Source organism: Sphingobium sp. LSP13-1-1.1 (assembly GCF_040676415.1).
Lineage (GTDB): Bacteria > Pseudomonadota > Alphaproteobacteria > Sphingomonadales > Sphingomonadaceae > Sphingobium.
In genome coordinates, this window is the sequence record NZ_JBEGHU010000007.1 from 1 (window position 1) to 54,946 (window position 54,946).

General features: G+C 64.9%; 59 protein-coding genes and 2 tRNA genes (1 of these 61 cut by a window edge). 33 read left to right on the plus strand and 28 right to left on the minus strand.

From position 1 onward, the window contains the following. Positions 1-128: 128 nt before the first annotated feature. Positions 129-398, plus strand: coding sequence for a hypothetical protein (locus MRBLSP13_RS05905; protein ID WP_363753355.1), 270 nt, complete (start codon positions 129-131; stop codon positions 396-398). Here MRBLSP13_RS05905 and MRBLSP13_RS05910 read toward each other — a convergent pair. From MRBLSP13_RS05910 to MRBLSP13_RS05960, 11 genes are all read right to left on the minus strand, one after another. After that, the gene (locus MRBLSP13_RS05910; RefSeq protein WP_363753358.1) at positions 386-949 is read right to left on the minus strand and encodes a hypothetical protein; all 564 of its coding nucleotides are present in this window, start codon (positions 947-949) and stop codon (positions 386-388) included. The genes MRBLSP13_RS05905 and MRBLSP13_RS05910 overlap by 13 nt on opposite strands. Before the next feature lie 238 nt (positions 950-1,187). After that, positions 1,188-2,282, minus strand: coding sequence for a hypothetical protein (locus MRBLSP13_RS05915; RefSeq protein WP_363753361.1), 1,095 nt, complete (start codon positions 2,280-2,282; stop codon positions 1,188-1,190). Positions 2,283-2,293: 11 nt separating this feature from the next. Next, the gene (locus tag MRBLSP13_RS05920) at positions 2,294-2,641 is read right to left on the minus strand and encodes a hypothetical protein (protein WP_363753364.1); all 348 of its coding nucleotides are present in this window, start codon (positions 2,639-2,641) and stop codon (positions 2,294-2,296) included. A gap of 2 nt (positions 2,642-2,643) precedes the next feature. Further along, positions 2,644-3,207: a hypothetical protein gene (locus MRBLSP13_RS05925; RefSeq protein ID WP_363753367.1), complete on the minus strand. Its 564-nt coding sequence runs from the start codon at positions 3,205-3,207 to the stop codon at positions 2,644-2,646. A 206-nt stretch (positions 3,208-3,413) separates the two neighbouring features. Beyond that, on the minus strand, positions 3,414-4,337 hold the full coding sequence (locus MRBLSP13_RS05930) for a Kiwa anti-phage protein KwaB-like domain-containing protein (protein ID WP_363753370.1): 924 nt from the start codon (positions 4,335-4,337) through the stop codon (positions 3,414-3,416). Position 4,338: 1 nt separating this feature from the next. Then, positions 4,339-4,611 carry a hypothetical protein gene (locus tag MRBLSP13_RS05935; protein ID WP_363753373.1) on the minus strand — a complete coding sequence of 91 codons (273 nt, stop codon included), beginning with the start codon at positions 4,609-4,611 and terminating at the stop codon, positions 4,339-4,341. 636 nt (positions 4,612-5,247) lie between these two features. Beyond that, complete coding sequence (locus MRBLSP13_RS05940) at positions 5,248-6,882, minus strand: precorrin-6A/cobalt-precorrin-6A reductase (RefSeq protein WP_363753376.1); 1,635 nt, start codon at positions 6,880-6,882, stop codon at positions 5,248-5,250. Beyond that, positions 6,879-7,295, minus strand: coding sequence for a thiol-disulfide oxidoreductase DCC family protein (locus tag MRBLSP13_RS05945; RefSeq protein ID WP_363753379.1), 417 nt, complete (start codon positions 7,293-7,295; stop codon positions 6,879-6,881). The genes MRBLSP13_RS05940 and MRBLSP13_RS05945 overlap by 4 nt, the downstream gene beginning before the upstream one ends. Next, complete coding sequence (locus MRBLSP13_RS05950) at positions 7,292-8,524, minus strand: FAD-dependent oxidoreductase (protein ID WP_363753382.1); 1,233 nt, start codon at positions 8,522-8,524, stop codon at positions 7,292-7,294. The genes MRBLSP13_RS05945 and MRBLSP13_RS05950 overlap by 4 nt, the downstream gene beginning before the upstream one ends. Positions 8,525-8,722: 198 nt before the next feature. Further along, positions 8,723-10,009, minus strand: a complete 1,287-nt coding sequence (locus tag MRBLSP13_RS05955; RefSeq protein ID WP_363753385.1) for a tyrosine-type recombinase/integrase — start codon at positions 10,007-10,009, stop codon at positions 8,723-8,725. A 219-nt stretch (positions 10,010-10,228) separates the two neighbouring features. Then, positions 10,229-10,303: transfer RNA gene (locus MRBLSP13_RS05960), tRNA-Gln, on the minus strand. A 129-nt stretch (positions 10,304-10,432) separates the two neighbouring features. On the opposite strand from MRBLSP13_RS05960, the gene MRBLSP13_RS05965 reads away from it, so the two are divergent. The 3 genes from MRBLSP13_RS05965 (at position 10,433) to MRBLSP13_RS05975 (ending at position 12,331) form a co-directional block, all read left to right on the plus strand. Further along, entirely contained in the window at positions 10,433-10,954 is a 522-nt protein-coding gene (locus MRBLSP13_RS05965) for a MarR family winged helix-turn-helix transcriptional regulator (RefSeq protein WP_133654621.1), read from the plus strand. 73 nt (positions 10,955-11,027) lie between these two features. Then, entirely contained in the window at positions 11,028-11,342 is a 315-nt protein-coding gene (locus MRBLSP13_RS05970) for a hypothetical protein (protein ID WP_133654620.1), read from the plus strand. 95 nt (positions 11,343-11,437) lie between these two features. Then, positions 11,438-12,331 carry a DMT family transporter gene (locus MRBLSP13_RS05975; RefSeq protein WP_363753437.1) on the plus strand — a complete coding sequence of 298 codons (894 nt, stop codon included), beginning with the start codon at positions 11,438-11,440 and terminating at the stop codon, positions 12,329-12,331. On the opposite strand, the gene MRBLSP13_RS05980 is transcribed toward MRBLSP13_RS05975, so the two are convergent. Beyond that, on the minus strand, positions 12,328-13,083 hold the full coding sequence (locus tag MRBLSP13_RS05980; RefSeq protein WP_363753388.1) for an enoyl-CoA hydratase-related protein: 756 nt from the start codon (positions 13,081-13,083) through the stop codon (positions 12,328-12,330). The two genes, MRBLSP13_RS05975 and MRBLSP13_RS05980, sit on opposite strands and share 4 nt — an antisense overlap. Before the next feature lie 120 nt (positions 13,084-13,203). Here MRBLSP13_RS05980 and MRBLSP13_RS05985 point away from each other — a divergent pair, with 120 nt between their 5' ends. The 12 genes from MRBLSP13_RS05985 to MRBLSP13_RS06040 all read left to right on the plus strand — a co-directional run bounded on the left by MRBLSP13_RS05985 (position 13,204) and on the right by MRBLSP13_RS06040 (position 23,451). Beyond that, positions 13,204-14,193 carry a bile acid:sodium symporter family protein gene (locus MRBLSP13_RS05985; RefSeq protein WP_363735449.1) on the plus strand — a complete coding sequence of 330 codons (990 nt, stop codon included), beginning with the start codon at positions 13,204-13,206 and terminating at the stop codon, positions 14,191-14,193. Positions 14,194-14,197: 4 nt separating this feature from the next. Then, positions 14,198-14,713, plus strand: coding sequence for a phosphoribosyltransferase (locus MRBLSP13_RS05990; RefSeq protein WP_133654616.1), 516 nt, complete (start codon positions 14,198-14,200; stop codon positions 14,711-14,713). 80 nt (positions 14,714-14,793) lie between these two features. Further along, positions 14,794-15,018 (plus strand): hypothetical protein, encoded by a 225-nt coding sequence (locus MRBLSP13_RS05995; RefSeq protein WP_133654615.1) that lies wholly within the window; start codon positions 14,794-14,796, stop codon positions 15,016-15,018. A 7-nt stretch (positions 15,019-15,025) separates the two neighbouring features. Continuing rightward, positions 15,026-16,636 carry a phytoene desaturase family protein gene (locus MRBLSP13_RS06000; RefSeq protein WP_363753391.1) on the plus strand — a complete coding sequence of 537 codons (1,611 nt, stop codon included), beginning with the start codon at positions 15,026-15,028 and terminating at the stop codon, positions 16,634-16,636. 67 nt (positions 16,637-16,703) lie between these two features. Then, entirely contained in the window at positions 16,704-17,699 is a 996-nt protein-coding gene (locus tag MRBLSP13_RS06005; RefSeq protein ID WP_363753393.1) for an aspartate carbamoyltransferase catalytic subunit, read from the plus strand. A gap of 97 nt (positions 17,700-17,796) precedes the next feature. Beyond that, positions 17,797-19,020 carry a dihydroorotase gene (locus MRBLSP13_RS06010; RefSeq protein WP_363735456.1) on the plus strand — a complete coding sequence of 408 codons (1,224 nt, stop codon included), beginning with the start codon at positions 17,797-17,799 and terminating at the stop codon, positions 19,018-19,020. Positions 19,021-19,118: 98 nt separating this feature from the next. Further along, positions 19,119-19,194, plus strand: a tRNA-Trp gene (locus MRBLSP13_RS06015). Between the two features lie 171 nt (positions 19,195-19,365). Then, the gene (secE, locus tag MRBLSP13_RS06020) at positions 19,366-19,572 is read left to right on the plus strand and encodes a preprotein translocase subunit SecE (protein WP_133654611.1); all 207 of its coding nucleotides are present in this window, start codon (positions 19,366-19,368) and stop codon (positions 19,570-19,572) included. A gap of 29 nt (positions 19,573-19,601) precedes the next feature. Continuing rightward, complete coding sequence (nusG, locus tag MRBLSP13_RS06025; protein ID WP_133654610.1) at positions 19,602-20,138, plus strand: transcription termination/antitermination protein NusG; 537 nt, start codon at positions 19,602-19,604, stop codon at positions 20,136-20,138. Between the two features lie 189 nt (positions 20,139-20,327). Beyond that, complete coding sequence (gene rplK, locus MRBLSP13_RS06030) at positions 20,328-20,759, plus strand: 50S ribosomal protein L11 (protein WP_007709087.1); 432 nt, start codon at positions 20,328-20,330, stop codon at positions 20,757-20,759. Positions 20,760-20,763: 4 nt separating this feature from the next. Next, positions 20,764-21,462: a 50S ribosomal protein L1 gene (rplA, locus tag MRBLSP13_RS06035; RefSeq protein ID WP_363735459.1), complete on the plus strand. Its 699-nt coding sequence runs from the start codon at positions 20,764-20,766 to the stop codon at positions 21,460-21,462. A gap of 240 nt (positions 21,463-21,702) precedes the next feature. Continuing rightward, positions 21,703-23,451 (plus strand): DEAD/DEAH box helicase, encoded by a 1,749-nt coding sequence (locus MRBLSP13_RS06040; RefSeq protein ID WP_363735461.1) that lies wholly within the window; start codon positions 21,703-21,705, stop codon positions 23,449-23,451. 140 nt (positions 23,452-23,591) lie between these two features. On the opposite strand, the gene ybaL is transcribed toward MRBLSP13_RS06040, so the two are convergent. Then, entirely contained in the window at positions 23,592-25,244 is a 1,653-nt protein-coding gene (gene ybaL / locus MRBLSP13_RS06045; RefSeq protein ID WP_363735463.1) for a YbaL family putative K(+) efflux transporter, read from the minus strand. Positions 25,245-25,312: 68 nt separating this feature from the next. Between ybaL and MRBLSP13_RS06050 the strand changes: the two genes are divergently transcribed. From MRBLSP13_RS06050 to MRBLSP13_RS06080, 7 genes are all read left to right on the plus strand, one after another. After that, positions 25,313-25,951: a hypothetical protein gene (locus MRBLSP13_RS06050; protein ID WP_363753396.1), complete on the plus strand. Its 639-nt coding sequence runs from the start codon at positions 25,313-25,315 to the stop codon at positions 25,949-25,951. A 155-nt stretch (positions 25,952-26,106) separates the two neighbouring features. After that, a complete protein-coding gene (gene rplU, locus MRBLSP13_RS06055; protein WP_133654605.1) occupies positions 26,107-26,403 on the plus strand; it encodes a 50S ribosomal protein L21 in 297 nt (98 codons plus the stop codon). A 30-nt stretch (positions 26,404-26,433) separates the two neighbouring features. Then, a complete protein-coding gene (rpmA, locus tag MRBLSP13_RS06060; RefSeq protein ID WP_007683600.1) occupies positions 26,434-26,703 on the plus strand; it encodes a 50S ribosomal protein L27 in 270 nt (89 codons plus the stop codon). Between the two features lie 273 nt (positions 26,704-26,976). Next, positions 26,977-27,567 carry a GNAT family N-acetyltransferase gene (locus tag MRBLSP13_RS06065; RefSeq protein WP_363735470.1) on the plus strand — a complete coding sequence of 197 codons (591 nt, stop codon included), beginning with the start codon at positions 26,977-26,979 and terminating at the stop codon, positions 27,565-27,567. 124 nt (positions 27,568-27,691) lie between these two features. Then, the gene (gene obgE, locus MRBLSP13_RS06070) at positions 27,692-28,789 is read left to right on the plus strand and encodes a GTPase ObgE (RefSeq protein WP_363753399.1); all 1,098 of its coding nucleotides are present in this window, start codon (positions 27,692-27,694) and stop codon (positions 28,787-28,789) included. A gap of 124 nt (positions 28,790-28,913) precedes the next feature. Next, positions 28,914-30,044: a glutamate 5-kinase gene (gene proB / locus MRBLSP13_RS06075; RefSeq protein WP_363753402.1), complete on the plus strand. Its 1,131-nt coding sequence runs from the start codon at positions 28,914-28,916 to the stop codon at positions 30,042-30,044. Positions 30,045-30,047: 3 nt separating this feature from the next. After that, positions 30,048-30,965, plus strand: a complete 918-nt coding sequence (locus MRBLSP13_RS06080; RefSeq protein ID WP_166666446.1) for an NAD-dependent epimerase/dehydratase family protein — start codon at positions 30,048-30,050, stop codon at positions 30,963-30,965. Positions 30,966-31,110: 145 nt separating this feature from the next. On the opposite strand, the gene folP is transcribed toward MRBLSP13_RS06080, so the two are convergent. After that, positions 31,111-32,232 (minus strand): dihydropteroate synthase, encoded by a 1,122-nt coding sequence (gene folP / locus MRBLSP13_RS06085; protein ID WP_363753406.1) that lies wholly within the window; start codon positions 32,230-32,232, stop codon positions 31,111-31,113. A 42-nt stretch (positions 32,233-32,274) separates the two neighbouring features. Then, entirely contained in the window at positions 32,275-33,399 is a 1,125-nt protein-coding gene (locus MRBLSP13_RS06090; RefSeq protein ID WP_133654600.1) for a site-specific DNA-methyltransferase, read from the minus strand. A 289-nt stretch (positions 33,400-33,688) separates the two neighbouring features. Here MRBLSP13_RS06090 and MRBLSP13_RS06095 point away from each other — a divergent pair, with 289 nt between their 5' ends. Then, positions 33,689-34,030, plus strand: coding sequence for an ArsR/SmtB family transcription factor (locus tag MRBLSP13_RS06095; RefSeq protein WP_363735478.1), 342 nt, complete (start codon positions 33,689-33,691; stop codon positions 34,028-34,030). 52 nt (positions 34,031-34,082) lie between these two features. On the opposite strand, the gene MRBLSP13_RS06100 is transcribed toward MRBLSP13_RS06095, so the two are convergent. Both MRBLSP13_RS06100 and MRBLSP13_RS06105 read right to left on the minus strand, forming a co-directional pair. Then, positions 34,083-34,880, minus strand: a complete 798-nt coding sequence (locus MRBLSP13_RS06100; RefSeq protein WP_363753409.1) for a nucleotidyltransferase family protein — start codon at positions 34,878-34,880, stop codon at positions 34,083-34,085. A gap of 36 nt (positions 34,881-34,916) precedes the next feature. Then, a complete protein-coding gene (locus MRBLSP13_RS06105; RefSeq protein WP_363735481.1) occupies positions 34,917-36,440 on the minus strand; it encodes a M23 family metallopeptidase in 1,524 nt (507 codons plus the stop codon). 175 nt (positions 36,441-36,615) lie between these two features. On the opposite strand from MRBLSP13_RS06105, the gene MRBLSP13_RS06110 reads away from it, so the two are divergent. The 4 genes from MRBLSP13_RS06110 to MRBLSP13_RS06125 all read left to right on the plus strand — a co-directional run bounded on the left by MRBLSP13_RS06110 (position 36,616) and on the right by MRBLSP13_RS06125 (position 40,828). Further along, entirely contained in the window at positions 36,616-39,300 is a 2,685-nt protein-coding gene (locus MRBLSP13_RS06110) for a DEAD/DEAH box helicase (protein WP_363753411.1), read from the plus strand. Continuing rightward, positions 39,293-39,589, plus strand: a complete 297-nt coding sequence (locus MRBLSP13_RS06115; RefSeq protein ID WP_363735485.1) for an RNA-binding S4 domain-containing protein — start codon at positions 39,293-39,295, stop codon at positions 39,587-39,589. Before MRBLSP13_RS06110 ends, MRBLSP13_RS06115 begins: the two co-directional genes overlap by 8 nt. A 118-nt stretch (positions 39,590-39,707) precedes the next feature. Then, a complete protein-coding gene (gene fdxA / locus MRBLSP13_RS06120) occupies positions 39,708-40,046 on the plus strand; it encodes a ferredoxin FdxA (protein ID WP_363735486.1) in 339 nt (112 codons plus the stop codon). A 254-nt stretch (positions 40,047-40,300) separates the two neighbouring features. Beyond that, the gene (locus MRBLSP13_RS06125; protein WP_133654593.1) at positions 40,301-40,828 is read left to right on the plus strand and encodes a CarD family transcriptional regulator; all 528 of its coding nucleotides are present in this window, start codon (positions 40,301-40,303) and stop codon (positions 40,826-40,828) included. A 116-nt stretch (positions 40,829-40,944) separates the two neighbouring features. Here the strand turns inward: MRBLSP13_RS06125 and MRBLSP13_RS06130 are convergent, their stop codons facing one another. Both MRBLSP13_RS06130 and MRBLSP13_RS06135 read right to left on the minus strand, forming a co-directional pair. Continuing rightward, positions 40,945-41,184, minus strand: coding sequence for a hypothetical protein (locus tag MRBLSP13_RS06130; protein WP_133654592.1), 240 nt, complete (start codon positions 41,182-41,184; stop codon positions 40,945-40,947). A gap of 117 nt (positions 41,185-41,301) precedes the next feature. Next, positions 41,302-41,763 (minus strand): hypothetical protein, encoded by a 462-nt coding sequence (locus MRBLSP13_RS06135; protein WP_363735490.1) that lies wholly within the window; start codon positions 41,761-41,763, stop codon positions 41,302-41,304. A 129-nt stretch (positions 41,764-41,892) separates the two neighbouring features. Between MRBLSP13_RS06135 and MRBLSP13_RS06140 the strand changes: the two genes are divergently transcribed. The 3 genes from MRBLSP13_RS06140 (at position 41,893) to ahpF (ending at position 45,156) form a co-directional block, all read left to right on the plus strand. Beyond that, entirely contained in the window at positions 41,893-42,543 is a 651-nt protein-coding gene (locus MRBLSP13_RS06140; protein WP_363753413.1) for a TetR family transcriptional regulator C-terminal domain-containing protein, read from the plus strand. A gap of 118 nt (positions 42,544-42,661) precedes the next feature. Then, positions 42,662-43,225, plus strand: a complete 564-nt coding sequence (ahpC, locus tag MRBLSP13_RS06145) for an alkyl hydroperoxide reductase subunit C (protein WP_133654589.1) — start codon at positions 42,662-42,664, stop codon at positions 43,223-43,225. Positions 43,226-43,575: 350 nt separating this feature from the next. Next, positions 43,576-45,156, plus strand: coding sequence for an alkyl hydroperoxide reductase subunit F (gene ahpF, locus MRBLSP13_RS06150; protein ID WP_363753415.1), 1,581 nt, complete (start codon positions 43,576-43,578; stop codon positions 45,154-45,156). Between the two features lie 72 nt (positions 45,157-45,228). Here the strand turns inward: ahpF and MRBLSP13_RS06155 are convergent, their stop codons facing one another. From MRBLSP13_RS06155 to glmM, 5 genes are all read right to left on the minus strand, one after another. Then, the gene (locus tag MRBLSP13_RS06155; protein ID WP_363753417.1) at positions 45,229-45,864 is read right to left on the minus strand and encodes a L,D-transpeptidase family protein; all 636 of its coding nucleotides are present in this window, start codon (positions 45,862-45,864) and stop codon (positions 45,229-45,231) included. A gap of 90 nt (positions 45,865-45,954) precedes the next feature. Beyond that, positions 45,955-46,554: a ribonuclease HII gene (locus MRBLSP13_RS06160; RefSeq protein WP_363735589.1), complete on the minus strand. Its 600-nt coding sequence runs from the start codon at positions 46,552-46,554 to the stop codon at positions 45,955-45,957. Then, positions 46,547-47,308 carry a bifunctional hydroxymethylpyrimidine kinase/phosphomethylpyrimidine kinase gene (gene thiD / locus MRBLSP13_RS06165; protein WP_363735493.1) on the minus strand — a complete coding sequence of 254 codons (762 nt, stop codon included), beginning with the start codon at positions 47,306-47,308 and terminating at the stop codon, positions 46,547-46,549. The genes MRBLSP13_RS06160 and thiD overlap by 8 nt, the downstream gene beginning before the upstream one ends. Beyond that, on the minus strand, positions 47,305-47,529 hold the full coding sequence (locus MRBLSP13_RS06170) for a DUF1272 domain-containing protein (protein ID WP_363735590.1): 225 nt from the start codon (positions 47,527-47,529) through the stop codon (positions 47,305-47,307). The genes thiD and MRBLSP13_RS06170 overlap by 4 nt, the downstream gene beginning before the upstream one ends. A gap of 63 nt (positions 47,530-47,592) precedes the next feature. Continuing rightward, a complete protein-coding gene (gene glmM / locus MRBLSP13_RS06175; RefSeq protein ID WP_363753439.1) occupies positions 47,593-48,933 on the minus strand; it encodes a phosphoglucosamine mutase in 1,341 nt (446 codons plus the stop codon). An 88-nt stretch (positions 48,934-49,021) separates the two neighbouring features. Here glmM and MRBLSP13_RS06180 point away from each other — a divergent pair, with 88 nt between their 5' ends. Further along, positions 49,022-50,395, plus strand: coding sequence for an alanine/glycine:cation symporter family protein (locus MRBLSP13_RS06180; protein WP_363753419.1), 1,374 nt, complete (start codon positions 49,022-49,024; stop codon positions 50,393-50,395). Positions 50,396-50,523: 128 nt separating this feature from the next. Here the strand turns inward: MRBLSP13_RS06180 and MRBLSP13_RS06185 are convergent, their stop codons facing one another. The 4 genes from MRBLSP13_RS06185 to radA form a co-directional block, all read right to left on the minus strand. Further along, the gene (locus MRBLSP13_RS06185; RefSeq protein WP_363753421.1) at positions 50,524-51,846 is read right to left on the minus strand and encodes an aminopeptidase P family protein; all 1,323 of its coding nucleotides are present in this window, start codon (positions 51,844-51,846) and stop codon (positions 50,524-50,526) included. Positions 51,847-51,964: 118 nt separating this feature from the next. Further along, a complete protein-coding gene (locus MRBLSP13_RS06190; RefSeq protein ID WP_363735498.1) occupies positions 51,965-52,147 on the minus strand; it encodes a CsbD family protein in 183 nt (60 codons plus the stop codon). Positions 52,148-52,272: 125 nt separating this feature from the next. Next, a complete protein-coding gene (locus MRBLSP13_RS06195; RefSeq protein WP_363753423.1) occupies positions 52,273-52,788 on the minus strand; it encodes a CvpA family protein in 516 nt (171 codons plus the stop codon). Positions 52,789-52,799: 11 nt separating this feature from the next. Then, positions 52,800-54,167, minus strand: a complete 1,368-nt coding sequence (gene radA, locus MRBLSP13_RS06200) for a DNA repair protein RadA (protein ID WP_007687127.1) — start codon at positions 54,165-54,167, stop codon at positions 52,800-52,802. 89 nt (positions 54,168-54,256) lie between these two features. On the opposite strand from radA, the gene MRBLSP13_RS06205 reads away from it, so the two are divergent. Then, positions 54,257-54,946, plus strand: partial view of an endonuclease/exonuclease/phosphatase family protein gene (locus MRBLSP13_RS06205; RefSeq protein WP_363753425.1) — the 5' portion only. 9 nt of this gene lie beyond the right edge of the window; 690 of the gene's 699 nt are visible here — the first part of the coding sequence; the start codon lies at positions 54,257-54,259; the stop codon falls past the right edge of the window.

Sequence of the window (54,946 nt, forward strand, 5' to 3'; positions counted from 1 at the left end):
GATCGCTTCCATCGCCACCTTCGCCTTGAACTCGGCGCTGTAGCGCTTTCTCGTCGTCTTCATTCCCGTCCATTCCTTCAGGTCGGGATGAGCTTATCACCCTGTCCGAATTGCCGACACCACCTCAATTGAAGCTCGTAGAGGACCGGGTTCGCCTGCTTCGACGGCTTGAGTTTCTTGGTGATCTGGTCGTCGAACTTGCTGAATCAATCTGCGAATTAGAACAGCCGGCGGCCGTCACCGCGCTAGTGGGAACCCCGGCGGCTGGCGTTGGTTCAAAGCTTCGGTTGCTGCGTGACCGTACTCTTGCGGAACTTAAGGAAGCCGCAGCTGATGACGCCCCTTTTTCCACCATGGCAAAGGCATGGCTGGACAAGTTTAAAGCTCATCTGGGTTGAGCGGCTATCTTGCAGTTCACTGCCGCGAGAAAGCCCCGCATCCGCGCTTTCTGATTGGTCTGACGGGCAATCCTGTCTCCAAATCGTCCGTCAAGGGTGAGAACATAGTCGCCGGATCGGAACCGGAGCTCGCCCGTCATATCCGCCAGCTTTTCGAAGATTGGACGAAAGCCATTACCATGACCGGTGTTTCTGGCGAAACGTGATACTCCCGCCTCCACCATTGCCTGGAGTGCTGCGCCATGATCGCTCAGCATTGCATGTTCGGGATTTTGGGTGAGGCTGTCCAAAACTCCTATCCCATCGTCAGTGATGACGAACTCAAACTCTCCCCTGCCGGCCGAGAATAACGCCGCGGCTGAACCCGGGTTCTGCGAGTGATCAATTACGTTGCCCACAAGCTCGCCCAACGCAGCCACGATCAAGCCAGCCTGCATTCCAAAGCCCGCATTTTTTGCCGCTTTGTGCGCATCGATCTTGAAACTTGAAAGCGCTTCTTCATTCTCGATCCCCGCGCCGGTTATGAACCCTTGCCGGGCATCCTGGGCCATCCAATATGTCGGCCTAGCAAGCAACGCATCTAGGAGCGGTTCGAGCGAGCCGTCGCTAAGCCAGCTTTCTTGCCGGATTTGGTGCAGTCTCTCAGCGGAGCCAAGATTTACGACTTCGACAAGCGGACCGATTGCTCGAGCGCGAAAGTATCGCCCGTCCATATTGGGGGACTGTCCGCGCTGCCAGGATCTGCCAAGTCCATCGACAACGCTGTAGTCGAAATGCGGGGTGAGAAGATCAGGCTGCAAGTTTGGCTTTCGGCATGTTGGACGCGAACCAGAGCTTGGACACGCGGATATTCTCCTCAAGCAGTTGGTCTACCGGCTGACCTGTAGTGGTGGGCCGCTCATCCCACCGGCGCTGGCCCTGCTCATCAAGGACGGCAACCTGGCGGTGCTGTGCCTTCTCGAAAGGAGAACTGTCGATGAAGCTCACGTCGAAATGCTCAGCAAGTAATCCGCTCACCAAGGATCCGCCGCGGAGCAACAGGCCCAGGCGACGTGATGATGCTCTCGACAATCCAGCTAGCCAGCTGGCATGTTGAACCATTCGATCGGGATTGCGGGTTCCGGTAGTGAATTCATAAGCGATGTGGGTGACTTCAGGGTGGCCTGCGATATAGTCACCCCACCGCTCGAAATCTGTTGCCGCCCGCCCGTTCACATGGAGCGCGGCAGGCTGCCCTTCTGACACGAGTTCGTGATAGGCGAGGACGATGCGGCGCATAGAGTGGAGATCATCCCAACGTGGACGATCCACTATCAGGCTAAAATTAGGGGTGGTAACCATCGCTATGCCGAGGCGTCGGAGGTTCCCGATCGCCTTGACCCGCCCCAGATGCTCCAGTTTCCACCACTTCTCTACCTCACGGTCTTGGGCAACGCCGGACAAAATGATCTTCGTTACCGGTGCCAGCTTGAAAGCCTCTCGGACCGATTGAAGATCTTCGAAGCGGCAATCGCCGTTACGGTCAAAAAATCGATACAATGGGATTGCGATTATCGCCGTATCAACCGTCTTCTCAAGCGCGCTTCCATGAAAGAACATGGGAACATATGGCGGAAGTTGGTCTATTGGCAGCAGCGGACCGCGAGCTGTGTCGAGAGCGAGTCCTTTTACCTCCCGGATACGATCTGCATAAATATGGGCGTCAGGGCAGACGATCTGGCAGGTGACGGGACTGCCGCAGCATTGATCCAGACAACTGAAGCTTCCCCCGTCTACTGTCTGCCCTCCGCAGATGCCTTTCTCAGGGCAGCCGATGCATCCCAACGACATGGGCGCGCCGGGTTTGCTCCAGAGACGTTTGAAAGCACGCTGTTCGCGGGACATGCACTTACCTTTTAATGGATGGTGACCTCGAAAATGCCGCTGATCGGATCGGAAGCGACGACACTTGCGCGCGCGATGTTACAACCCTGTTCGATCGAAAGGCGGAGATTTGGGGTGGGATTGGCAAGAAGGATAACGGGCGAGGTTCCGCGCCGTCCCACTAGCTGGCCGCTCTCCATGCGAACGGAGAAGGATTCGCCTACGGAAACCGTTGCACCGCCAATAGCTTCGGCCTCGTAGCGGCTGGGAGCGCTGTCAATCCCGCGTGCGAACAGATCCGGCGTATTAGCCGCAACTGCCGCATTATCCCAACACTTCTCAAAAGACCGCTTGGCCCTTGCTTTAAAGTCAGCTCCCACCTTCACCTCCCGCACGCGAATATAGGTTTGTAGGTTTTGGTCCGTCCCCGAGACTGCTCACTAATTAAACCCAGAGACGACAATGAGGAAAGTCGATTATTCCATGCAGTAACTTTGACGTCGCCTTTTTCTATTTCCATTAGACGAGTTGCTGTCGTTTCACCATGGCGGCTCACAAGGTCGAAGGTGAGCTGCTGCATGGGATCAAGCGTCCCGATCCGGCGACAGCGGATAAGCTCGCCATCCACATCGAGTACGCACAGCATTAGGACGTCGCCGCGTGGTTGCACAACTTCGACAAGATCATCGATTATATCCGTAACAGCGTTGGCGATTGCCGGATAATAGTTCGATTTGCGACTGCGCACGAACGTCCGGAATGCGATAACCGATTCCCGAAGGAAGCTTGCGGTTGCAATCTGGACGCCGCGGAAGTCGAGGAAAAGTGGCTCAGGCTGGGCAGGCTCCTCCGGCAGCGTCTCAACCAACTTGGCATAAAGCTGCCGGCCGCTTGGGGCACCCGAAAGAATCTCACTGCCAGCTAATTTCGCAACGTCCAGAATCACAACGACCTCAATCTCACTTTATGCACGTGAGATACATGATTCGCATGAGTGACGCAAGGCGTTGTCCGAAGGCAGATGGCGGGGACGTATTCAATTTCCGGTGCTGCCAGCCACGTGAGCCTTAAGCAGCCTTTGCAACAGGCCTAATGAGAGAGAGACTTACAGACCTGCCCGTCGCGATCGCTGGATTTTACCCACGGCTGCATTTAATTGACCCTCGTGGCGTCCGGCACGTCGTAAACGTTCTCCGAAAACGCCGATGACAGCCTGTGGTCGAGCAGTGCGGTAATGATGTCGGCGCAAGTTTCGGCGGTGGGCTGGATGAGCCCATTTGCATCGAACTCGAGATTGAGCTGGTACTGGGTATGGTGTTGCCGCAGCCGGTCCATGAAGGCTTGGTCCTGATAGTGTCCCTTTTGACGAATGGCGCAGACTCTCCGGAGCTGTATCTTGTTTGTTCCAACGAAGGCGACGAGTGGCGCAAGGTTGGTGAAAAGACCGGAAAAAAGCGGCTCGGCCTGAAGCTCGACGAAGTCATTCGCATGCGCTTGGCGATAGCTCACGATCGACTCAAACTTGGTCTTTTCTTTAATCAGGATCTGGTCGTCCAGGATGAAGAAGTCGACGTACTTGGAGAGGGAGAATTGCGGAGCGTCGTCCAGTTCGAGGCCCTCGTCGCGGAATAGCACGTCAATGAAGTTTCCGCGTCGGTTCGATCGCCAAGAAGTATCCGTCTTCCGCACGGCATGTAGGACGTTCGGTCCGCTCGTGAGCCTGATCACGTAAAAATCCGTGTTCTGCACGTGTCCAAGGTTTCGGACCTTGCGCTGCTGAAGCGCGTCGGCCGCCGCAGCCACGATTAGATCGGCATGGGTTTCGAGCGTGCCTATGTTGAGGACGCTCGCCTCATTGTTCTGGGCGAGAAGACCGTAGGGGTTTACCTCTTCAATGGCATCGCGGGCGTCGGCTACCGCCTCTTTGAGCGCCACCTCCAACTCGTCGGTGGTAGCGATCCAACGGCCGGTAAAAACAGGAGCGGTGCCGCCAGTTCCGCCTGACTTCCTGAAGAGCCAGACGGTTACCCCGGCATTCTCGATGTCGAAGTCTGCGAAGTTCTGGGGTATCGGCATTTTAGGCGGAATCCTCCGGCTTGATGATCAGAATTTCCTGCAGCGGATATTGCTTGTGAAGGCCTGGGACCAGGTGGCCATTGGAAAGTGCGCTCGTCTTGAAAACTTTCTGGCTTCCCGCGAAGTGGTAACTGATTGTGTACAGCCTCCACCCCATCGCGATGAGGACGGGATTAAAGATGATCTGCCCGGCCCGGTGCGTGATCCAGAACATCCAGGCAAGGAAGACAAGGAATCCGATGAACTTGCCCGTTTCTTGATAGTCGATGCTCATGAAGGAGACGACGTAGGGAAGCGTGTAATTCATGAGGTCCGTGGGGACGTATTCGGCCTCCGTCACCTCGACACTGATTGATGGACGGATGGCTCTCAAAGCAATGAGCGTCACGCCGAAGCATATGAGCGTTAGGGCGAACAATCCGATCGAGAAGATCGGGCTTCTTATTGGGAGTGTACAACCCACCTCATTGATCGACCAGCAAAACCTCTTACCAGGTGCCGAGAAATCGAAGTTTTGCGCAAGGAGGATGACACTTAATGGCAGGTATGAACCTATGAACACGATAACGGCTGTTAAAAAACGAAACTGCACCGTGCTTCTCGACTCACAAATCGCCAACCGAATTTTCAATTTGAACGAATTTCATTGCCAAATTGTACTGATACATAATGGCTGTGTGTCAATAGCTAAATGTAGACTTGATCCGAAATGGAACATGATTCATGTTTGCTGGACGTTCGGCAGATTTTACGGGAGGTGACGCTGGAGGCGAATATGCACAGCGCTCTGATTGCTCAGACGGCCAGACCACAAAGGGGCAACTTTATTGGGTAATGCTCAGATAGCAGTCGGTCCGCAACTGGCGATCAAGAATTAGCAGCTGAGCGGCTGGGAAGGGTCGACGATAGGCTATCCGCTTTCTACTGGTTCCAGCCATCCGCGATAATGGACTAGCCGCCCGATCAGAGGCAATGCAATCGGAACGTCGAACTGGAAACGTCCGTCTTCCGCCCATTCCCGGGCGGTCGAACGCGGAGCAAGCCATCCTGGCAAGGGCATGGGTCCGATCCACCATCGCTGCATGACCATGCTTAATCCCTGAGTGTCGCTGGGAAGATCGAAGGCGAAGCGGAACGGTCCGAACCGCTCTACAAGCCAGCGACCGCGTTGGCTGAGATGGCTCTGAAAGCGCCGCCCTCCAAAATCGCGCATCCAGCTTTCGCGGCCATCCACTTCACGGAAATGAACATGCAGGCAATGAGTACCGGGTTTGGGAAAGCCCGCGATCCGTGCAATCAATGCCGCCACCAGGTTCGCTGCACCGGTCACCTTGGCTTCTCCTGCTGCGCCGCCATCGCGGAACACATCATGAATAGCGCGCACCTCCGGTGGGAGCTGTCCGAAACGATCACCCATAATATGTTCATACAAGGTCGGCGGAGCAGGCAGTTCCGTCGTATCATGATGGATGGCCAGATTTCCGAAGGCATCGGCATAATCGATAAGCGTCAGCGCCTCTCCGGCATCGCGCGCGCCTGGGGCTTCCTGTCCTGACAGGATGCGCGCTACGATGGGCACCACGGACAAGGTCGGTATTTCCGGACCATCACCCCGGTCGGCGATCAGCGTCCATCGGCGCTCGACCTTTTGGCCAGCCACGTCACCGAACAGGCGCACGATCATGGCGGAGCGATCGCTGCCCAGCGAACGGGTCAGGAATTGGAGAGGGTGAAGGAAGCGTGCGAGCGGCGCGAGAGTGAGGACAAGCCGCCAACGCACCAACCAGCTGGCGAGCCAGAGCGCCCAATTCTGGAACCGGAGTTCTGTACCCGCCCGGAAGCTGACGGCCGGGCGTCCCGCCAACCTTTCGGGCAGAAGGGCGAGGTCGGGCACATCGACAAGGGCAACCTCGCGCCCTGTGATTGCTTCCGTCCCTGCGCACTGGAACATGGCGGAACGCATCTCCTGCCATCCGAAGGCCTTCGCCCAACGCTGACCGCGCCAGATGTGCACGGGCTGGCCGACCTGTCCCACTATGGCAGCAGATACCGCCGGGCCTGCCGTCGCCTTGTTGGATGCGCTGATCGCCATCTCGACCGCGCGCACCCTGTCCATGCCCCGCGCCAGATGCCGCACCGCCGCCCCCGATAGCGCTGGCACGCTGGAGGCACCGGAGAGGAGGATGACGCCTGCCGCTCTGGCATCGTCGTTCAGCGTCCGGATTCCGCACACAAAGTCGCGGCTGTCGGCGATATCGGCATAATGAATCCCCGCCGCGATGCAGGCTTTGGGAATGCTATGGTCCATCGCCTGAAACGGACCTGAGGCGTCCACCACCATGTCTGGCTCGTGCGCTTCCAGTGCGGCGGCGATTTCGGTGCGATCCAGCGCCAGCGGGATCAAGCCGAACGCGTCCCCGCAAAAGCCGCTGGCCTTATCGATGGACCGGCCAGCGATCAGCACCTCATGCCCTGCGGAGGCGAGACGGCGTGCGATGCGCCCACCAAAACCGCCATAGCCTCCAAGGAGTAATATCCGGCTCACAGGATGCGGCGGGCCTGTTCCGGCGTCGGTAGCCAGCAGGATGATCGCTTGCCGAACAACCGATAACGATGGCGGGCAATCCAGCGGTAGACGGGATCGCGCAGCCAGCGCGGCACGATGCGGAATGCCGCCAGCCAGTTCCAGGGACGGTCCAGCCCCGCCCATATGCGCAGCACAGCGTCGCTGTCCCGCAAGGCCCGACCATCTTCCACCACAATCAACGTTTCCGGATTAGTCGGATCGATCCCGAACCGGCGGTAGAGTGCGGCACCGACATCACCCTGCATGCCCGCCAGCCGAAAGCCGCCAGCGCTTTCGTGCCGCAGCACGAAGGCGGCGTTGGCGGAGCAGAGGACGCACATTGCGTCGAAGACGATGATCGGGCCGTCGCTGTCATTCGGCGTTTCTATCATGCCGCCTCCGCCATGGGCATGCCGACCGCCAGATCGCCATCCAGCCCCAGCCGCGGCAACGGATTCCCAACCAGCCCGCTGACCATCGCCGCCTGTATGGTGGTGGCGGGCCAAAGCTTGGACAGGGGTCCGACCAAGCGGTCGCGGATCAACGGCAGCAGACGGCTGTTCGACTGATAGACTGGTGTAAACAGCGCAGTGAGCCATTGATAGGTCAGCACATGGCGGCGGCGCAGTCTGATGGCATGCCGCACCCCTTCGTCGACACTATCCTCCGCCGCAAGAGCCTTGGCCAACGCCCACGCGTCTAGCAACGCCATGTTGGCGCCCTGTCCCAGCTGGGGGCTGGCGGAATGCCAGGCATCGCCGATATGGATCAGGGCCGGTTCCGCTGGAGCCGCAAGGGTTCGATGGGCGTAGCGGGCGAAGGTCAGTTGGTCTGGATCGTGGATCTGATCGAGCAGCTGCATGCAGTCGGGCCAGAGCGCGGCAACCTGCGCTTTCCACGGCGCCAGCCCGGCCTTGCGCCAGTCGTCCAGCCGATCTGCACGCAGCGACCAGAAGAAGGCAGCCTTGGGCATCGTTGCGCCGGGCGGAGTTCCGATGGGCAGGACTCCCGCCATGATGCTGGCGCGGTCGTAACGCTGCGCGAGCGCATGGGGATCAAATGCAGCGTCCTGCGGCCAGTCGAGGCTCGCCCACAGCGCGCCATACGCCAACTCCCGGCCGGTGGGCGGCGCCAGCGGTGTGCGCGTGCCCAGCGCATCGATTACAAGATCATAGGGATCGCTCGTCTCACCATCAGCAAAGCGCAGGGTACGTTTCGCCCCGACTGAGGCGCTGCCGGTCAGGGTCCGCCCGGTATGGACCATAATGCCTGATTGCAGGACGGCGTCGTGCAGAATCGCAAACAGGCTGGCGCGGTGGATTCCAATGCCGAACATACCCCGGTCGCGCAGGGCGGTATAATGAACGTCGAGCACCACCCGCTTGCCCGCCTTGCCGAACAATCGATCGACGCGCGCGCCCCGCGCCAGCGCCGCATCCAGCAATCCCAATTTGGAAAGAACCGCCATTCCTGTGGGCTGGAGCATCAAGCCGGACCCGATGGGTCGAGGCGTGTCGAAGCGTTCGAACAGCGTGACATGATGTCCGGTACGGTGAAGCAACAGCGCCGCTGCCAGTCCGCATGGCCCGCAGCCCGCGATCGCAATATCCAGCCCCCGCATAGCGGCTGTCTAGCTGAGGATACCGTCCTATCCAATAGGATTGCCGCAACCTTTTAAAATCGGCATCCTAACCCGATGCTGCACTGAAGTGTGTCATGAATGAAGTCTGCTTGTGGAGACGTCGATCGGGGCCGCAAATGGCGACAAAGGGTCGCCCTCATCCTGTCGACTAACAAATAGGACGAATGTCATCTGCTATCACCAAGATGCCCGAAACCAGGCGAGCGCCTTTTCCTGCTTGCGCTGGGCCACTTTAAATCCCTCCAGCGCTATGGGCGCCGCCTCTTCGGCGGCGTCCAGATATTTCGCCCACCACGCCATCATCTTGCGCCGATGCGATAGATAGCGCGCCGCATTATAGACGCCCCTGACGCCGCGCGGCATGTGCGCCAATTGCATCTCGATCCAGTCGGGCATGAAATGCCCCGACTCATTGAGCACAGTACTCGCCAACGACCGAAATCCATGAACCGTCGCCTTGCCGCGCAGGCCCATGCGATACATGACGTCGAGCATCCGGTTCTCGCTGATCGTGTCCGATCGGGAGCCAGCGACCGGGAAGAGATATTTACCCAGCCGCTCATTGCCCGCCTTGCCATAGGGGTTGATGTCCCTGATCCTGCGCAGCAGATCGATGGCCTGCGGCGGCAGCGGCACCAGATGCTCGGAACGCATCTTCATGCGCTCGGGCGGTATCCGCCAGAGCGGTTCGTCACTCCCCAGCCCTTCGAATTCGCTCCACTGGGCAAAGCGCGTCTCCTGGGAGCGCACCATGGTGAGGATCGTCCATCGCAACGCAAGATGGCTGAGTTCGGAACCCGCGTCCGCATTGAGGCGCGCATAAAATTCAGGGAGATCCTTGATTTCGATCTTGGCCCGGTGCCGAACCGGCGGCGGCTTGATCATGGCGGCCGACAGGTCGCGGCACGGATCGGTCTCGCACCGCCCGTCAGGAATGCCGTAACGGAATATCTCGCTGCAATGATTCTTGATGCGGTGCGCCATCTCATAGGAGCCCCGCGCCTCGATGACCCGCAAGGCTTCGAGCATCGTGCGCGGCAGGATGGAGCGGATCGGCTTGTCGCCGATGACCGGGAGAATGTCATTCTCCAGCCTTCCCTCGATGAGCCGGGCATAGCGCGGTGACCAGGCCGGACGCCGGGCCTCGATCCATTCGCGCGCGAGCATCTCAAAGGTCACCTTGTCGGCGACGGCCTGGAACTTGGCCTCTTTCTTCTGCGCGATGGGATCAGTACCCGCGGCCAGCAGGGCTTTCATCTCCTCGCGCCAGACCCGCGCGCGGTGCAGGCTGACGGCGGGATATTCGCCGCCGTCGATGGTCTTCTGCTTGCCATCGAAGCGATAGGCGAGACGCCAGCGCTTGCGCCCAAAGGGCACGACGAAGATATGAAGCCCGCCACCGTCGGATTTCTTGATCGGCTTATCCAGGGCAACGAGCGTGTTGAGCAATTGATCGGTCAGCATGAACGGAACTCCGGCTCAGCTGTTCCGGGTTCGATCCTGCGTGACCGCGTTTTCCGTCTTCGATTCCTGTTTTTACCAACAGGCTGACCAACAAATCGCATGAGACTGCCCGATCGGAATGGCTCCTGTGTGGGACAGAATATACGAAACAAGCCTCTGAAAACAGGCCATTTTTTTGGAACCCCTTGAGACCTTGTTGGTCATAATGGGCCAAAATCGTGGCTGGGGCGGCAGGATTCGAACCTGCGCATGGCGGTACCAAAAACCGCTGCCTTACCGCTTGGCTACGCCCCAGCATCGGCCGGACTATGCCGGCGCGGACCGCCATATAGCGCCTGCCGCGCGAAAGGAAAGCCTAGTCATTATTTTCCGGAACCGCCAATATGCACGCCGCCCTGTCCTCTCAGCCTGGAACCGACCGGCATGCCCGCTCCCCCTTCTTCCTCCCCCGCCCCGACGTCCCAGATCGCACCCGCTTCGCCGCTGTTCCTGCGCGAGGACGAGATCCGGCGCGGCATAGAGATGCTCTATTTCGGCTATTCCGCGCTGACCCGCTCGATCGACGAGGGGCTCGCCGCGCAGGGGCTGGGCCGGGCGCATCATCGCGCGCTCTATTTCATCTCGCGCCAGCCTGACCTCACCGTCAAGGACCTGCTGCGCCTGCTGGCGATCACCAAGCAATCGCTCGGCCGCGTGCTCAACGACCTGATCGAGCAGGGCTATATCGAAACCCGCCAGGGCGCGAATGACCGGCGGCAGAAATTGCTGCGGCTCAGCGCTGCCGGCATGGCGCTGGAGGCAGAGCTGTTCCGCGCTCTGCGGGAAAAGATGGCGGCGGCCTATGCCCAGGCGGGACAAGGCTCCGTCACCGGATTCTGGCGGGTGCTGGAGGGGCTGATCCCGGATCAGGACAGGTCCATGGTGTTCGGTTTGCGCGGCCGGTGAAGGATCGTTACGCAACCTTATCGCCGCCGGGGCGCTTATCAGGTCTTTGTTGAAGGCAAGATAAGGGTGAACCATGCGCACATCATTCCTGGCCGCCATGTCGGCGCTGACCGTCCTCGGCCTCTCGGCCTGCTCGGAAAAGGCGGCCGATAATCTGGAAAATGCCGGCTCCGCGATCGGCAATGACGTCAGCAACACGATGGACCAGGCCGGCGCCCGGATCGACCGGGGCCTTGACAGGGCGGACAATGCCATAAACGAAGGGTCCGATCGCGTCGGCGCGGCCATGGACAATGCGTCGCGCGACGCCGAACGCGAAGCGCGCGAAGCAAAGCGCGACGTCGGCGCCGCCATGGAACGCGCGGGCAACGACATGCGCAAGGACTGACGGCCGGGCAAGGCCCCGTGGGCAGAACAGGGCGCCACGGTCCTCCGTTTCGCAGGCGGCCCTTGACCTGAGCGCTCATCCGCAGCACCAGCGGCATCATGCATGGCGCCGCGACCGACCCCTCGCCTCCCCACCGGCTGATGATCGGGCGCCCGGAACTGGCGCTGATCGGCATCACGCTGCTGTGGGGCGGCACCTTCCTGATCGTGCATCAGGCCATGCGGCACAGCGGACCGCTGTTCTTCGTCGGGCTGCGCTTCGGCACCGCGGCGCTGATGGCCCTGCCCTTCGCCCTGCCCGTCCTGCGCGGCGTCACGCGGCGCGAATGGCTGGCCGGAACGATGATCGGCTCGGGCATTTTCTGCGGCTACACGCTCCAGACCTGGGGTTTGCAGACAATCCCCAGCAGCACTTCCGCCTTCATCACGGCGGCCTATGTGCCGCTGGTCCCGATATTGCAATGGGTCATCCTGCGCCGGCGGCCGCGCCTGGCAAGCTGGATCGGCGTCGCTCTGGCCTTTGTCGGGCTGCTGTTGATCGCTGCGCCGGCCGAAGGTCTGTCGCTCGGCCGGGGTGAGGCGCTGACGCTGGTCAGCACGCTCGCCATCGCGCTGGAGATCATCTTCATCAGCCTGTGGGCCGGCCGCGTCGACGTGGCGCGCGTCACCTTCATCCAATTGGCGGTGACCTCCCTGCTGGCCTTCGCCTGCATGGTGCCAGCGGGAGAGGCTGCTCCGCCCTTTTCCTGGATCGTCACGCTGTCGGCTTGCGGCCTGGGGCTGATGACGGCGCTGATCCAGCTCGTGATGAACTGGGCGCAATGCAGCGTGTCGGCGACGCGGGCGACGCTGATCTATGCCGGGGAGCCGGTCTGGGCCGGCCTCATCGGCTGGATCGCCGGCGAACGCCTGCCCGGCAGCGCCCTGCTGGGCGGCGTACTGGTGGTCGCGGCCGTGATCGTCAGTGAAATACGCTTCGGACGGCGTTAGCGGCGGAAAACTGGCGCGCGCTTTTCGAAGAAGGCCGCGAACGCCTCCTGCGCCTCGGCGGATTGAAGCGTCTCGCGGAAAAGACGCGCCTCTTCCTCGATCCGCTGGTTCAACGCCGTCAGGTCGCCCTTCATCAGCCGGCGCGTCGCGGCCAGCGCCTGGGGCGGCTTGGCCATCAGCATCGCCGCCTTCCGCCGGGCGTGGTCCAGCAGCACGTCGCCCGGCACGATCGCGGTGACAAGGCCCGCCTGATCGGCGGCCTGCGCGTCCAGTGGTTCCCCCAGCAGGAGCATGGCGGCCGCCTTGGCATAGCCCAGCGCTGCCGGCGCCAGCAGGCTCGACCCTGCCTCCGGCACGATCCCCAGATTGACGAAGGGCATGACGAAGCGCGCATCGGGCGCCGCATAGACCAGGTCGCAATGGAACAGCATGGTCGTCCCCACGCCCACGGCAAGCCCCTGGACCGCCGCGACGATCGGCTTTTCGAAATTGGCGATGGCGCGGATGAAGGCAAAGGCCGCCTCGCCGCCCTGCGGGCCGGCCATGAAATCCTTCAGGTCATTGCCCGCGCAGAAGGCGTCGCCCTTTCCCGCGAACAGCACGGCGCCGATTTCGGTCCGGGCGGCCGCGTCCGCCAACGCGGAGGTCATCGCGCGGTACATGTCTGCGGTCAGCGCATTCTTCTTGTCGGGTCGGTCGATATGGATCTCGATAATGCCCTGATTTTCCAGGATGCCTATCCCCTCGCTCACGACCGGAATCTCCTTGCTGTTCCTGCGCCCGTTTCCGCGCGCCCTGGTCCGCCGCGACTGTTGGCTGATCGGCGCAGGCGCGTCTATCCTTTTCCGATCATCCTGCCTAAAGGCGACCCAATGCAACGCCTGCGCGAGATTCTGGACCCTTTCCTGCTGCTGCTGATCGGTACGGTGGCGCTTGCATCGCTTCTGCCAGCGCGCGGAAGCGCCGCTGCTGTGGCCGGCGCCGCTGCGGACGCCGGCATCGTCCTGCTCTTCTTCCTGCACGGCGCAAAGCTGTCGCGCGACGCGATCTGGGACGGTACCCGGGCCTGGAAACTGCATCTGGCGACGCTGGGCACGACCTTCGCGGTCTTTCCCCTGATCGGGCTTGCGACCGGACAGGCGACGGCAATCCCACCTTCGATGCGTGCGGGCTTGCTGTTCCTGACGTTGCTGCCCTCGACCGTCCAATCCTCGATCGCCTTCACCGCCATTGCGCGGGGCAATGTCGCAGCGGCGGTGGTCAGCGCATCCTTCTCCAACCTGCTGGGTATCGTGCTGACGCCCGCGCTCGTCGCGCTGACGATGGAAGAAAGCGGGACCGGCAACCTGATCTCGCTCTCCTCGATCGAGGATATCCTGCTGCAACTGCTGCTGCCCTTCATCGTCGGGCACCTTTCGCGACCATGGATCGGCGGCTTCATCAGCCGGCACAGGGCAATGATGGGTCGGGTGGATCGCGGGTCGATCCTGCTGGTGGTCTATGCCGCCTTCAGCGCGGCGGTGGTGGAAGGATTGTGGCAGAAGGTGTCGCGCGGCGAATTGCTGTTGCTGGCGGCGATCTGCATCGCCATGCTGGCCACCGTCCTGCTCTTCACTCATTTGCTGGGGCGGCTGCTCGGCCTGTCGCGGGAGGATGCGATCGTGCTGCAATTCTGCGGATCTAAGAAAAGCCTGGCGACGGGCGTCCCCATTGCCGGTGTGCTGTTCCCCGCCAACGCGGTGGGACCGATCCTGCTGCCGCTCATGCTCTTCCATCAGATCCAGCTGATGGCCTGTGCGGTGCTGGCGCGCCGCTACGGCGCGGCGGCAGACGCCAGGGCGCATCTGGCTGCGGCGACGTGACGCGATGGACCAGCCGATCCTGACGCCCATCACCATGAATGCCTTTCTCGGTCAGATCGACGCGCTGGTCCGGGCCATGACAGCGTCGCAATGGCGACCCGATTATCTGGTGGGCATGGGCCGTGGCGGCCTCGTTCCCGCCACCTATCTCAGCCATGCCACTGGAATCGCCATGCTGTCCGTCGATCTCTCGGCCAAGCTGCCCGACTTCGGCGATGCGCTGCTCGCCAGACTGGCGGAGCGCGCCGCAGCCGGCGAAAGGCTGCTGTTCGTCGACGACATCAACGACAGCGGACGGACGATCAACGCCGTACGCCATGCCCTGGCCACCGCTCCGGCGGGATCAGCGCGCTTTGCCGTCCTGATGGACAATATCCGGTCCGCGGCGAGCGTGGACTATTGCGCGGACAGGATCGACCGCAGCGTCACGAAGGACTGGTTCGTATTCCCGTGGGAAGCCGTGGCCAACCGCGACAGCATATTGGCCGACTGGAGCGACGTGCCGGAAAGGACCGCATAGGACGCGTCCTCCCGCCATTGCCGTGGGCAGGCGATTATTGTACATGTGTAAAACGTGTCAGCTTGGGTGGGGCTAAGATAGTGAAATATGGCATGCTGGAGGCGTGTTCCGACGCGGCATGGGCGCTGCATGCCATCCATTCCCGATGCGCGGAACGGACCCGTCGGCATTTCTTCTCCCGCATACCTTATGCGGGGGATGAGCGGTGGCCGCTTTCGCCCTATGCCGGGCCGTGGCTCACTTTCGACAAATATCCCGCGCAGCCAGGCGTGACGCGGCTGCAGCGCGCAGCGGCCGCGGGATGAAGCCGGCATGACCAGGGCCTATGACGCGGTCATCATCGGCGGCGGCCATAACGGCCTGGTCTGCGCCTTCTATCTGGCGCGCGCCGGGTACCGGGTGCGGATAGTCGAACGGCGCGCCATTGTCGGCGGCGCCGCCGTGACGGAGGAATTCCACCCCGGCTTCCGCAATTCCGTGGCCAGCTACACGGTCAGCCTGCTCCACCCCCAGGTCATCCGCGACATGGCGCTGGCCGAACATGGCTATCGCGTGCTCGAACGGCCGATCAGCAACTTCTTCCCCCAGCCGGACGGCCGCTATCTGAAGCTGGGCGGCGGGCTGGAACGGACGCAGGCGGAGTTCGCGAAGTTCAGCAGCAGGGATGCAGCCACCCTCCCCGCTTATTATGACGCGCTGGAGGTCGTCGCCGACCTGTTGCGCGACATGACGCTGCGCACACCTCCCAATGCAGGCGACGGGCTGGCGATGATCGCCGCCGCGCTCCGGCAGGGCCGGCGGATCGGCGGGCTGACGCTGGAACAGCAGCGGGACGTGCTCGAACTGTTCACCCGCTCGGCGCGCGGCTTCCTCGACGGCTGGTTCGAGAGCGAGGCGGTGAAGGCCGCCTTCGGCTTCGACGCTGTGGTGGGCAACTACGCCTCGCCCGATGCGCCGGGCAGCGCCTATGTGCTGCTGCACCATGTCTTCGGGGAGGTGAACGGGAAGAAGGGCGCCTGGGGCCACAGCGTCGGCGGCATGGGCACGATCACCCGCATCATGGCCCAGGTCGTGCGCAACCTGGGGGTGGAAATCAGCCTGGAGGCGCCGGTCGCGTCCGTGCTGGTCGACGGCGCGCGCGCCGTGGGCGTGCGGCTGGAAAGCGGCGAGGAAGTGATGGGCCGGGCGATCATCGCCAATGTCGGCCCCAAACTGCTCTATGAGCGGCTGATGGACCCGGCCGACCTGCCGCAGGATTTCCTGAAGCGTATCCGCGGGTTCAAGGCGGCATCGGGCACCTTCCGCATGAATGTCGCGCTGTCGTCCCTGCCCGACTTCACCTGCCTGCCCGGCGTGGGCGAACATCACCAGTCGGGCATCACCATCGCGCCGACGCTCGACTATATGGACCGCGCCTATATGGACGCGAAGCGCGAGGGCTGGTCGCGCCAGCCGATCGTCGAGATGCTGATCCCCTCGACCGTGGACGAAAGCCTCGCCCCGCCCGGATGCCATGTGGCCAGCCTCTTCTGCCAGCAATTCGCGCCGGTCCTTCCCGACGGCCGCAGCTGGGATGAGGAGCGAGAGGCGGCAGCGGATCACATCATCGCGACGGTCGACGCGCATGCGCCCGGCTTCGCCCGATCGGTGATCGCGCGGGACATCCTCTCCCCGCTCGACCTGGAACGGAAATTCGGTCTGGTCGGCGGCGACATCATGCATGGCAACATGACCCTGGACCAGCTCTGGGCGGCTCGCCCGGTCCTGGGCCACGGCGCCTATCGCGGACCATTGAAGGGCCTCTACATGTGCGGCGCGGGCACGCATCCGGGCGGCGGGGTGACCGGCGCGCCGGGGCATAATGCCGCACGGGAGGTCTTGAAGGACGGCACGCTGCTCGGCCGCTGGCTCGGCCGGGGCTGACCGCGCGGGGGAAGGAAAGGGGGAGCATACTTGCCCTGTCCCCCACCCTCGCCTAAAGGGTGGGCTCATGCCCGACATCACCGTTTCCTCCGCCCCGCCCGACCTGACCGGCCGGGCGTTGTTTCCGCATCGGCACCTGCTGTCCATCGCCGACCTCAAGCCCTGGGAAATCCGTTTCCTGCTAGACGAGGCGGAACATTGGGCAAGGAGCAACCGGGGCGGCGCGCGCAAGCATGACGACCGGCTGGCGGGCATGACCCAGATCAACGCCTTTTTCGAAAACAGCACGCGCACCCTGCTGTCCTTCGAAATCGCGGGCAAGCGGCTGGGCGCGGACGTCGTCAACATGCACGCCGGCCAGTCCAGCGTGAAGAAGGGCGAAACGCTGATCGACACCGCCATGACGCTGAACGCCATGGCCGCCGACGTGATCGTCATCCGCCACGCCAGTTCGGGCGCGGTCGCGCTGATCGCGGACAAGGTCGACTGCCCGGTGCTGAACGCAGGCGACGGCTGGCACCAGCACCCGACCCAGGCGCTGCTCGACGCCCTCACCATCCGCCGGCGCAAGGGCGGGTTCGAGGGGCTGGTCGTCGCGATTTGCGGCGATGTCCTGCACAGCCGGGTGGCGCGCTCGAACATGCTCTGCCTCGCCGCGCTCGGCGCGCAGGTCCGCGCGGTCGCCCCGCCGACGCTGATGCCGCCAGAGGTCGAGATGCTGGGCGCCACGCCCTGCCATCGCATGGACGAAGGGCTGGACGGCGCGGACGTCGTCATGATGCTGCGGCTCCAGAATGAGCGGATGGACGGCGCCTTCATTCCCTCCGCCCGCGAATATCACATGCTCTACGGGCTGACGCTGGAACGGCTGGCGATCGCCCGGCCCGACGCGCTGGTCATGCATCCCGGCCCGATGAACCGGGGCGTGGAGATCGCCAGCGTCGTCGCCGACCACCCGGAACGCTCCGCGATCACGGAGCAGGTGGAGATGGGCGTCGCCATCCGCATGGCCTGCCTGGACGTGCTGACCCGTGGCGCGCGCGGCGTGGAGGGCTGGGCATGAAAACCCCTGTCCCGCCACTGGGGCCGACCCTGTCGAAGCCCGGCATTCCCCTTCAGGAACAGCCCCTCGGAAAGCCAAGGGGATGGAGCGCAGCCCGATGACCAGAATCGCCATCATCAACGGCAAGCTGGCAGACCCTGCCGCCACGGACCTCTCGCCCGGCATCATCCTGATCGAGGATGACCGCATCGCGGCGGCGGGCGATGTCGCCGTCCCGGCCGATGCGGAAACCATCGATGCAGCCGGCCTCGTCGTCGCGCCCGGACTGATCGACCTCGGCGTCTTTGCCACCGACAAGCCCGCCTTCCACTTCGGCGGCATCACCCGCGCAGCGCTGATGCCGGATCAATCCTCGCCCCTGGACGATGCCGGCCTCATCCGCCAGGCGACGCGCGCGGGCAAGCCCGACTTCTGGGTCCACCCCATCGCGGCGGCAACGCGCGGCCTCAAGGGCGCCGAACTGGCCGAGATCGGCATGATGCAGGCGGCAGGGGCAAGGGCGGTCGGCACCGGACGCCAGTGGATCGCCGATTCAGGCGTGATGATGCGCGTGCTCTCCTATGCCTCGGGCCTTGGCCTCACCGTCATCACCCATGCGGAGGACAGCGGCCTGACGGGCAAGGCGGTGGCGACCAGCGGCGAGACGGCGACGCGGCTCGGCCTGCCCCACGCGCCCGCCTGCGCAGAGGCGATGGCCATCGCCCGCGACATCATGCTGGCGCGGGCGACGGGCGGCGCGATCCATTTCCGGCTGGTGACGACCGGCGCCGGTTTCGACCTGATCCGCGCGGCCAAGGCAGAGGGCCTCAAGGTCACCTGCGGCATCAGCCCGGCCTATCTCTTCCTCTCCGACAATGCCGTGACGGACTTCCGCACCTTCGCCCGGCTCTCTCCGCCGCTGCGGTCGGAGGATGACCGAAGGGCCACCATCGCCGCGGTCGCCGACGGCACCGTCGACGTCATCACGTCCAGCCACGATCCCCGCGGGCCGGAGGACAAGCGCCTCCCCTTCGCCGACGCCGCCCCCGGCATGGCGGGTGCCGAAACGCTGCTCGCCCTCTCGCTCAACCTGGTGCGGGACGGGCATGTGACGCTCAACCGGCTGATGATGCTGCTCAGCGCCAATCCGGCGCGGATATTGGGCGTCAATGGCGGCAGCTTCGCGGCGGGCAGCGCAGCGGACCTGATCTTCGTCGATCCGGACGCGCCCTGGATCGTGGATTCGGGAAAGATGGCTGCACAGGCCGGGAACACGCCGTTCGACCGCATGCCCGTGCAGGGACGCGTGCGGCGCATCATGAAGGGCGGCAATTTCCTCTAGGGCGATTTCCAGGCGATCGGAACATGCGCTCAGTTTCCCGCTTGCTCTCCCCGGCATGCCACGCTAAAGCGCCCTCCTTCGCTGGCCCCGGCCAGTGCAGGAGTGTAGCTCAGTTGGTAGAGCGTCGGTCTCCAAAACCGAATGCCGGGGGTTCGAGTCCCTCCACTCCTGCCAGGCGAACTGGCCGCGACCCCTTGAAATATCGGGGTTTCGCGGCTAGCTGCGCTTGACGAAGCATGGGTCGCGAAGCGCGGCCGCACCCCCGGACGCCAAACAGGGCGGGATCGGGAGGGCGGACTGTTGCTTCGCGCTTTGGTGTTTGTTCGAAGGGTTTTGAGGCAGGCGATGGCGAAGGTTTCTCCGGGCGAATTCGTCAATCAGGTGAAGACCGAAGCGTCGAAGATCGTGTGGCCCACCGGCCGCGAAACGATCATGACCGGCGTGATGGTGGTCATCATGACCTCGCTGCTGGGCCTGTTCTTCTTCGGCATCGACACCTTCTTCGGCGCGGTCGTCCAGTGGCTGCTGGCGTTCGCCGCCGGCCAGGCATAACGGCCTAAACGGGAGTTTGAGACGGTAACATGGCGCGCTGGTACATCATCCACGCCTATTCGGGCTTCGAGAACAAGGTCAAGGAATCGATCCTGTCCGAAGCCGAGCGCATGGGCCTCTCCCAGCTGGTCGAGCAGGTGGAAGTCCCCACCGAGACCGTGACGGAGGTAAAGCGCGGCAAGAAGGTGCAGGTCGAGCGCAAGTTCATGCCCGGCTATGTCCTCGCCAAGCTGGCGATGAACGACGACATCTATCACCTCGTCAAGAACACGCCGAAGGTGACGGGCTTCCTGGGGTCGAGCGGCAAGCCGCAGGCCATCAGCGAGGCGGACGCCGCCCGCTATTTCGGCGCGCAGAAGGCGGCAGAGGCCGCGCCCAAGCACAAGATCAACGTCGATTACGAGATCGGCGACAGCGTCAAGGTGCTGGACGGCCCCTTCGCCAGCTTCAACGGCACGGTCGAGGAGCTGGATTTCGAAAAGAACCGGGTCAAGGTGTCCGTGTCGATCTTCGGCCGCGCCACCCCGGTCGAACTGGACTTCGAGCAGGTCGAACTGTCCAAATGATTTCACGTCACCCCGGCGCAGGCCGGGGTTTCGTGCCTTCACGCCGTTCCCTTGCGGCCTGAGGTCCCGGCCTTCACCGGGATGATGACAAGGGTAAGTGCGGGAGGCGGATGTTAAGTCCGCTGCTTGACCGCTAAACTTGAACCGGTGGATTTGCTCGCAAATCCACCAGCAACAGAGTGAGTGAAAATGGCCAAGAAGATTACGGGCTATATCAAGCTCCAGGTGCCCGCTGGAGCCGCCAACCCCTCGCCGCCGATCGGTCCGGCGCTGGGTCAGCGCGGTGTGAACATCATGGAATTCTGCAAGGCGTTCAACGCCTCGACGGAAAAGATGGAAAAGGGCACGCCGCTGCCGACCATCATTACCGTCTATGCGGACCGTTCGTTCAGCTTCGTGACGAAGCAGCCGCCCGCCACCTACCTCATCAAGAAGGCCGTGAACCTCAAGTCCGGCTCCAAGGAACCGGGCAAGGTCGTCGCCGGCAAGATCACCCGCGCCCAGCTCGCCGAAATCGCGCAGGCCAAGATGGTTGACCTGAACGCGAACGATATCGACGCGGCGACGAAGATCATCGAAGGCTCCGCCCGCGCGATGGGCCTCGAAGTGGTGGAGGGCTGAGATCATGGCAAAGCTGACGAAAAAGGCGAAGGTCCTGGCCGCTGCCGTTGACCGCGAAAAGCTGCACGGCGTCGACGAGGCGCTGGGCCTCATCAAGACCCACGCGACCGCCAAGTTCGACGAAAGCGTCGAAATCGCGATCAACCTGGGCGTCGATCCGCGTCACGCCGACCAGATGGTCCGCGGCGTCGTGACCCTGCCCGCCGGCACCGGCAAGGACGTGCGCGTCGCCGTGTTCGCCCGTGGCGACAAGGCTGAAGCCGCGACCGCCGCTGGCGCCGATATCGTGGGTGCAGAAGACCTGCTGGACTCGATCCAGGCCGGCAATATCGACTTCCAGCGTGTGATCGCCACTCCCGACATGATGGGTCTGGTCGGTCGCCTGGGTAAGGTTCTGGGTCCCAAGGGCCTGATGCCGAACCCGAAGCTGGGCACCGTCACCCCGAACGTCGCCGAAGCGGTCAAGGCTGCCAAGGGCGGCCAGATCGAATTCCGCGTCGAAAAGGCCGGCATCATCCACGCCGGCCTCGGCAAGGCCAGCTTCTCGGCCGAGGACCTGCGCAAGAATTTCGACGCCTTCGTCGACGCGATCGTCAAGGCGAAGCCGTCGGGTTCGAAGGGCAAATATGTCCGCAAGATCGCCCTGTCGTCCTCGATGGGCCCGGGCGTAAAGGTCGACGTGGCGGAAGTCGCTTCGGTCTGATCCCTCGCGGATGAGAGAAAAAGGGGCCGCCTTCCCTCTTTGCGGGGGAAGGCGGCCTTCTTATTTGGGCTATTCTCCCCTTGCGGGGAGGGCACCGTGACCTTCGGCGGAATCGCCAAAGGACGGTGTGAACTTCGGGGCGAGTGACCTTCCGCCCCGGCTTCCGCATCGGCTGAAGCGACAAACAGGTCATCATGTATCCGTCGGGAATGGCGGGTCGCTTTACCGATGGAAATAGAAATGTCTTTCGAACACCTCCCTGCCCTCCTGTCCGACGCGCTGACGCGGAAAGGCTATGAAAGCCTGACGCCCGTGCAGGCAGAGGTCACCCAGACCGAAGCCGAAGGCCGCGACCTCATCGTCTCGGCCCAGACCGGATCGGGCAAGACGGTCGCCTTCGGCCTTGCCATGGCAACCGAACTGCTGGGCGACCAGAACCGCCTGCCCGTCGCCGCCCGGCCGCTGGCGCTGGCGATCGCGCCGACCCGCGAACTGGCGCTTCAGGTCGCGCGCGAACTGGAATGGCTCTATGGCGAGGCCCGCGCCCGCATCACCACCTGCGTGGGCGGCATGGACGCCGCCAAGGAACGCCGCGCGCTTTCGCAAGGCGCGCATATCGTCGTCGGCACCCCGGGCCGCCTGCGCGATCATCTGGAACGCGGCGCGCTCGACCTGTCCGCCATCAAGACGGTGGTGCTCGACGAAGCGGACGAAATGCTCGACATGGGCTTCCGCGAGGATCTGGAGGAGATTCTCGACGGCGCGCCCGACAACCGCCGCACGCTCCTTTTCTCCGCCACCATGCCCAAGCCGATCGTGGCGCTGGCCAAGCGCTACCAGAAGGACGCACTGCGCATCTCCACGGTCAGCGATGAACGCGGCCATGGCGACATCAGCTACCAGGCGGTGACGGTCGCGCCCGCCGATATCGAAAATGCGGTGGTCAACCTGCTGCGCTATCATGAGGCGGAGACGGCGATCCTCTTCTGCGCCACCCGCGACAATGTCCGGCACCTGCACGCCAGCCTGACGGAACGCGGCTTCGCGGCGGTGGCGCTGTCGGGCGAGCACAGCCAGAATGAGCGCAACCACGCGCTCCAGGCGCTGCGCGACCGCCGGGCGCGGGTCTGCGTCGCCACCGACGTGGCCGCGCGCGGCATCGACCTCCCCAATCTCAGCCTCGTCGTCCATGTCGAAATCCCGCGCGACGCGGAAACGATGCAGCACCGCTCCGGCCGCACCGGCCGCGCCGGCAAGAAGGGCACGGCCGTGCTGATCGTCCCCTATCCGCGCCGCCGGAGGGTCGAATCCATGCTGCGCGGCGCGAAGATCCCGGTCGAATGGGGCACCCCGCCCGGCAAGGAAGCGATCCAGGAGCAGGACAATGCGCGCCTGCGCGAGAAGCTGATGGAGCGTGCCGAACTCGACGAGCAGGACTGGGCCCTGGGGGCAGAGCTGCTGGCCGAAAAATCGCCCAAGGAAATCGCCGCCATGCTGGTGAGGAGCGCCCGTGCCGCCCTCCCCGCCCCGGAGGAACTGCTGGACGCGAGCGAGGCACCCGCGCGACGCGACGGGCCGCGTCCGGGCTTTGAGGATACGGTCTGGTTCCGCATGGACATCGGCCGCAACCAGAACGCCGATCCGCGCTGGATATTGCCGCTGATCTGCCGCCGCGGCCATGTGTCGCGGCAGGAAATCGGCGCGATCCGCATCGCCGCCAATGAAACGATGTTCGAAATCCCCTCCGCCATCGCGGCGAAGTTCATCGGCGCGGTGAAACGCACCGGGCAGGCAAGCGACGAGGGGGCGGAAGTCGCGATCGAACAGATCGAGGGCAAGCCCCGCGAAATGGCGCGCGAGAATCGGCGCGACGGCGGCCCGCGCGGCAAAGGCCGCCCCAATGAAGGGCGCGGACCACAGCCCGCTTATGGCGCGCGACCCTTCAAGGGCGGCCCGCGCAAGAGCGGCCCACGCAAGCCGAGAGGCTGAAGAGATGAAGCTCGTCCGACACCTGCCCCACAGTGTCGACGAGCTTCAGATGCCGGTCCATGGAGCGATTTCCAGGCGATCGGCCTCTGGAGCGTTTCCATCATGAGTGGAAACGCTCTCTCGTCTTGACCCGCGTCGCTCTAGCCCGCACCGCAGAGCGACAGCATCCGCGCCGCGAGTTCCCTCTCCCCCATCACCACATGGGGTACGCCCAGCCCCTCCAGATGCTTGACCTCCGCATCGGAATGGGCGCGGGCGATGACCTGAAGGTCGGGATTGAGATGACGCGCATGTTCGTGGATCGCGCCGCCCTCAAACCCTTCAGGCACGGCGATCAGCAAGCGCCGCGCCTCGATTATGCCCGCCGCCCGCAGGTGCCGGTCCTCCAGCGCGCTGCCGCGCACGACCGTGAGGCCCGCTTCCTCCGCCTCCTCCGCCCGGTCGGCATCTGCCTCGACCACCACGAAATGCGCGCCCTTCTCGGCCAGTCGATCCGCGATCAGCTTCCCCACCCGGCCATAGCCGACCAGGATGACATGGCCGATGCGTGGGCCGATGCTTGCCTTGGCCTTAGCCCTTTCCGCCTGCGCCTCTTCCTCGACCTCCTCCTGCTTGTGCCCGCGCACGATGAGCGAGAAGATCAGCGGATTGAGAAAGATCGACACGATCGCGCCGGCAAGGATCAGGTCGCGCGCCTCGGCCGGCAACACCCCCAGCCCCGTGCCCAATGATGCCAGGATGAAGGAGAATTCCCCGATCTGCGCCAGGCTTGCCGCGATGGTGAGCGCCGTGTCGCCCGGATGACCGAAGGCGCGGACGATGGCGAAGGCGGCGATCGACTTGCCGACGATGATGATCGCCACCGTGACCAGCAACGGCAGCGGCTGCTCGACCAGCACCGCCGGATTGAAGAGCATGCCGACCGAGACGAAGAAAAGCACCGCAAAGGCATCCCGCAGCGGCAGCGTCTCCTCGGTCGCACGGCGGCTGAGCGGCGTCTCGCCCAGGATCATGCCGGCGAAGAAGGCCCCGAGCGCAAAGGACACGTCGAAGGCAACCGCCGCGCCAAAGGCGACGCCCAGCGCGATCGCCAGGACGGCGAGGCGGAACAGCTCGCGCGATCCGCTATGGACGACCCAGTGCAGCGCCCAGGGAATGACGCGCCGGCCAACCACCAGCATCAGCGCGACGAAGCCCGCGACCTTCAGCAGCGTGCCCAGCAGCGGCGCCAGCAGGGCCGCCGCCCCGCCCGACGCATCGGCATTGTTCATGACGCCGGCAAGCGCAGGGAGCAGCACCAGCGCCAACACCATCACCAGATCCTCGACGATCAGCCATCCCACGGCGATCCGGCCCCTGCGGGTTTCCACCAGGTCCGCCCCCTGCAGGGCGCGCAGCAGAACGACCGTGCTCGCCACCGACAGCGCAAGGCCGAAGACCAGCCCGCCGAGCAGCGGCCAGCCCATGACATGCGCCAGGCCCATGCCCATCAGCGTCGCCACGGCGATCTGGCCAATCGCGCCGGGCACGGCGATGTTCTTCACCGACAGCAGGTCACGCAGGGAGAAATGCAGGCCGACGCCGAACATCAGCAGGATGACGCCGATTTCCGCCAGCTCATTGGCCAGGCTGGCATTGGCGACGAAGCCCGGCGTGAACGGCCCGACGATGATGCCGGCGACCAGATAGCCGACGAGCGGCGATAATTTCAGGCGATGGGCGATGGCGCCCATGACAAAGGCAACGACAAGGCCCGCGACGATCGTTCCGATCAGGGGCGTGTGATGGGGCATGGAGTGTCTTTCCCTGGCCGCCGACGGAGGGGCTTCCTCCATCGGCGGCATATCATATTCATTCAGCGATGGTCAGCATCGCCGCCGACAACAAGGCGCCGGCCGCGCCCAATCCCGCCATGACGGCGGGCATGAACCACCATGGCGGACGGCGGCGGGACGGCCTGGTGCCGCCGCGTCGCGATCTTCTGCGGGTCATGAAGAGGCTCCTTTTTCCTGACGGCGGCCGCAACGGCGGCCTGGAAACGATGCGTCAGGAAAGAACAGGAGGCGCCCGCGCCCGTTGGCGGGACAGCAGGCGCAAGGGCGGGAAGGAGAAGGAGGAACGCGGGAATCGGTTGCCGGCATATGGCAGGACGACAGCCAGCAGCATCGCCACGACCCCCGGCACGCCCACGGCGAACGTCGGCCACGACGCCCTTCCGTCGTCATCCGGCTCCATTGCCTGCATGGCAACGGGACTGGCATGGGCGCGGGCCTTCAACACCACGCTGGTGGTGGCCGGATTGAAGGCGGAGCCAGTGAACCGGCTGGACGGCGGCCCCAGGGGCGCGAGTGCGCTCAACAGGGCGACGCTCAGCGACAGCCACAATGTCAGGATGAACAACAACCGGCCCGCCAAGGCTTCATTCCTGTATGGCGCTGGCGTCATCCGTGATGCTATCCCTTCGCTGGCCGTCCGCTGGCCCTGCGCTGGGCGAAGATAGGGACGGACCAGGCCAAAAACCAGCCCCGAATGCCGCGCTTGCCGGTTGACATGGGCGAGTCATTCCAGTAGCGGGCCACATTCCCGCGCGGGTCCAACAGGGCATAGTCCCTCGACGATCTGCGTAAAGCAGATTTGAACGAGAAGAGAAGAGCCATGTTCGCAGTCGTGCGCACGGGCGGCAAGCAATATCGCGTCGCCGCCGGAGACAAGATCGTCGTCGAGAAGCTGGCCGGTGAGGCTGGCGACAAGGTGACGCTGGATGACGTCCTGTTCGCCGGCGAAGGCAGCGACGTGAAGGACGCAGCCAAGCTGACCGTCGCCGCCGAAATCATCGCGCAGGCGAAGGGCGAGAAGGTCATCGTTTTCAAGAAGCGCCGTCGGCACAACTACCGTCGTCGCAACGGCCATCGCCAGAATCACACGATCCTCAAGATCGTGTCGATCGCCTGAGCCGCAGCAAAGTCACGAGGAGTTTAAGTCATGGCACATAAGAAAGCTGGCGGTTCGTCGCGCAACGGTCGCGATTCGGAATCGAAGCGCCTTGGCGTGAAGAAGTTCGGCGGTCAGGAAGTGATCGGCGGCAACATCATCATTCGCCAGCGCGGCACCCGCGTCTATCCCGGCCGCAATGTCGGCATGGGCAAGGACCACACGCTGTTCGCGCTGGGTGAAGGCCGCGTGGTATTCCACACCGGCAAGCTCGGCCGCAAATATGTGTCGGTCGACGCCATGGCCGAAGCAGCCGAATAACGGACGATCGATGACGGATCGTCCCTCGCAATCGGGGCGATCCTCCTGACGGAACGGCTTTTGGCCAGACCGCCAGTGTTCGAGGGAAACAAGGGGCGCCCCTTCCGGGAGCGCCCCTTTTCGTATCAAAAGCCGTCTCCCCTGAATTTCCCTCAACTCTCTGGAACCGTGGCCTTTCTCGCGCGTCATGCGGGCGGGGCCCAGCCAGAGAAGACAGTCGTCAAGCCGTAACTTTTCACGGTCATTGGCGCGCCGGAGATTAGGAGACTTTCGATGTTCGCCCGTACCCCCCGCCTGTTGCTGCGGCCTGGCTGGATGGAAGATGCCCGCGCCCTTGCCGACGCAATCGGCGACCCAGCCGTCCTGCGCAATCTGGCCCGCGCGCCGGCCGCCTATGGCCTGGCCGATGCGGAGGCATTCCTGGCCCAGCCGCAGGACCTGCGCCTGCCCAACCTGCTCGCCTTCACCCGTACCAAGGGCGCGCCGCGCCTGGTGGGCGGCTGCGGCCTCCACAGGGCGCAGGATGGCGCGGTCGAACTGGGCTATTGGATCGCCCGCCCCTATTGGGGGCTCGGCTTCGCGACCGAGGCAGCCAGCGCCGTCATGTGCATGGCCCGCGCCTCGGGCGTCCGCGACACGCGCGCCGCCCATTTCGTGGACAATCCGGCGTCCGGCAACGTCCTGCGCAAGATCGGCTTCCACTACAGGGGAAAGACGGAAAGGCGCTTCAGCCTCGCTCGCGGCGCGGCGGCCGACTGCCTGATCTTCGAGCAGGGCGTCGCTGAGGAAGGGCGCGCAATCCCCATGATGACGGATTCGTCGATGGATCTTTACGGCGATTCGCTGCCCGCTCTGGCGGCCTGACCCCTTGCGGCCGGGAGGGCGGCTTTGCGCCGCCTTCCCCCCAGCCCGACAGTGTTTTGGAAGAAGCGGCCGCTTTTGCCGCGCCCCTGTTTAATTCCGCCGCATAAACCGCTATGGGCGCGCGATGCATTTTCTTGATCAAGCGAAGATTTACATCAAGTCCGGCTGGGGCGGTCCCGGCGCGGTCAGTTTCCGGCGCGAAAAATATGTCGAATATGGCGGTCCCGACGGCGGCAACGGCGGCAAGGGCGGCGACATCATCTTCGAGGCGGTGGCGGGACTGAACACCCTGATCGACTTCCGCTACACCCAACATTTCAAGGCGCAGCGCGGCATGCCCGGTATGGGCAAGAACCGCTATGGCGCCGGCGGCGACGACCTCGTCATCAAGGTGCCGGTCGGCACGCAGATCCTGTCCGATCCCACGCCCATAGACGGCACCGAGGATGAGGACGGCACGATGGAATATGAGCAGGAACTGCTGGCCGACTTCACCGAAGTCGGCCAGCGCATCGTGCTGCTGCGCGGCGGCGATGGCGGACGCGGCAACCTGTCCTACAAGACCAGCACCAACCGCGCCCCGCGCCAACATGGCACGGGCTGGCCGGGGCAGGAAATGTGGGTATGGCTGCGGCTGAAGCTGCTGGCCGATGTCGGGCTGGTCGGCATGCCCAATGCGGGCAAGTCCACCTTCATCAACCAGGTCACCAACACCAAGGCGAAGGTCGGCGCCTACGCCTTCACCACCACAAAGCCGCAATTGGGCGTGGTGCTACATCGCGACCGGGAATTCGTCCTGGCCGACATTCCCGGCCTGATCGAGGGCGCGGCCGAGGGGGCCGGCATCGGCGACCGCTTCCTGGGCCATGTCGAGCGTTGCCGGGTGCTGCTGCACCTGATCGACGCGACCGGCGACGACCCCATCGAACAATTCCGCATCGTCCAGGATGAACTCGCGGCCTATGGCGGCGGCCTGGACGAAAAGCCGCAGATCGTGGCGCTCAACAAGGGCGACCTGCTGGGCCCGGACCTGATGGAGGACATTGCCGGCCAGCTCCAGGAAGAGGCAGGCGTGGAGGAGCTGTTCATCATCTCCGGCGCGACCGGCGAAGGCGTGCCGGCACTGCTGGACGCGGTATTGCCCTTGCTGGACCACCCCGGCGAAGAGGATGAGGATGAAGATGGGGTGGAAGAAGACGACAAGCCGTGGTCGCCCCTCTGATTCTCTCCTCCCTCAGGCCGATGGTACCGGGCAACGGCGCTGATCACCTCTCCCCGGACCCAAGGCCCGCTTCGCTCGCGTTCACCCCAACCCTTCCCGCCTGCGGGAGGGGAGGAAGACATAAATGACCCCCTCCCTCTCCGGCTTTCCCCCTCCGCAAATCCGCCGCCTCGTCATCAAGATCGGCTCGGCGCTGCTCGTCGATCCCCAGGGCGAAGTGCGCACGGCATGGCTGCGCACGCTGGTGGCCGACATCGCGGCCCGCAAGACGGCGGGGCAGCAGATCATCATCGTCTCCTCCGGCGCGATCGCGCTTGGCGCACGACGGCTGAAGCTGCCCAGAGGCGGGCGCGGCTCGCTGGAGGACGCGCAGGCGGCCGCCGCCACTGGCCAGATCGCACTGTCGCAATGCTGGGCCAGCCTGCTCCACGAAAACGGCATCACCGCGGCGCAGATGCTGGTGACGCTGGACGATCTGGAAAACCGCCGCCGCTATCTCAATGCGTCGGCCACGCTGGAACGGCTGATGGCGCTCGACGTCGTACCGGTCGTGAACGAGAATGACAGCGTCGCCACGGCGGAGATCCGCTTTGGCGACAATGACCGGCTGGCGGCGCGCATCGGACAGGCGGCACGGGCTGACGCAGTTGTGCTGCTGTCGGACGTCGACGGGCTTTACACGGCGAACCCGCATGTCGATGCGGACGCCATGCTGATAGAGACAATCGAGCGCATCGATGCGCGCATCGCCGGGATGGCGGACGGCGGTTCGGCGTCCGGAATGGGATCGGGCGGCATGACCTCCAAGATCGAGGCGGCGCGGATAGCAACCGGGGCCGGCGCGCATCTGGCGATCATCTCCGGCAAGGTGGATTCGCCGCTGTCGCACTGGGCGAATGGCGGCAAGGGGTCGATCTTCCTCGCCGCGCAGGCCAGGGGCGCGCGAAAGGGCTGGCTGGCCGGGCGCCTGACGGTGCGCGGGCGGATCGTGGTCGACGCCGGGGCAGAGGCGGCCCTGGGACGCGGCAACAGCCTGCTCCCGGCCGGCGTGACTCGGTGCGAGGGCGTTTTCGCCCGTGGCGACGTGGTCGACATATTGGCGCAGGATGGACGGGTGATCGCTCGCGGCCTCATCGAATATGACAGCGAGGAAGCCTCCCGCATCGCCGGCAAGCGCAGTGAGGATATCGCCGCGCTGCTGGGGCACCTGCCCCGATCCGTGCTGGTCCATCGCGATCATATGGCGATGGTCTGATCCATGTCCCTGCGCATTGCGATGACGGGCGCGACGGGTTTCGTCGGCGCCGAGACGCTGAATCAGGCGCTGGCGGCGGGGCATCATGTCAGCGCCATCACCCGCCGCGCACAGCCGCCCCGCGCCCATCTCAAATGGGTGCCCGGCGCGCTGGAGGACCGGGCGGCGCTCAACACGCTGGTCCGCGACGCCGATGTGGTCATCCACATTGCCGGCGTCGTGAACGCGCCCGACCGCGAAGGCTTCGAAATGGGCAATGCCCGCGGCACCATGGCGGTGGTCGACGCTATGCGACAGCGCGGCGTCAGGCGGCTGATCCACGTGTCCTCGCTCTCGGCGCGGGAGCCTGGGCTCTCGGACTATGGCTGGTCGAAGGAACTGGCGGAGCGGCACGTGAAGGCAAGCGGCCTCGACTGGACCATCGTCCGCCCGCCCGCCATCTACGGTCCGGGCGACCGGGAAATGCTGGAACTGTTCCGCATGGCCCGGCGCGGGATCATGCTGCTGCCGCCTGGCGGACGCCTGTCGGTGATCGAGGTGAGCGACCTTGCACGCCTGTTCCTGACGCTGGCGGTCGAAAAGGACATGAAGAGCCTCACCCATGTCTATGAGGTCGATGACGGCACGCCCGGCGGCTGGGACCATATGGACTTCGCGCAGGCGATCGGCCGCGCAGTCGGACGGCCGGTCCGGGCCTTCGCGACGCCAGCCTGGCTGTTGGGCATGGGCGCGCGGCTTGACCGGCTGGTGCGCGGCAGGAACGCGAAGCTGACGCCCGACCGGGTCCATTATTTCTGCCACCCCGATTGGGTCGTGAAGAAGCGCAAGCAACCTCTCAGGAAGCTGTGGGTGCCCAAGGTGCCGACCGAAGAGGGATTGAAGGCGACGGCCCAGGCCTATCGCGCGAAGGGCTGGCTCTGACGATCGGAACGGCGCCCGCTCAAGGCAGCGCGCGGACGCCGTTCCAGAGCGATTTCCAAGCGATCGGAACCGATCGCTGGTCAAGAAATCGCAGAAAACAGAGAATCCAGAGCGGCGGTCTGGTTCGATCAGATCGAAACCCGTCCTAGACGGCGCTCAACCCCGCGTCCGCCAGGCCGCGCCAAAGGTGCAGCGCCTGCACGCTTTCCGCCACATCGTGCACCCGCACCATCTGCGCGCCCAGTTCGGCGGCGCGGAACGCCAGGGCCACCGAACCGCCCAGCCGCTCGGCCGCCGGCGCCTCGTTCGACAGGGCCCCGATCAGGCGCTTGCGGCTGCCCGCGAACAGCAACGGCACGCCCAGCCCCTGAAGGGTCCCCAGGCCATTCACCAGCGCCAGATTGTCGGCAAGCGACTTGCCAAAGCCCAGTCCGGGATCGACCATGATCTTCCCGCGCGGCACCCCGGCCGCCAGACAGGCCTCCACCCGCTCCTCCAGCATGTCGAACACATCGGCCACGACATCGCCATAGCCGCCCGCATTGTCATGCGGATCATCGCCGGCCGACGGCGCATGCATGAGGATGACCGGGCATCCCCCCGCGACCACCACGTCCATGGCGCGGGGATCATGCCGCAGCGCGCTCACATCGTTGACCACCGCCGCTCCCGCGGCCAGCGCGGCCTCCATCACCGCCGCCTTGCGCGTGTCGATGGACATGGGAATGCCGGCCGCTGCCAGCCTTTCGATCACCGGCACGACGCGGGCGATCTCATCCCCCTCCCACAAGCGCGGCGCCCTGGGCCGGGTGGACTCCCCGCCCACATCGATCAGCGCGGCCCCCGCCGCCGCCATGGCGAAGCCCGCATCGGCCGCTGCCTGCGGATCATCCATATGCTTGCCGCCGTCGGAAAAGCTGTCCGGCGTGATGTTGAGGATCGCCATCACCTGCGGCGCGTCGAAACGGATGGTGCGTTCCCCCAGCATCAGGGGCTGCCGCGGCGCCGAGATATTGGCCGCCAACAGCCGCGCCCGCTCCGCCACGGGCTCGGGCAGGCCCGCCACCACATCGTCGAACGTCGCGACCGGCACCGTCGCCCGCGCCACTTTCTGCCCGCCCTTTCGCGCGGTCAGCTCATAGCCCTGGAACCAGATCAGCCCATTGCCCATCCGCGCCGCCGATCCTTCGGCCAGGCCGACAGGCGACGACACGAACCATGTGGGACGCAGATAAAGCCGCGCATCGGCGGGAATTTGGGAAAGCATGTTCAAACCCCGCTCAGCCCGAACGGAAACATCCGATGATCCTCAGGGCTCGTTCGCCAACAAATAGGTCTGCCGCAGCGCGTCGATCGGCTTCAACACGCCCTCTATCTCGCAATGCCAGAAGGTCCAGCCGTTGCAGCTCGGCGCGCCCTGCAACGTCGCGCCCATCTTGTGGATCGACCCGGTATCCGCGCCCACGGACAGCGAACCGTCCGCCCGCACCACCGCCTGCCAGCGCCGCCGTGCGTCCACCAGCACCGCGCCGGGTTGCAGATAGCCGGTCTCGACCAGTGTGCCGAACGCCACCTTGGGCTGCTGCCGCGCGGTCTGCATGATGGTCAGCGCGCTTTCATCGAGCGGCAACGCCGCCTCGATCCGCTCCAGCGCGACCTCGATATAATCATCCTCGCGCTCGATGCCGATCCACCTGCGGCCCAGGCGCTTGGCGACCGCCCCCGTTGTCCCGGTGCCGAAAAAGGGATCAAGCACCACGTCGCCCGGCTTGGTGCAGGCCAGCATCACGCGATAGAGCAGCGCCTCGGGCTTCTGCGTCGGATGCGCCTTGGTCCCGTTGCGCTTCAGCCGCTCCTGCCCGCCGCAGATCGGCAGCACCCAGTCGGAACGCATCTGCAACTCGTCGTTCAGCGTCTTCATCGCCTTGTAGTTGAACGTATATTTGGCGTCCTCCCCCTGGCTCGCCCAGATCAGCGTCTCATGCGCGTTGGTGAAGCGGGTGCCCTTGAAATTGGGCATGGGGTTGGATTTACGCCAGATGATGTCGTTGAGGATCCAGAAGCCTTCATCCTGCAACGCGGTGCCGACGCGGAAGATATTGTGGTAGCTGCCGATCACCCAGATGGTGCCGTTGGGCTTCAATATGCGCCGCGCTTCCCGCAGCCAGGCCTTGGTGAAGCGGTCGTAGGAACCCAGCGTGTCGAACTTGTCCCAGTCATTGTCGACCGCGTCCACCCGGCTGCCCTCGGGCCGGAACAGGTCGCCGCCAAGCTGGAGATTATAGGGCGGATCCGCGAAGATCATGTCGATGCACGCGTCGGGCAGCTTCGCCATTTCAGCAATGCAGTCACCGCGCAGCAGCCGGTCGGCCTCGACCTCTACGGGCGCAACCGCCTTTTTCCGCCGCGGCGCGACGCGTTCCATGACACCCATTTCGTGACCCCCGTTTCCTTCTGAGGCCCAGCGATGAGTCCTCCGGAGTCAGCCGTCAAGATCAGCAACTTAGGGTTCACGCCTGACAAAATGGTTAACGCAACGGCGAACGAACCGGGTAGCCACTAGATATTGAGTCGACAGCCGCCTCGCAGACTCAAGATCGGCTAGTGTGACGCAAAAGACTCAGATGGAAAGAGGCTCGAAGTTTTTTTGGTTAACGCCATCTGGAAGGGTAAAAGCGACGTTCACCTTGACCAATTCATAACCCGACGAGTATGGATTGGCCATGACGGAACATGTTTTGAGGGGCGATCGGTCGGCCTCCTGCGATGAATTATTCAAGGCCCTGTCGGACGGCACGCGACGCGCCCTGCTCGAATATCTGGTGCGCGAAGGAGAACAGAGCGTTCACGCCCTCACCGCCATCTCCGGCGTATCGCAACCCATGGTGTCCCGCCACCTCGGCAAGCTGAAACGCGCCAGCCTCGTGACGGCCCGTCGGGCCGGGCGCGAAACCTATTATACGGCCAGGGCAAAGGGCCTCGCCCCGGTGGTGCAATGGATGGCGGTCTATGGCGCGCTATGGTCCCAGCGATTCACCGCGCTGGAGGATCTGGACGGCTATTAAGGAACATCCTGCTCCTGCGAAGGCAGGAGCACGGCAATTCCATGTAGCAGATCTATTTAGCCGACTGGGCCAGGATCGCCTCGATCAGCAGCACATCATCCGGCTTGTCGGCATCGATGCAGGCCTCAGCCTTCTCCATCGCCACCAGCCGCGCGACCAGCCCGAACCGCCGCCCCACCCGCGCGATCCCGCCCCGCAGCGTGGAAATCCTGAACACCGCCCCCAGCAAGGCCAGCGGGCCAAAGGCGGACAATATCTTCCACCCCTTCTTCCGGTCCTGCTCGACCTCCTGCCACAAGGCGACCACCGGCCGCGCCTTGCCGCTGCCGAACCAGAAGATGTTCGCCCCCGACCACCAGCCATCGCGGAACTTCAGCCATGTCCGCCGTGACCCGGGATAGCGCGCCAGCAGCGTGGCCCGCTCCACCATCGCCACGGCAATGTCCGCCCCGGACGCCTGCCCTGCCATCTGGTCGAGCATCGCCCCATCCAGCAGCACGTGATCCGCCGTCGTCAGCAGCAGCGGAAAGGGCAAATCCGCCCGATCCAGCAGGGCCATGATCGATGACGCGATCCCGCCCCCGCTCTTCTCGAACCGCACTTTGGGATGCTCCGCCAGCCAGGCGGTGGCGGGATCGGCGGCGAACAATTCCGGCGCCTGCGTCAGCACGACCAGCCGCCCGATCGCCGGATGCGCCAGCAGGGCACGGGCCGGGCGGTTGATCATCGGCTCCCCCGCCACTGGCACCAGCGGCTTGACTGCAACCCCGGCGGCCACCGCCAAAGGATCAGGGATCGGCCGCGACCCGGCCAGCAATATCGCGGTGATGTCGGAAGCCGCTGCGTTCATTCCCGCCCGTTAGCGGAGGGAGTACGCCACGAAAAGCTATTTCCCGGTCGCCGCCGGCCCCGCGGTCTTCTGCGCCACCTGCACCGGCAGGCCGATGCGCAGGCTCTTCAACTGCGCCAGCCGCGCCCGGAAGGCCGCCAGTTCCCTGCCCGCCAGTTGCGACGTCGTGGTGAAGCGCACCGACAGCGGATTGATCGTCTGCCCGTTCCGGTACAATTCATAATGCAGATGCGGTCCGGTCGACAGGCCCGACGACCCGACATAGCCGATCACCTGCCCCTGCCGCACCCGCTGCCCCGGCGATGCCGCGATGCGGCTCATATGCGCATAGCCGGTGGCAAGGCCGCCGCCATGCTCCAGCCGGACATAATTGCCATGCCCGCCATGCCGCCCGGCATAGGATACGACGCCGTCGGTCGCGGCATAGATGGGCGATCCATAGGCGGCGGCGAAGTCGATCCCCGCATGCATGCGGGTATAGCCCAATATGGGATGCCGCCGCATGCCGTAGCTGGACGACATGCGCCCCGCCACCGGCGCCGACAGCACGCCGCGCCGCTGGCCCACGCCGGATGCCTCGAACCATTGGGTCCGCCCGTCCTGCGTCCATTTCAGCATGTCGATGCCGCGCCCGCTCGCCCGATGCAGCCCGGCGAACAGCAGGTCGCCCACCTCCACATCGCCGGTGTCGGCCCGCCGATATTCGGTGACGATGTCGTATCGGTCGCCGGCGGAGATCGAACCCAGATCGACCTGCTGCGCCACGACGCGCAGGAAGCTCTGGATCGCCTTGGGCGGCGCCCCCGCCGCCCTGGCCGAGCGATAGAGGCTCTCGCCCACCACGCCCTGGATGCGCAGCGGCGTCTCGTCCACATGGATCGCCGTCCGCTGCACCTGCAACACGCCACCGACCCGCGCAATCTCGATCCCCAGGTCAAGCCGCGCCCGGAAAGCCAGCTTGTCCAGAGGCCGCGGCACGTCCTGGCTCGCCCGCCGGCCCAGCACGATGTCCAGCGGTGTCCCCGGCTTCAATCCCGCGCCGATGTCGCCCGCCATCAGGCTGGTGACCGTCGCCGTGTCGCTGCTGCTCACGCCCGCTCGCGCCAGTGCCCGTGACAGCGAATCGCTGCCGCCGATCTGCGCGCGCAATTCGATCTGCGGCCGCTCCGGCGTCTCGCGCAGCGGTTGCACCGCGTCGGTCGGTCCCATGCGCCGCCCGCTGTCCGCGCCCAGGGCCAGGGGCATGATCATCTGGCTGCGCACTTCATCGAACTGCCTGGCCGCCATCAGCGGCTGCCGTTCGCCGGGCAAGGGATGAAAGCCCGGCGACAGATAGAGCGCCGCCGCGCACAAGCCGAAACAGGTCGCAAGGCCCCGGAACCAGGTGAAACTTCCCACCCGCTGGCCAAGGTCGGGGACCAGTTCGACATCCTCGGCCCAGTCGCGCAGCTTCTCGCGCCAGTCGCGCCGGTCCGGCCCCCCGTTGCGGATCGAGTCAGTCAGCCACAGGGACGCGGAGGCGCCACCCTGCTGGGCATTGATCTGACCATCATGAAACACGGTAAAACAGGCCCCCGGGGCAAATGTCGCCCGACCCCCGCCGCGCGCTCATCCGCAATTTTGTAAAAGGGCAAGGTTAAAGTCAAATAAACGCGCCTTTTTTAACCCTTTTTCCGCGACCGGCCGTGCCGCGCAAGGGGCCGGCAGACCAATCCCCCTTGCCCTTGCCCGATCCATGCCCGACATAGCGGGGACCATGGCCCAGTTCGCCCGATCGCCCCTCACCGCCGTCCTGGGCCCCACCAATACCGGCAAGACGCATCTGGCGGTCGAACGCATGTGCGGCCATTCCTCCGGCATGATGGGCTTTCCGCTGCGCCTGCTGGCGCGGGAAGTCTATGACCGGGTGGTCGGCATGAAGGGGCCGGCGCAGGTCGCCCTTGTCACCGGCGAGGAAAAAATCGTGCCGCCGGGTGCGCGCTACTTCCTCTGCACGGCGGAATCGATGCCGATCGGCACAGGCCGGCAGGCTGGAACGGCGCAGGACGGGCTCGGCGATTATGCCTTCGTCGCCCTGGACGAGGCCCAGCTCGGCGCCGATCCGGAGCGGGGCCATGTCTTTACCGACCGCCTCCTCCGGGCAAGGGGGCGGGAGGAAACCATGATCCTGGGTTCAGCCAGCATCGGCCGCGTGGTGAAGGCGCTGGTCCCCGATGCGGAGATCATCGGCCGCCCCCGCTTCTCGACGCTCAGCTATGCCGGCGCGAAAAAGCTCTCCCGCCTGCCCAAACGCTCCGCCATCGTCGCCTTCTCCGCCGAGGAGGTCTATGCCGTGGCGGAAATGCTCCGCCGCTTCCGGGGTGGAGCGGCGGTGGTCATGGGCGCGCTCTCGCCCCGCACCCGCAATGCGCAGGTGCAGATGTTCCTGAACGGAGAAGTCGACTATCTGGTCGCCACCGACGCGATCGGCATGGGCCTCAACCTCGACGTGGCGCATGTCGCCTTCGCCTCGCTGCGCAAATATGACGGCCGCCGCACCCGCCGGCTGACGGTCGCGGAAATGGCGCAGATCGCGGGACGCGCCGGACGCCACCACCGGGACGGCACCTTCGGCAGCCTGGGCCATGAAGACGGCGACGCCGCCTTCACGCCGGAGGAGATAGAGGCGATAGAGGCCCACCGCTTCCCGCCGTTGGAACAGCTTTTCTGGCGCAACGGCACGCCCCGCACCGACAGGCTGGATCACCTCATTTCCGATCTGGAGCAGAAACCCGACCGCCCCGAACTGCGCGCCGCTCCCGAAGCGGTCGACCTCGCCGTGCTCAAACGGCTCGCCGACGATCCGCTGGTCATCGATCGGGCACGCGGCAGGAAGCAGGTCGAACGCCTCTGGGCCGCGTGCAGCCTGCCCGATTTCCAGAAGCTGGGCGCTGAACATCATGCCCGCGCCGTCGGCCGCATCTGGCGCTTCCTGTCGGACGACGGCCTGGGTGCCGGGGGCCATATTCCCCGCGACTGGTTCGCCCAGCAAATTGCCCGACTCGATTCGGTGCAGGGCGACATCGACACCCTGTCCGGCCGGATCGCCGCCGCCCGAACCTGGTCCTATATCGCCCACCGGGCCGACTGGCTCGCCCATCCGGCGGAAATGGCGGAGCGGACGCGCGCGCTGGAGGAAAAGCTGTCCGACGCCCTCCACGCCGCGCTGACGCAGCGTTTCGTGGACCGGCGCACCACGGTTCTGCTAAGGGATATTGGCCAGAGCGCGGCCAATCTGCCGGTCGAAATCGAACCGGATGGGACAGTCTGCGTCGATGGCGAGACGATCGGGCGACTTGACGGATTTCGTTTCTCGGTCGATCCCGCTACCCGGCATCAGGACAGGAAGATGCTGCTGGCGGCCGCTGAACGGCGCCTTGGAAGGATATTGCGAGTGAAGGCTGACGAATTGCTGGGCGCACCCGATACTGATTTCGCGCTCATGGACGAAGCAGGACAGACCCCCGGCATAGGCTGGAAGGGGGATCCGGTGGCCACGCTGCACGGCGGCGCCACGCTGCTGACACCGGAAATTCGGCTGGATCGCGCGCTTCTGGCGCTGGGCCAGGATGTGCAGAAGCAGGTGGCGGCCCGCCTCGCCGCGTGGATGGACGCGCAAAAGGAAAAGCATCTGCTGCCGCTCACCAAGATGGTGGCCAGCGCCTCTGACCCGGAAGTCCCCGCCGTCGTCCGCGCCGTCTTTGCCCAGCTTGCCGATGCCGGCGGCGTCATCGCGCGCACCGACCTCGATTCGGCGCTCGGCCATCTCGACAAGGACCAGCGCCATCTGCTGCGCCGCGCGGGCATCGATATCGGCGTGCTCGACATCTATCATCCCGGCCTGCTGAAGCCCGGCGCCGCCCGCTGGCGCGCTGTCCTGCTGGCGGCGCGCCTGGGCAAGCCGTGCCTGCCCCTGCCCGGCCCCGGCCTCACCCTGATCCCGGCTGGCGAGAAGCCCGAACAGATGGGCGCGCGCATCGCCGGCTTCCGCGGCTTTGGCGAACAGATGCTGCGCATCGACATGGCCGAACGCATGGCCCGCACCGCGCATGAGGCCATTGCAAAGAACGAGGCCTTCACCGCGCAAAGCCCGCAGATCGTCTCACTCGGCCTGTCGGAGGATGCCTTCCAGCAACTGATGCGCCTGGCGGGCTTCCGCGCCGTGGAGGCGCCGGCCGAGGGCGGACCCAACTGGGCCTTCCGCGGCCGGCAGAAGGCCCGCGCGCACCAACAGCACGCCAGCCGTGAAAAGCGCGGCGCACCGGCCCAGGGCAAACCGCGCAACGACCGCGGGCCGCGCCCCGCCGCCTCGTCCGGCCCAGCCCCCACCGGCAACAACGCCTTTGCGGGCCTGGCCGAACTGCTCGGCCGCAATGGCTGACGCGGGCCTGGTTCCGGCCCACGGCCCCAGCCTGCGCATCGACAAGTTCCTCTGGTTCGCGCGCCTCGCGAAGAGCCGTTCCATCGCCCAGAAAATGGCGGAGGACGGTCACATCCGCCTCAATGGCCGCCGCATCGAACGCTCGCACGCGCCGGTGCGGGCGGGCGACCTCATCACCTTTCCCCACCCCAGCGGCGTCCGGGTCGTCCGCATCCTCCAGCTCCCCGGCCGCCGGGGCCCGGCGGCCGAAGCGCAATCCTGTTATGAGGAACTTACCGTGGGCGCCTGAGCCCCGATGATCCTTCCCGCCAAGCCCGGCTAACGCCCACCCAAAAATATCCTCATTGACCTTCGCCCCGGCCGCGCATAGCAGGCGCCGATTGTCTCAATTCCAAGAGTGTTGACCCATGACCTATGTGGTGACCGATAACTGCATCCGCTGCAAATATATGGATTGCGTCGAAGTTTGCCCCGTGGACTGTTTCTACGAGGGTGAGAACATGTTGGTCATCAATCCCAATGAGTGCATCGACTGCGGCGTGTGCGAACCGGAATGCCCGGCCGAAGCGATCTTGCCCGATACCGAGAACGGCCTGGAAAAATGGCTGGAGCTCAACACGAAATTCTCCGCCGAATGGCCGAACATCACGGTCAAGGGCGATGCGCCCGCGGACGCCGATGAAATGAAGGGCATCGAAAACAAGCTGGAGAAATTCTTCTCGGCGGAACCCGGCACCGGCAGCTGAGCGACCGTCCCCGGTCGTCCCAGGACTAGCTCTAGCGGTCAACTTGCGCGCCCACTCCCGGATTTTGTGTCCGGGGGTGGCAATTTTGTTACGAATCTGATAAATGGGAACCAACAGGTGGACATGGTCGCGTCCGCTACGGAGACAAATGCCTGATGTTATGATGGTGGCGCCGCGCTTCCCCTGGCTGGTGCGTCTTTTCGCACCTGCAACGCGAATGCCACCGTTCCCCCGAACACATGGAAAGGTTTCAAATGGCTGCCAAGGCGCTGTCCTTTGACGTAGGTGATTATGTTGTTTACCCCAAGCATGGCGTTGGCCGCGTCATAGAGCTGCAAAAGGAGCAGATCGCAGGCATGGAGCTGGAGCTGTACGTGCTCCGCTTCGAGAAGGAGCGCATGACGCTCCGCGTTCCCACGAACAAGGCCGAAGGCGTCGGCATGCGCAAGCTGTCCTCCAACAAGACGCTGGAGGAAGCGGTCGAAACGCTGAAGGGCAAGCCCAAGGTAAAGCGGACCATGTGGTCGCGCCGCGCCCAGGAATATGAAGCGAAGATCAACTCGGGCGACCTGGTGTCGATCGCGGAAGTGACGCGTGACCTGTTCCGCGCCGACGATCAGCCGGAACAGAGCTATTCCGAACGGCAGATCTTCGAGGCCGCGTCCAGCCGCCTCGCCCGCGAACTCGCGGCGATGGAGGAAACGGACGAACCCAGCGCCCTCAAGAAGATCCTGCGCATCCTCAATGAGGCCGCACCCCGGCACGTGAAGGTCGAAGGCTGAAGCCATTCGGGCTGAACCGACAACGGCAGGCCTGGAAAAGGGCGCCCCCGATCGGGGCGCCCTTTTTGCATGTCAGCCACGCGGATGAAGCCGGACGGCCGGTTCCGCCGAGGGCTTCACTCGCCCTTGGCCGCGCCTGCCGCATCCTTGGCCGCGTCGCCGACGTCGCTCGCCGCCTGACCGACCTGCGAGGCGGCGCTTTCGACCGCGCTGTCCTTCCGGCTCTGGCTGCTGATCAGGAAGAAGGCGGCAATGGCCACAACCACGACCAGCAGGAGAACCGCTATCATGGTGCCGCCGCCGCCACGCTTTTCGATGATCGTGGTCGTTGCTGGACGCTCCTGATAATCCGCCATATTGATCCTCCTCATCTTCACGCCACCCGGCGGCATAAATGCGCAAGCACACAGACGGGTTCCTGGCGGGTTCCTGGGCCGCGACGGCCGCGCCAAGGCGCCTTTCCGGATAATCCCTCAGCGGCAATAGCCCTCCCGTCCCGGCAGGACGATCAGGCAGTCCTGCCGGCCAGCCAGATCCTTGAAGCCGGTCTCCGCCCCCGTTCCCGGACGGATGGTCAGATCCTTGCCGTCGCGCATGAAGCGGATCGTCTTTCCTTCGGCCACGCCGGCATAATCCGCCTGCCGGTCCAGATTGTCCTGGTTCGCGATCGCATAATGGCCGCGCCGGCCGTCCGGCGAAGGCTGAATGTCCAGGAATAGCCCCTCCGGGCCGTTCCACCGTCCGACCCATTCGTCGGTCGGCAGGTTCGCCGACTCGTTGACGGCCGATCCAACGGCGTCCGGCTCCGCGATCGCCTCAACCTCCGGGGCCTCGGCATTATTTCCCTCGTTCCGGTCCACATTCTTCGTGCAGCCCGACGATAGCGCTCCCATTGCCATCAGCGGCAGGAGCAGGCCCAGATTGCGGCGTTTCATCCATCTTTCTCCTTGCAATTGACCCGATAAACCGCTGAACGCGAGGCTTCGATCCATTTTTTCCGGAAGGGACGGAGCCGCATGTCAGCGGCTGCGGCGGGAAAATCGGATCATGGGCGGGGAAGAGAGATGGAGAACAAGGTTGAGGTGCGCCCGGAACGGGCGCGGTTCGTTCGCGAATCCGCTGATTTCCGGCGGCAGGCGCTGATAGAGGCGACGGCGCGCTGCCTTGCGGAAAAGGGCGTGGGCGGCACTTCCGTTCGTGCGATCTGCGCCTATGCCGGCGTCTCGGCGGGCTTGCTCACCCATTATTTCGATGGCGTCGACGCCTTGATCCTGGCCACCTATCGCGATGTCGGCGAAAAGGTCGCCGCCGCGATGGAACGCGCCGTGGTGGAGGCTGGACCCGATCCGCGTGACCGACTCTGGGCCTATCTGCGGTCGAACTTCCAGCCGCCCGTGCTTGACCCCAATCTGCTCGCGACCTGGATTTCCTTCTGGAGCCTCAACAAGACCAATCCGGCGATCGCCGCCACCCATGCCGAAACCTATGGCGGGGGACGCGAACGCATGGAGGTTCTGCTGCGTGAAGCAGCGCCGCAGATCCCGCGTCCCGACGCGCGCATCGCCGCGATCGGGCTGACCGCCATGATCGACGGCCTGTGGCTGGAACTGTGCCTCGACTCCTCGACCTTCACGATCGCTGAAGCGCTCGGCATGATAGAGGAAGCGATGAATTACGTGCTGGCGAAGCCCAGAAATGGCCAAGTCGATCAATGACGCGGGTAGTGATCGTTTTTATCAATCAAGCTGGCCAATAAAACCAATTTCACGCCACCCCGCGCATTCCCTACATGGGTCGGGCAACAGCAACCCCTGTAAAGGAACTGGAAAGCCCATGGCGCTTATCAATACGACCATCAAGCCGTTCACCGCCACCGCTTACAAGGAAGGCAAGTTCGTCGACGTGACCGACGCCGACGTGAAGGGCAAGTGGGCCGTCTTCTTCTTCTACCCCGCCGACTTCACCTTCGTCTGCCCGACGGAGCTGGAGGATCTGGCCGACATCTACCCGACGCTGCAAAAGCTGAATGTCGAGGTGTACTCGGTGTCGACCGACACGCATTTCAGCCACAAGGCCTGGCATGACACCTCGCCGGCCATCGGCAAGATCAATTATTACATGCTGGGCGACCAGTCGGGCCAGATCACCAATAATTTCGACGTGATGCGTCCGGGCGTCGGCCTGGCCGACCGCGCGACCTTCCTGGTCGATCCCGAAGGCGTGATCCAGTTCATGGAAATCACCTCGGAAGGCGTCGGCCGCAACGCGACCGAACTGCTTCGCAAGGTCAAGGCTGCGCAATATGTCGCCGCCAACCCCGGCGAAGTCTGCCCGGCCAAGTGGGAAGAAGGCGAAGCAACCCTCGCTCCGTCGCTCGACCTCGTCGGCAAGATCTAAGAGCCTTGAGTCTCGTCGGGCTGGGTCGAGATACGCTCTCCCCTGCCCGGCGGACCATCCTGGAATCGCGTTTTCCTGCGAAGACAGGAACACGGTCCCCTTTCGTGCCGAATTCCCGCCTTCGCAGGAAAACGGAACGTCAATACCGCCAGATCATTAGCAAGAACGCCGGGCCTTCGGGTCGCACCATCCCGGCGAAGATATAGAGCATCGTGCGCAAAAGTGGGAACCGGTTTTGCGCAAAAACGATGCGACATCAAAAGCATAGCGCGCGCTGCATGACTCGGACTTGACGCAACGCGCTCTAGCCGCGCCCCGGATAGGCGCGCCCAACCCAAGGAGACCAGAAGATGTTGGACGCAAATCTCAAGGGCCAGCTCAAGGCCTATATGGCGAACATCACCCAGCCGATCGAACTGGTCGCGTCGCTGGACGACGGCGCGAAGAGCCGGGAACTGAAGACCCTGCTGGACGAGATCGCCGAACTGTCGGACAAGGTGACCATCACCGCCGGTCATGACAGGCGCGTGCCCAGCTTCATGATCCGCCGCACCGGCACGGACATCGGCGTCACCTTCGCCGGCCTGCCCATGGGTCATGAATTCACCTCGCTGGTGCTGGCGCTGCTCCAGGTCGGCGGCCACCCTTCCAAGGCGGCGCAGGACCTGATCCAGCAGATCAAGGATCTGGACGGCGACTTCGCCTTCGAAACCTATTTCTCCCTCTCCTGCCAGAATTGCCCCGACGTGGTGCAGGCTCTCAATCTGATGAGCGTGCTCAACCCGCGCATCAGCCACGTCGCGATCGACGGCGGGCTGTTCAAGGAAGAGGTCGACGCCCGCAAGGTCATGGCCGTCCCCACCGTCTTCCTGAACGGCGAACCCTTCGCCAGCGGCCGCATGGAGCTGGAGCAGATCGTCGCCAGGATCGACAGCGGCGCGGCAGCCCGCGCGGCCGAGAAGATCGAGGCCCAGGACCCGTTCGAGGTGCTGGTGGTCGGCGGCGGCCCCGCCGGCGCGGCCGCCGCGATCTATGCGGCGCGCAAGGGCATACGCACCGGCGTCGCGGCGGAGCGTTTCGGCGGCCAGGTGCTCGACACCATGGATATCGAAAATTTTATCTCGGTCAGCCGTACCGAGGGCCCCAAGCTGGCGTCGGCGCTGGAAGCGCACGTCAAGGATTATGAAGTCGAGATCATGAACCTTCAGAAGGCTGCAAAGCTGATCCCCGCCAGGACCGAAGGCGGCTATCATGAGGTCGTGCTGGAAAATGGCGCGTCGCTCAAGGGCCGGACCGTCATCCTCTCCACTGGCGCCCGCTGGCGGCAGATGGGCGTGCCGGGCGAAGAGGAATATCGCAACAAGGGCGTCGCCTATTGCCCGCATTGCGACGGTCCGCTGTTCAAGGGCAAGCGCGTGGCGGTGATCGGCGGCGGCAATAGCGGCGTGGAGGCGGCGATCGACCTTGCCGGCATCGTCGCCCATGTGACGCTGATCGAATTCGACAGCCAGCTCCGCGCCGACGCGGTGCTGCAACGCAAGCTCGCCAGCCTGCCCAATGTCAGGATCATCACCTCGGCCCTGACGACCAGGGTGGACGGCAATGGGGAGAAAGTGACCGGCCTCAGCTACAAGGACCGCAACAGCGGCACGGAGCATGATGTCGAGCTGGAGGGCATCTTCGTCCAGATCGGCCTTGTCCCGAACACCGAATGGCTGAAGGACGCGATCGCCCTTTCCCCACGCGGCGAGATCGAGATCGACGCGCGCGGCGAAACCAGCCAGCCGGGCATCTTCGCCGCGGGCGACTGCACCACCGTGCCCTACAAGCAGATCGTGATCGCCATGGGTGCCGGATCGACGGCGGCGCTGTCCGCCTTCGACTATCTCATCCGCCTCCCCACGACGGAGGAAGCCGCCGAAGCGGCCTGATCACAAGGACGGCAATCAGGAAGGCGGCGGGGTTCACAGGAGCCTCGCCGCCTCTCTCACACCCCTTCGGGCCTAACGCCGCATCAACCTCAACCGGAATATTCCCGGATCCACCTCCAGCATCGGCGCGCCCTCCACCGGATCGTCCCGCTGCGCCAGCGCGACCGGCGCCTGCGGGGTGAAGGTGGCGATGGCGCTGCCCGGATCGCCCAGCACCAGCGCGTCCACCATCAGCGTCGGGCTCAACCGCTCCGGCGTCACGCTGACCAGCGTTCCGACCTGCGTCATCCCGAACAGCTTGCGGGCGAAGGCATAGGGCAGGCGGATACAGCCATGGCTCGCCGGATAACCGGGATTGTGCCCGGCATGAAGCGCGATCCCGTCCCAGGTCAGCCGCTGCATGAAGGGCATGGGCGCGTTGGAATAGATGTTGGACCGATGCCATTCCCGCTTCTGCAGGACGGGAAACTCGCCGGTCGGCGTGCGATGCCCCTTCATCCCCGTCGACACGCTGGCGATCCCGACCAGCCGGTCACCGTCATAGACATGCACCCGCTGCCGCTCGATGCTGATGACCAGATAGAGCGGCCCGCCAAACGGCCCCTCCTCCAGCCAGCTATACCCCCCCGGCCCCAGCGATTCCTGCGCCCCCGCAGGCCGCGCAACCGCAAGGATCAGCAACAGCAGGAAGGTCGGAAAGGCGCGCATAAACACCTTCTTAACCATAAGAGCGGCCGGCACCAGCCCCCGCATGTCGCTTCCCCGTATCGGAACGGGATGGGCCGCTGCAACGATCCCCTAGAGCAGGCTCAACTGCGCGACCGGCGCAAAGCTCCTGCGGTGCAGCGGCGTCGGCCCATGCTCGCGCAGCGCGGCCAGATGCCGGGCGCTGCCATAGCCCTTGTTGCTTTCCCAGCCATAATGCGGGTGCACCGCCGCCGCCTCTATCATCATCCGGTCGCGCGCCTCCTTCGCCAGGATGGAGGCCGCCGCGATCGACAGGCATTTGGCGTCGCCCTCGACCACTGCCGTCGAAGCCCATCGCCACTGCGGACAGCGATTGCCGTCGACCAGCACATGCGCGCAATCATGGGTCAGCGCCTCCACCGCCCGCGTCATCGCCAGCATGGTCGCCCACAGGATATTCAGGCTGTCGATCTCCTCGACCGACGCGACCCCCAGGCCCCAGCACAGCGCCCGCGCCTTGATCTGGCCCTCCAGCACGGCCCGCTTCGCCGCGCTGAGCTGCTTGCTGTCATTGAGCCCGTCGGGGCAATCCTCCTGCCGCAGGATCACCGCCGCCGCCACCACCGGCCCGGCCAGCGGCCCCCGCCCCGCTTCGTCCACCCCGGCGACCAGTCCGGGATGATGGCGCAGTTCATGGGCGAAATCAGGCATGGTCATGGAATCCGAAAGGCGCGCCCATCGGCCCATGTCCGCCGCCCAGCCCAGGCGCCAGCGCCAGCGCCTCCCGCACATATTTGCGCGCCCGTTCGATCGCGTCGATCATGTCCCATCCCTGGCCCAGCCCCGTCGCGATCGCGCTGGCCAGCGTGCAGCCGGTGCCATGGCTATGCCGCGTGTCGATCCGCGCATTGCTCCACGCCTTCACCACGCCGCGCGGCCCGATCAGCCGGTCGGTCAGCATCGGCCCCTCGCCATGGCCGCCCTTGGCGAGCACATGGGTGGCGAAGCGGATCGCGATCTCCTCCCCGCCCAGCGCCGCCAGTTCCGGGATATTGGGCGTCACCACCGTGGCCAGCGCCATCAGCCTCTCGAACGCCGCCACGGTCGCCTCATCGGCCAGCACCGAACCGCTGCTGGCGACCATGACCGGGTCGAAGACGATGGGCACGCCCTCCAGCATCGCCAGCCGCTCCGCCACCGCCGCGGCGGTCTGCGCCGATCCGATCATGCCGATCTTCACCGCGTCGACACCGATATCGCTGATGACGCTCTCCATCTGCCCGATCACCATGTCGGTCGGCACCGGATGAACGCCCTGCACGCCCAGCGTGTTCTGCGCGGTGATCGCGGTGATCGCCGTCATGGCATGGCCGCCCAGCAGCGTCACGGTGCGGATATCGGCCTGGATGCCGGCCCCGCCGCCGCTGTCGGACCCGGCGATGATCAGGACGCGCGCGACGGTCATACCCTGAAACGCCGCTCCGCCGACGCCGGATGCCGCTTCAGCGCGTCGCCCGTCCGGGTCGGCCGGTCCATCAACTCCCCGCCGCAATTGGGGCAGCGGTCGTCCAGCGCCTCCGCACAGGACGCGCAATAGGTGCATTCGAAGGAACAGATGAACGCGCCCGGCTCATCGGCGGGCAGGTCCACGCCGCAGCGCTCGCAATCGGGCCGCATCTCAAGCATGATCCGCACCCGCCGCTCGTCCGTCCTCTCTTCGCCGGCGGGAACGACCGCAACGCGACGCCATCACGCCGCCGCCCTGGCCACCGCGTCGCAGATGCGCTCCACCACATCCCTGACCTGTTCCTCCCGGTCGCCTTCCGCCATCACCCGGATCACCGGCTCCGTACCGGAAGGACGGATGACCAGCCGCCCGCTGCCCTGCAGTTCCGCCTCGGCCTGGGCGATGACGCGCTTCACATCCTCATGCTCCAGCGGCCTGCCGCCCGAAAAGCGGACATTCTTCAGCAATTGCGGCACGGGATCGAACTGGTGCAGCACCTCGCTCGCCGGCTTGCCCGATCGCACCAGCGCCGCCAGCACCTGCAGCGCCGCGACCGTGCCGTCGCCGGTCGTCGCATAGTCCGACAGGATCATATGTCCCGACTGCTCGCCCCCCACATTGAAGCCGCCCTCGCGCATCCGTTCCAGCACATAGCGGTCGCCGACCTTGGTCCGCTCCAGCGCAATACCCTGCCCCGCCAGGAAACGCTCCAGTCCCAGGTTCGACATCACCGTCGCCACCAGCCCGCCGCCGCGCAGCGTACCCGCCTTCGCGAAATTGCCCGCGATCAGGGCCATGATCTGGTCGCCGTCGACGATCGTGCCATGCTCGTCCACCACGATCAGCCGGTCGGCGTCGCCGTCCAGCGCAATGCCAATGTCGGCGCCCGCCGACACCACGCTTTCCTGCAACAGCAGCGGCGCGGTCGATCCGCACTGGTCGTTGATGTTGATGCCGTTGGGCGTGACGCCGACCGCCACGACCTCCGCCCCCAGCTCCCACAGGGCGGAAGGCGCGACCTGATAGGCCGCGCCATTGGCGCAATCGACCACGATCTTGAGCCCGTCGAGCCGCAGTTCCGCCGGAAAGCTCGACTTCACCGCATGGATATAGCGGCCGCGCGCATCCTCCACGCGGCGGGCCCGGCCGATGTCCTGCGATGCGGCGAGCGGAATCTGCTGGTCCAGCATCGCCTCGATCTTCAGTTCATCCTCATCGGACAGCTTGTATCCGTCCGGACCGAACAGCTTGATGCCATTGTCGAAATAGGGATTATGACTGGCGGAGATCATCACGCCCAGGTCGGCGCGCATCGAATGGGCCAGCAACGCCACGGCGGGCGTCGGGATCGGCCCGAACTGCACGACGTCCATGCCGACCGCGGTGAACCCGGCGACCAGGGCATTTTCCACCATATAGCCCGACAGCCGCGTGTCCTTGCCGATCACCACGCGGTGGCGATGGGTGCCCCGCTGGAAATGCTTGCCCGCCGCCATGCCGACCTTCATCGCCAGCTCGGCCGTCATCGGCCACTGGTTCGTGCGCCCGCGAATGCCGTCCGTACCGAAATATTTCCTGCTCATCGTCCCTGCCCGCCCAGCGGTGAAGCTCTCACCCTCCCATAGCAATCTTTGTTCGACTTTCCAGCCGGGACCGGCCATCCCCTTGCGAATGGACGGATTCAATGCAGCGGTCGACGCCCTTTCCGGCGCGGTCTTCATGAAGGTGCCGGTGCTGGGCACGCAGATCGAACTGATCGTGCTCTACCTCGCGCTGCCGATGCTGTTCTTCACCATCTGGCTCGGCTTTCCCAACCTGACGGCCGTGGGCCGGGCGCTCCGCATCCTCAAGGCGCAGCCCCATGCGGGCGAGGCGAAGGGCGACGTCAGCCAATGGGGCGCGCTGTCAACGGCGCTGTCGGGCACCATCGGCCTCGGCAATATCGCCGGCGTCGCGGTCGCGCTGACAATGGGCGGGCCGGGCGCGATCCTCTGGATGTTCATCATCGGCTGGTTCGCCATGACGGTGAAGATGGCGGAAGTAACGCTGGGCCTCAAATATCGCGTCTTCGACGCGCAGGGCCATGTGCATGGCGGGCCGATGTATGTGCTGAAGGCGGTCGGCGCCGCGCGCGGCTGGCCCAGGGCCGGGCTGATCCTGGGCGGCCTCTACGCCTTTTTCGCGCTGTTCGGGGCGATCCCCATGGTTCAGGTCAACCAGAGCTTCGCGCAGGTGAAGGTAGTGACGGGCTTCGGCAATGGCTGGGCCTATGGCACGATGCTGGCGGGCGCGGTGGCGCTGGTGACGCTGGGCGGCGCGGCCTGGCTGGGCGAAGTGGCGAAACGTCTGACCCCGCTCAAGGTCGCGGTCTATCTGGTCGGCGTGGCGACCGTGCTGATCCTTCATGCCGCCGCCATTCCGGGCGCGCTGGCGGACATCTGGCACGGCGCATGGAACGGGCAGGCCGCGACCGGCGGCGCGGTCGGCGCCTTCGTCGCCGGCATGCGGCGCGCCGTGTTCGCCAGCGAGGCGGGCGTGGGATCGGCGGTGATGGCGCACAGCCTGGCGCGCGTGCGGCATCCGGTGTCGGAGGGGCTGGTCGCCCTGCTGGAACCGCTGCTCGGCACGATGGTCGTCTGCGCCCTGGGCGGGCTGGCGCTGGTCGTGGCCGGCACATGGAAGGGCGGGCTGGAGGGGATTGCCATCACCTCCGCCGCCTTCGCGCAGGTGTCGCCCTCCTTCCCCTGGCTGCTCGCGGTGGTGGTGGTGCTGTTCGCCTATTCGACGCTGGTCGCCTGGGGCTTTTACGGCCTTCAGGCCTGGGGCTATCTGTTCGGCAACGGCCCCAGGGCGCAATGGACCTACAAGATCCTCTATATCGTCGCCCTGCCCCCCGCCGCCGCGATCGACCTCGGCCGGGTGGTCGGCATCGTCGACAGCAGCTTCTTCCTGATGGCGGTCCCCAATGTCATCGCCCTCTACCTCTGCGCCGGGGAGCTGCGACGCGATGTGCGGGACTATCTGGCAACCCCCGAAGAGGATTAGGCCCCCAGGCTTTCAGCAAGCCGTGCTCCTGCGAAGGCAGGAGCCCAGTCCCGCCGCCTGAACGGCTCGCATCCCCCTGATCACCGAATGACGGCAGGGCAGGAACACCGTGCCCTTGTTGAGGCAGCCTATCGCGCCATCGCCGCCTCGATCTCCGCAATGCTGCGCGGCACGCCTTCGCTCAACCGCTGCGATCCGGTCGGCGTGATCAGGTACAGATCCTCGATCCGGATGCCGTAATTGGCGGACTGGACATACAGCCCCGGCTCCACGGTGATGACCGCGCCGGCGGGCAGCGGCTTCGACATGTCGCCCACATCATGGACGTCGAGCCCGACCAGATGCCCCAGCCCATGGGTGAAATCGTCCACCCGCCCCGCTTTCCGGAACACGTCCTTCGCCGCCTCGACCAGATCCTCATAATAGACCCCGGCCTTCAGCCTGGCGACGGCGGCGGCCTGCGCGGCGAGGACCAGTTCATAGGATGCGCGCTGTTCGTCGGTGAACCTGCCGCTGGCGGGGAAGGTGCGCGTCACGTCGCAGGCATAACCCCCGACGGAGGCGGCCGCGTCGATCAGGATCAGGTCCTTCTCGCCGATCACGCCGCTGCCGCCCGTATAGTGCAGCGACGCCGCGTTGCGCCCGGTCGCGACGATGCTGTCATAGGCCAGCCCCTCGCCGCCTCCGGCGCGGAAGCCCTCCTCCAATATCGCCTTCAACTGCCGTTCGGTCATGCCGGGACGCACCTGCTTCATCGCGGCGATGTGACCCCGCGCCGTCGCTGCCGTCGCCTTGCGCATCAACTCCAGTTCGCGCGCTTCCTTGACGATGCGCAGCGAAGGCAGAAGCGCGCTGTCATCCTTCATCGAAACGCCCGGCACGCGCTGCATCACCCTGCCATAGAGCTCCAGCGCCTTGGGCACGGGCGCCGATGCGCTGACGATCGGCCCCAGGAAATGCAGCGTCTTGGACCGCTCGGCCAGGGTGGTGACCAGGCTCCCCAGGCCGCCGGTGCGCGAAACCCTGGCAAAGCCCGTGCGCCGCTCCAGTTCCGTGCCCAGCGGCAAGCGCTCGACCTCCCAGCGCTCCGACTCCACGTCACGCGATGGCAGCAGCAGCCATTCCCTGATCGTGCGTTCGGCGGGCGCCATGACAAGGACGGCATCCGGCTCGTCGACAATGCCGGTCAGCCAGGCAAAATCGCCATCCTGCACAAAGGGCGGCGCCACCGCCGCGCTGCTTTCCACCGGCCCCGCGCCATGGACGACGGCGACCCCGTCCTTCAATGCCTCCATCACCCGGCGACGGCGTTCGCGGAACACCTCGGGCGCGAAGGGGACCGTTCCCGACGGCGTGGCAAAACCCTGCGGCGGCAGGACCTGCGCGCGCAATCCGGTCGCGCACAGGAGCGAAGCCGTCCCGCCCGCGATTATCGACCGTCGATCCAACATGTCCCTGAACTCCCTTGCCCACCAAGTGAAGCAGCAAGAGGTGTATGATGTCAATAATACAGCAAAAGGCCCCGCCAAAAAGGCGAGGCCATTCTATGAAACATTCATGGACTTTGGTTCAGATCTTGTCGCCAAGAGCGCCCTTGACGGAACCCTTGATGTCCTGCGCCGTGCCCTTGACCTTCTGGGCTTGCCCCTCCGCGACCAGGTCAGGATCGCGCTGGTTGCGGCCGACAGCTTCCTTGATCGCACCAGCGGCCTTGTTGCCCGCGGCCTTCACCTTGTCGGTCATCTCGCCCATCGGAAATCTCCTTGCGTTGCTGTTACCCGATGAACGGATGAGCAGAACCGAAAGTTTCCACCAATACGCAGGCGGAACGGACAGCATTGCGAAACGGGCGTCACGGCGGCGCGCGTTCAGACCGCCTAGTCCGAAGCGGATGGCTTGTGCGCCCGATGCTCCACCACGAATTCGCTGATCGCCTGACCGCTGGCATTGAGCAGCGGATATGTCCGGGCATCCGACAGCCAGTCGGGGCGTCGTGCGCCGCTGCCGTAAAAAGTGTCATAAACCAGGCTGAACGCCAGAAACACCAGCGTCGCGCCGATCAAGCCTTTGACCGCGCCGAAGCCCGCGCCCAGAACCCGATCGACAGGCCCCAGAATCGACTGCCGCGTGCGTCGGCCAATCGCGTGCGCCAGCATCTTGCCGGCACCGAACGTGATGCCGAAGACCAGAACGAAGGCCAGCACAGCCGCGCCGCTGGTACTGCCGACGAAGGGCGCCACCAGTTCCGTGGCCGAGGCATGGAAGAGCCGGATCGCAAAGATCGCCAGCACCCAGGCGATCAGCGACAGGGTTTCCTGTACGAAACCACGCATCAGCCCGAAAATGGCACAGCCGCCGATCAGCAGCAGGACGAGTATGTCGATCGCGTTCATCGCGCTGTTGGCTATCCGCGGCCGAGCATCTGGTCAACAAGTTGCGCAAGGGCGCGATAACCGCTCACGGAAATGCCCTTGACGCCGTCAGCCACGGCGGCGGGGACAAAGGCACGATTGAAGCCGAGCTTGGCCGCCTCGCGCAGTCGGAGCGGAGCATGGGCCACCGGCCGGATTTCGCCAGACAGAGCAATTTCCCCGAAGAGGACCACATCGGCGGGCACCGGACGCTCCGACAGGGCCGACATCAGCGCCGCCGCAACCGCCAGGTCGGCCGCAGGGTCCGACAGGCGATAGCCGCCCGCGACGTTCAGATAGACTTCGCAGGTCGAGAAGCTGAGGCCGCAGCGCGCCTCCAGCACGGCCAGCACCATGGCGAGCCGCCCGCTGTCCCATCCCACCACGGCGCGACGGGGCGTGGCGCCGCTGGAAAGACGGACGACCAGCGCCTGAATTTCGACCAGCACGGGGCGCGTTCCCTCCAGCGCCGGGAATACGGTCGCGCCGGTCACATTCTCGTCGCGATGGGTGAGGAACAGGGCGGAGGGATTGGCAACCTCCTCCAGCCCCTCCGCCACCATGGCGAAGACGCCGATCTCGTCCGTGCCGCCGAATCGGTTCTTGATCGCGCGCAGGATGCGATATTGATGGCTCCGCTCACCCTCGAAGCTCAACACGGTGTCGACCATATGCTCCAGCACGCGCGGACCGGCGATGCTGCCGTCCTTGGTGACATGGCCGACAAGGATCAGGGCCGTGCCGCGCTGCTTGGCAAAGCGGATCAGCTCCTGCGAGGAGGCGCGAACCTGGCTCACCGTGCCGGGCGCGCCCTCGATAAGGTCGCTGTGCATCGTCTGGATCGAATCGATGATCAGCAGCGCCGGTGGTGCACCCTCGCCCAGGGTCGTCAAAATGTCGCGCACGGAAGTGGCGCTGGCAAGCTGCACGGGCGCGTTGCCCAGCCCCAGCCGCTGCGCGCGCAGGCGCACCTGGTCCGATGCCTCCTCCCCGCTGATATAGGCGACGCTGTGCCCCGCAGATGCAATGCGGGCGGCAGCCTGCAGCAGCAGCGTCGACTTCCCTATGCCGGGATCACCGCCGATTAGGGTGGCCGAACCGGAGACGATGCCGCCTCCCAGTGCCCGGTCGAACTCCGCTATGCCGGTGGTGGTGCGCGGCGGCAGTTCCACCTTGTCGTCCAGCCCCACCAGCATCAGCGCCCTGCCCCCGCTATGCAGGTCATGACGGGCGGAAAAGACGGTTTCCGCAGCTTCCTCGACAATGCTGTTCCATTCGCCGCAATCGTCGCACTGCCCCTGCCACCGGCCCGAAACGGTGCCGCATTGCTGACAGACGAATTTGCGCTTTGCCTTGGCCATTGCGCACGCATAACAGAACATATACGGAACACAAATCCTCTTTGCATCTTCCCGTGGAAACCGGGCGCGGAGTGGCGCATTGTTTCGTCATGAAGACCGTCCGCGTCGCAAGCTACAACATCCGCAAGGCCATAGGCACCGACCGCCGCCGGGTTCCCGAACGAGTGATCGACGTTCTGAACGAACTGGATGCGGACATCATAGCCCTGCAAGAGGCCGACCGGCGCTTCGGTGTCCGGTCGGCCGCGCTGCCGCACTGGCTGGTTGAGAGCATCAGCCCCTACAAGCCCGTGCCGCTCAACGTGCAGGTCGATTCGATGGGCTGGCACGGCAATGCCATATTGGTGCGCAAGGAGGCAGAGGTGGGCGCGCACGACGTGCTGCACCTGCCCTGCCTGGAACCGCGCGGCGCCACCATGGCGGAGGTGACGCTGGGCCAGGCGTCCTTGCGCATCTTCGGCATGCATCTCGATCTATCGGGACTATGGCGGCGCAAGCAGGCTGCCGCCGTGATCCATGCCGCGCATCTCGGCGATCCGATGCCGACGGTCCTGATGGGCGATCTCAACGAATGGAGCGCGGAGCGCGGCTGCCTCGCCGACTTCGCGCGGCATTACAGCTTCGCGCCCTGCGGTCGGTCCTTCCACGCGCGGCGCCCTGTAGCGAGGCTCGACCGGATCATGCATTGCGAGCGGCTGAAGCTGGTCGACTGCGGCGTGCACGAAAGCGCTTCAGCGCGCAAGGCGTCGGACCATCTGCCGATCTGGGCGGAATTCAAC

Coding starts and splice junctions, on each gene's coding strand:
- MRBLSP13_RS06130 (WP_133654592.1), bottom strand. CDS start 41,184: ATGGCGGATTATCAGGAGCGTCCAGCAACGACCACGATCATCGAAAAG.
- MRBLSP13_RS05965 (WP_133654621.1), top strand. CDS start 10,433: ATGCCCGCTCCCCCTTCTTCCTCCCCCGCCCCGACGTCCCAGATCGCA.
- folP (WP_363753406.1), bottom strand. CDS start 32,232: ATGCTTTCCCAAATTCCCGCCGATGCGCGGCTTTATCTGCGTCCCACA.
- MRBLSP13_RS05990 (WP_133654616.1), top strand. CDS start 14,198: ATGGACCAGCCGATCCTGACGCCCATCACCATGAATGCCTTTCTCGGT.
- MRBLSP13_RS06040 (WP_363735461.1), top strand. CDS start 21,703: ATGTCTTTCGAACACCTCCCTGCCCTCCTGTCCGACGCGCTGACGCGG.
- MRBLSP13_RS06125 (WP_133654593.1), top strand. CDS start 40,301: ATGGCTGCCAAGGCGCTGTCCTTTGACGTAGGTGATTATGTTGTTTAC.
- fdxA (WP_363735486.1), top strand. CDS start 39,708: ATGACCTATGTGGTGACCGATAACTGCATCCGCTGCAAATATATGGAT.
- ybaL (WP_363735463.1), bottom strand. CDS start 25,244: ATGCCCCATCACACGCCCCTGATCGGAACGATCGTCGCGGGCCTTGTC.
- MRBLSP13_RS05910 (WP_363753358.1), bottom strand. CDS start 949: ATGGCCCAGGATGCCCGGCAAGGGTTCATAACCGGCGCGGGGATCGAG.
- rplA (WP_363735459.1), top strand. CDS start 20,764: ATGGCAAAGCTGACGAAAAAGGCGAAGGTCCTGGCCGCTGCCGTTGAC.
- MRBLSP13_RS06190 (WP_363735498.1), bottom strand. CDS start 52,147: ATGGGCGAGATGACCGACAAGGTGAAGGCCGCGGGCAACAAGGCCGCT.
- MRBLSP13_RS05915 (WP_363753361.1), bottom strand. CDS start 2,282: ATGTCCCGCGAACAGCGTGCTTTCAAACGTCTCTGGAGCAAACCCGGC.
- MRBLSP13_RS06155 (WP_363753417.1), bottom strand. CDS start 45,864: ATGCGCGCCTTTCCGACCTTCCTGCTGTTGCTGATCCTTGCGGTTGCG.
- ahpC (WP_133654589.1), top strand. CDS start 42,662: ATGGCGCTTATCAATACGACCATCAAGCCGTTCACCGCCACCGCTTAC.
- MRBLSP13_RS06140 (WP_363753413.1), top strand. CDS start 41,893: ATGGAGAACAAGGTTGAGGTGCGCCCGGAACGGGCGCGGTTCGTTCGC.
- MRBLSP13_RS06005 (WP_363753393.1), top strand. CDS start 16,704: ATGCCCGACATCACCGTTTCCTCCGCCCCGCCCGACCTGACCGGCCGG.
- MRBLSP13_RS06115 (WP_363735485.1), top strand. CDS start 39,293: ATGGCTGACGCGGGCCTGGTTCCGGCCCACGGCCCCAGCCTGCGCATC.
- MRBLSP13_RS06110 (WP_363753411.1), top strand. CDS start 36,616: ATGCCCGACATAGCGGGGACCATGGCCCAGTTCGCCCGATCGCCCCTC.
- MRBLSP13_RS06080 (WP_166666446.1), top strand. CDS start 30,048: ATGTCCCTGCGCATTGCGATGACGGGCGCGACGGGTTTCGTCGGCGCC.
- rpmA (WP_007683600.1), top strand. CDS start 26,434: ATGGCACATAAGAAAGCTGGCGGTTCGTCGCGCAACGGTCGCGATTCG.
- MRBLSP13_RS05935 (WP_363753373.1), bottom strand. CDS start 4,611: ATGAGCATCGACTATCAAGAAACGGGCAAGTTCATCGGATTCCTTGTC.
- MRBLSP13_RS06195 (WP_363753423.1), bottom strand. CDS start 52,788: ATGAACGCGATCGACATACTCGTCCTGCTGCTGATCGGCGGCTGTGCC.
- MRBLSP13_RS06090 (WP_133654600.1), bottom strand. CDS start 33,399: ATGGGTGTCATGGAACGCGTCGCGCCGCGGCGGAAAAAGGCGGTTGCG.
- MRBLSP13_RS05955 (WP_363753385.1), bottom strand. CDS start 10,009: ATGCTGACCGATCAATTGCTCAACACGCTCGTTGCCCTGGATAAGCCG.
- MRBLSP13_RS06180 (WP_363753419.1), top strand. CDS start 49,022: ATGGACGGATTCAATGCAGCGGTCGACGCCCTTTCCGGCGCGGTCTTC.
- MRBLSP13_RS05970 (WP_133654620.1), top strand. CDS start 11,028: ATGCGCACATCATTCCTGGCCGCCATGTCGGCGCTGACCGTCCTCGGC.
- MRBLSP13_RS06065 (WP_363735470.1), top strand. CDS start 26,977: ATGTTCGCCCGTACCCCCCGCCTGTTGCTGCGGCCTGGCTGGATGGAA.
- MRBLSP13_RS06050 (WP_363753396.1), top strand. CDS start 25,313: ATGGTCAGCATCGCCGCCGACAACAAGGCGCCGGCCGCGCCCAATCCC.
- MRBLSP13_RS06000 (WP_363753391.1), top strand. CDS start 15,026: ATGACCAGGGCCTATGACGCGGTCATCATCGGCGGCGGCCATAACGGC.
- glmM (WP_363753439.1), bottom strand. CDS start 48,933: ATGAGCAGGAAATATTTCGGTACGGACGGCATTCGCGGGCGCACGAAC.
- MRBLSP13_RS06185 (WP_363753421.1), bottom strand. CDS start 51,846: ATGTTGGATCGACGGTCGATAATCGCGGGCGGGACGGCTTCGCTCCTG.
- obgE (WP_363753399.1), top strand. CDS start 27,692: ATGCATTTTCTTGATCAAGCGAAGATTTACATCAAGTCCGGCTGGGGC.
- radA (WP_007687127.1), bottom strand. CDS start 54,167: ATGGCCAAGGCAAAGCGCAAATTCGTCTGTCAGCAATGCGGCACCGTT.
- MRBLSP13_RS06010 (WP_363735456.1), top strand. CDS start 17,797: ATGACCAGAATCGCCATCATCAACGGCAAGCTGGCAGACCCTGCCGCC.
- thiD (WP_363735493.1), bottom strand. CDS start 47,308: ATGACCGTCGCGCGCGTCCTGATCATCGCCGGGTCCGACAGCGGCGGC.
- MRBLSP13_RS06135 (WP_363735490.1), bottom strand. CDS start 41,763: ATGAAACGCCGCAATCTGGGCCTGCTCCTGCCGCTGATGGCAATGGGA.
- proB (WP_363753402.1), top strand. CDS start 28,914: ATGACCCCCTCCCTCTCCGGCTTTCCCCCTCCGCAAATCCGCCGCCTC.
- MRBLSP13_RS06095 (WP_363735478.1), top strand. CDS start 33,689: ATGACGGAACATGTTTTGAGGGGCGATCGGTCGGCCTCCTGCGATGAA.
- MRBLSP13_RS05930 (WP_363753370.1), bottom strand. CDS start 4,337: ATGCCGATACCCCAGAACTTCGCAGACTTCGACATCGAGAATGCCGGG.
- MRBLSP13_RS06170 (WP_363735590.1), bottom strand. CDS start 47,529: ATGCTTGAGATGCGGCCCGATTGCGAGCGCTGCGGCGTGGACCTGCCC.
- MRBLSP13_RS05985 (WP_363735449.1), top strand. CDS start 13,204: ATGCAACGCCTGCGCGAGATTCTGGACCCTTTCCTGCTGCTGCTGATC.
- MRBLSP13_RS06100 (WP_363753409.1), bottom strand. CDS start 34,880: ATGAACGCAGCGGCTTCCGACATCACCGCGATATTGCTGGCCGGGTCG.
- rplK (WP_007709087.1), top strand. CDS start 20,328: ATGGCCAAGAAGATTACGGGCTATATCAAGCTCCAGGTGCCCGCTGGA.
- nusG (WP_133654610.1), top strand. CDS start 19,602: ATGGCGCGCTGGTACATCATCCACGCCTATTCGGGCTTCGAGAACAAG.
- MRBLSP13_RS05950 (WP_363753382.1), bottom strand. CDS start 8,524: ATGCGGGGGCTGGATATTGCGATCGCGGGCTGCGGGCCATGCGGACTG.
- MRBLSP13_RS06160 (WP_363735589.1), bottom strand. CDS start 46,554: ATGCCTGATTTCGCCCATGAACTGCGCCATCATCCCGGACTGGTCGCC.
- secE (WP_133654611.1), top strand. CDS start 19,366: ATGGCGAAGGTTTCTCCGGGCGAATTCGTCAATCAGGTGAAGACCGAA.
- ahpF (WP_363753415.1), top strand. CDS start 43,576: ATGTTGGACGCAAATCTCAAGGGCCAGCTCAAGGCCTATATGGCGAAC.
- MRBLSP13_RS05945 (WP_363753379.1), bottom strand. CDS start 7,295: ATGATAGAAACGCCGAATGACAGCGACGGCCCGATCATCGTCTTCGAC.
- rplU (WP_133654605.1), top strand. CDS start 26,107: ATGTTCGCAGTCGTGCGCACGGGCGGCAAGCAATATCGCGTCGCCGCC.